Consider the following 55,944-nt stretch of genomic DNA (forward strand, 5'->3'; position numbering starts at 1 on the left):
GGGTCTCCAAGTGCTGTAGGGGTAGGGCGGTCATTTTGTCGAACAAATGGCGGCCCACCTGCACATCGACCTTCAAGGCCACGGTCTGCATGACCCGGGCGCGGGAATTGCGAATCAGATAATCGAACAGCAGCACCAGTCCCATGCCGATGCTCAGACCCTGCAGAGTGGTCATGCCGGCATGGAAGACCACCCGGTCGTAAATCTGTAGCACGAACACCGGGACCGCCAAGGCCAACAAGTTGATGAAGAAGGACATCATCAGCACTTCGGAGAACGTGCGCTTGAGTGGCTTCAGAATATACCGAATCCAGGCGGTGGGGCCTTCGGCTTTGGTGCTGGCTTCAAACGGATTGGTCATGGGCCTGTCGCATCTCCGATGAATGGATTGGCAGTATAGTACCGACTTTAGCGCCGTTGCTAGAACCCTTCGAGGGCTCCCTTGCAGGAAAATCCTGTGCTAGACTGATCGAAACCGGGAACGGATCGAAAATATCGGGGATCGTGGGCATGGACATGGCGACCGAAGACGGTAAGGAAGCGGTCAATACCGCGCCAGAGAATGACGAAAAGAAGAAGAAACGCAAGTTCCGCCTGATCTTCGGATTGGAGCGCTGGTTCGGTTTTTTCCTGCTGATCGGCTTGGTGGCATTGCGAGTCTGGGATCCTTATCCGGTGGAAGTGTTCCGGGTGAAGGTCTTCGACATGTATCAGAAGTTCCATCCGCGCGAGATTCCGCCTGCGGATCAAAAGCTGGTCACCATTGTCGATATCGATGAGGAAAGCCTGGCCGAGATTGGACAGTTCCCCTGGGACCGGGTCACCGTCGGCACGATGATCGCCAATCTTGCCAACATGGGCGCCGTGTTGACCGCCTTCGACATCGTGTTTGCGGAACAGGACCGGATGAATCCCGATTCGGTGGCCGAAACCCTGGTTACCCTCGACGAGGAAACCAAGGCCAAAATCCGTGAACAACCCAGCAATGATGAACTCATGGCCGGGGTCATGAAGCAGACCAAGGTGATCGTGGGATATGCCGGATACTGGGAGGAAAAAGAGGAAGACGCCCTGAGGCCGCCCTTGGCCAAGTCCGTGGCGATCCGGGCCTTGTCGAAGGGAGCCGAGGAAAACCTCTGGCAGTTGCCTCACTATGTTTCTTTGGTGCGCAACATTGCGGTCTTGGAAGAAGCCGCAACCGGTTTCGGGGTGTTCTCGCTGGTGCCGGAAGTTGATGGCGTGGTACGGCGGGTGCCCACCGTGTTCCGGTATGGCGAGGGGAATGCCACGCTCAATTCCTTGAGTGTGGAAATGATGCGTGTGGCCACCGGGCGCTCCACCGTCTTTCTGACCCTTGATGCGGACGGCGTGCAAAAAGTGGGTATTGCCAAGGGATTTGAGCTGCCGACCGATTCCCGGGGCAGGGTCTGGCCCTATTTCTCCAAACACGACAAATCTAAATACGTATCGGCGCGTGACGTGCTTTCGGGGACCGTGGACCCGGCGATGATCCAGGGGAAATTGATCCTGGTCGGGACCTCTGCGGTGGGCTTGCGAGACATCCGGCAAATTCCCACCGAGCGAGATATTCCCGGAGTGGAAGTTCACGCCCAGGTGATCGAGGTGGCGACCACCAAACAGTTCCTCAAGCGTCCCGGTTACCTTTATGTGGTCGAGATGACGGTGATGTTTGTCACCGGACTGCTGATGGTCATCCTGGTGCCCTTGGTTGGCGCCCGTTGGACCCTGTCCCTGTTCGTCTTCATTGCCGGTTCTACCGCCGCTGCGGCCTGGTATTTGTTCACCGAGCAATTGGTCCTCTATGACGCCTTCTATGGCATGGCTGCTGTGTTGGTGCTCTACACGTCCTTGACCTATCTCAGCTATGCCCGCGAGGAGGCGCAGCGACGTCAGGTGCGCGAGGCCTTTTCCCATTATCTGTCACCGGACATGGTGACCAAGCTGGCCGAGGATCCCGATCAGTTGCAATTGGGTGGCGAGTTGCGCGATTTGACCGTTATGTTCTCCGATATTCGCGGCTTCACCACCCTGTCGGAGAAATTTGACGCCCAGGGTCTGACGGTGCTGATTAATAAGCTGCTCACGCCGCTGACCAACATTGTTCTCGAACACAAAGGGACGGTGGACAAGTACATGGGCGACTGCATCATGGCCTTCTGGAACGCCCCGCTGGACGATCCGGAGCATGCCAAAAACTGCATCAAGTCTGGCATGGTGATGAACGCCGCCATGGATGACATCAATGCCAAGCTGCGGGGGGAGTTCGAGGCCGAGGGCAAGACCCATGACGACTTGAAAATGGGTATTGGCATCAATACCGGCGATATCGTGGTCGGCAATATGGGATCGGATCTGCGCTTCGACTATTCCTGCCTGGGGGATAGCGTGAACTTGGGATCGCGCCTGGAAGGCCAGTCCAAGACCTATCGGGTGGACATTGTTCTCGGCGAGAATACGGTGGCTCAGGTGGATGATCTGCCGATCCTGGAAATGGACCTGATCAAGGTGAAGGGTAAGAAAGAGGCCGTCCGCGTCTTTACCTGCATCGGGCACGAGGATGTCTTCGAAAGCCAGAACTTCAAGGATCTCAAAGAGACCCATGATGCCTTGCTGGCGGCATACCGAAGCCAGCAATGGGCCGAAGCCCGCGCACTGTTGGCCAAATGCCGCGAACAAGCCGCCGAGTACAATTGTCTGGGCTTCTATGATTTGATGGAAGAGCGTCTCGACCAGTTTGAAGCGGCCCCGCCGCCCGCCGATTGGGATGGTGTGTTCGTGGCAACGAGTAAATAGGGACCCTCTTCCGCTTGGTAGGAGGATAGTGCCGATGAGTTTGCGGTCAGGGAACGCGCCCGCTTGGCGGAGACTGCTCACACGCCGCCGCTTTTTGGCTGGCGGTCTGTTGACGGTGGCCGGCGTCACCTTGCCGCGGACCATGACCCTTGGCGCGCCCGCCGCGCCGTTGACCCGCGCCATTCCATCCAGCGGCGAGCCGATACCGATGATCGGCATGGGCAGTTGGCGAACCTTCAATGTGGGCCGCGACGAAAACCTGCGCCGCAAGCGTCTTGAAGTTCTTCGGACCTTTTTCCAGTTGGGCGGAGGGATGATCGATTCTTCGCCCATGTATGGATCGTCGGAAGAGGTTATCGGCTGGGGCCTTCGACAGCTGAAGGGGGAGCCACCACTCCTCTCGGCGACCAAGGTCTGGACCCGGGGCCGGGACCGGGGAATCGCCGAAATGGAAACCTCTCGAACTCTCTGGGGCGTCGACCGATTTGACCTGATGCAGGTCCACAATCTGCTGGATTGGGAGATTCATCTGCAAACCCTGTTTGCCATGAAGGCAGAGGGGCGCTTGCGGTATGTGGGGATCACCACATCCCACGGGCGGCGCCATGATGAGCTGGCACAAATCATGGAGACCCAGCCCATCGACTTCGTGCAGTTGACCTACAATATCATGGACCGCGAGGTGGAAGACCGGCTGTTGCCTTTGGCTGCGGAGCGGAAAATCGCAGTGATTGCCAACCGGCCCTTTGATCGAGGGAGCCTGTTCGACTTTGTCGAGGGCAATGCTTTGCCTGCCTGGGCATCCGAGTTCGATTGCACCAATTGGGCCCAGTTCTTCCTGAAATTCGTGATTTCCCACCCCGCACTTACCTGCGCCATTCCCGCCACGTCACAGGTGGATCATATGGGTGAGAACATGGGGGCCGGGGTTGGCCGTCTGCCGAGCGCTCAAATGCGCAAGCGCATGATCCGCCATATGGAAGATCTGTAGGTGGTTCCCTATACGGTCGAGGTCCTTGTCAGCCTCTTCGGGCGCTACAATGAAACCTTGTGGCCAGCAGGGGTTGTTGCTCCAATCATCGCGGTCCTTTTGACGGGGCTGCTTTACAAGGGTGGCCTGCGAGGGCTGCGGATGATGCTTGTTGGCCTGGCGGTCGGATGGGCTGTGACCGGCGGAGCGTTTCATTGGTTGTGGATGTCTGAATTATCCTGGGGAGGCGTCTGGATCGGGGCGTTGTTCCTGGTTCAATCGGCCATCCTGTTGTGGGTCGCGGTGACACTATCGGCGCGTTCGACGGCGCCGGTCCATACCTGGCAAAGCGTCGCCGGTTGGATCGTTATACTCTTGGGGGCCTTGGGATACAGTCTCGCTGCGGCTTGGGGGCCATTTGGTTGGGCGGCCATGCCCATCGTGGGGGTGGCGCCGCTTCCGACCACATTGCTGACATTCGGCGTTCTGGTGCTGCATTCACCAAGACTGGGGGTCATTCCCGGAGTCCTACCGAGTCTGTGGGCGGTATTCACCGCGATGGAAGCCTGGTCCCTGCCTCTCTATCCCGACCTGCTTCTTCCGGCCGGTGCCCTACTTTGGGGGGGCGTTATCCTTGGGGGGCAAATCATTCCCGCCCTAAAAAGACCAACGCAATCAGCTCAATAAACCCCTTGTTGCCGGGCGGATTTGGAAGGGGGCAGGTCTGCGAATAAACCGTTCACCCCGGCCCGTAGCCGGTCCATTTCCACGTCCTGCATTTCCCTGTCACGGCGGGCTTCGGCGATGCGCAGATCAGCCATGCAGGCTTTCTGGGAGAAACGCTTTTCCTGGCAATTGCGATTGAGGTCCCGAAAAGCCTGTTCCCATCGCCAAGCCACCTCGAAACGTTTTTTATCGAAAAACGTATCGCGGGCTTCCAGGCTGGCGAAATGGCCCTTGGGCGTGGTCATCGGGGATATGCCGGTCGTGGAGGACAGGGGCGCGGTGGCACTGGTTTCTGCTAAGGGGGTTCCTGCATCCTTTGGCGTCGTGGTGGGCGCCTGATCGGGCGAGTGCCAGGTTTCACCGGGGCCCGGCACCTCATGGAGCGCGACGTCGAATTCGGTGGGATAGATCTGACCAGCTCCCCGGCCCAGATCAATGGCGGCCCCGATGATGCCACCGAAAATTAGATTGCCGAATATCCAGCCATCCATGGAAGTATCCAATTGGGCGGTGGTCATCTGGTATCCGTCGGCTTGGCAAGCGATGGTCACGGGTGCGGCATTGGCCGGCATGGTCACGCTGCTCGGCGTGACAATGGAGCGTTGGAAATTGTGCCCACTCAGATCACAGGCCGCTTGGGCCGGCTTGGAACGGATGTAAGTGGTAGAATCATTGTCGCTGACAATACTGGCGCAACCGCCAGCTTGTAGCAGTGCCACAGCCAAGAACGGCTTTAATACACGCATTCCATGCCCCCCCCTCGCAACATTTCGCTAAATAGGATTGTGCCTATTGCGATTAATGTCAATAGGAGCATCCGAATGGGGCAGGCTCGCCTTGAGAGACGGAGTGTTTCGATCAAACAGGTATCTGGGGGCGGGTTAGTTGTCCAGGTTCTGCATGGTCAGGCGACCCATGCCATAGAGCAGGTTATAGACCGCCATCTTGGTATCGTAGTTGGCGATCACCTTTTCCAATTGCGCCAGATAGACGTCGCGCTCGGCATCCAGCACATTCAATACATCCTCGGCCCCTTCCTCGCGCAACTCGCGGGTGGAATCGAAAACTTCCTGGGCGATGACAACCGCATTGTCGAGAATTTCAAGACGCTCGCGGGATGTCTGTAGTTCGTGCCAGGCAATCTTCACCTGCTCCTCGACCTTGCGAATCACATAGTCGAGATTGTCCTTGGCAGCGCCGTAATCGGCGGCGGCCCCGGCCACGCGGGCGCGGGTGGCAAACCCATTGAAGACTTCCCAACTGGCTTCCACCATGACCGAGATGTCGCGCCGGATGCCAATTACAACGTTGTTGTCTTTCTCGTAATTGGCGGCACCGACCAGATTGACCGTAGGCAGGTAGGCAGCGGCCTGGGTCGTTTTATTTTCAGCCGCGATTTCGATCTGGGCGTTGCCTGAGGACACCGAGGGGTTTTCGCCCTGAGCAATGTCGATGGCTTCTTCCAACGTTGGTGGCAGCAGATCAAGTGGCGGTTCCGGGTCGATCATGGTACCGATCTCGGGAGCCTTATCGAAAGTCTGATAGAACTTGGCGAAGGCCTCTTCCTGCAATCTCTGAAACTCGACCAGACGGCGGCGAGCGTCCTTCAGATGGGACTTGGCCCTCAGGACATCCAAAGAGATGCCGGATCCACGCTGTACGCGTTCATCTTCCAGTTCCGCTTGTTCCTGGATGGTGGCAACGTTGGATTGGGCAATCGATACCAGTTGGCTCAGTTTGAGCACATCCACATAAGCCTTGATGCCTTCAAGAATGGTTTCCTGAGTGGTCCGTTCCGCCTCAATTCCGGAATTCAAAAGGGTATAGCGAGCCGACCGGACGGACGCGGGGAGGCTTTTATCAAATAGCTTTTGGGTGACAGTGATACCCGCTTCCTGGCGTGGCAGATCCCAAGGATCCTGATTCGTGGAGCGCCGGGTAGGGTTGTTGATATGCTCGAAGCCGTAGGTGCCGGTCAGGGCAATGGTCGGGTAGTATCCACCGAGAGCGGCCTGCAACGCTTGATCGGAAGAAGTCACCGTCTTGGTCGCGCCCAACACCTTGGGATGCTTGGTGACAAGGTCCTTGAGTTCCACGTTCAGAGGGGCCGCCACCACGGCGGTGGTGGCCAAAAGGCACGACAGCACGGACAAACCGGCCAGGGTGCGACGAACGCTATTCAAGGTGGGCCCCCTCAGTATTCTTAGAGTAATCTCAAGTGCACGCTTTCAATCTAATCAAGGCAATGGGTTACGTCAAAAGCTAATGCGACACACCCGGTTCGGGGTTCGCGTGAAATTGACTCTCGTCTCACACCGACTCAGCCTGTTTTTTCCTTTTCTTTATAGTCGCTTGAGAAAACCAGCCGAGGTGTTTTGGAGGCAGGAATGGGCTGTGGCGATTATGCAACAGCCCATTTGATTTCGTGATATTCCGCGCCTTTAAAGGACCAGTGTCAGCTCGGCGACGCCTTCGTCTTGGATGTTGCGTCGTTTGAAGCCCATGCGCTCCGTCAGTTCCAGCATGCGTTTGTTCTGCAGCATCACCTGACCGACGATTTCGCGGGTGCCCCGGGCCCGGCAATAGTTGATCATCTTGTCGAGCAGCTTCCAACCGAGTTTCTGTCCCTTGAGATCCGAGCGCACCACAATGGCGAATTCGGCCCGTTCGTTGTTGGGGTCGGTCACCGTGCGCACGACGCCCAGGGTCTCATGGCCGTGACCGCTTTCCTTGTTGCAACTGGCGATGAAGGCCATTTCCCGGTCGTAGTCGATCTGGGTCAGGCGCGCCATCTGTGAATGGGGCAGGCTGTCCACCTGTCCAAAAAAGCGGAATCGGATGTCCTCGGGCGACAGCTTGGAAATGAACTCGTGGTGTTCGGGCTCATCCTCCGGGCGGATCGGCCGCAGCAGGACTTTGGGGCCGCCGCGCAACTGGAATTCCTCTTCCAGGTTCTTGGGGTAGGGACGGATGGCCAGCCGTTGGCTTTGGTCGCCGGTATCGGCCTGAACCCGGATTCGAGCGTCCAGGGCCAGCACGCCGTTTTCATCCGAGAGCAAAGGGTTGATATCCAACTCGACGATCTCAGGGATATCCACGGCAATCTGCGAGATCTGCATCAGGACTAGGCACAAGGCATCCATGTTGACGCTTGGCCGATCCCGGTAGCCCTTGAGCAGTTTGGAGATGCGTGTCCGGGAAATCAGGTCTTGGGCCAGATTGGTGTTCAAGGGGGGCAGGGCGATGGCACGGTCACCGATCACCTCGACAGCCGTTCCGCCTTGCCCGAACAATAACACGGGGCCAAAGATCGGATCGGTGCTGACGCCGATGATCAGCTCATGGGCCCCCGGGCGGATGGCCATCTGTTGCACGGAGAATCCATGAATCTTGGCGTCCGGTATGCGTTCGCTGATTCGTGCCAGCATGTTTTCCGCCGCCCCGCGAACCGCTTCCGGTGAGTCCAGATGCAGGTCCACGCCCCCCACGTCGGATTTGTGGGAAATATCCGGCGACAGGATCTTGATGGCGACCGGGAATCCCATGCGTCGGGCAATGGAAACCGCGCCGTCTACGTCCGGGGCCACATGGGTTTCCACGGTGGGAATCCCATAGGCCGCCAGAACGGCCTTGGCCTCCGGCTCGGTGAGGATGCGATGACCATTGGCCAGCACGTTTTCCACCACCAATCGCGCGGCGGCGGTGGCTGGTTTGAACTCTTCGGGCGCCGATGTGGGCATTTCCATCAGGGTTTCCTGATTGCGGCGGTAATTGACCATATGCATGAACGCCGCGACGGCTCGGCTCGGCGTCGCATAGGTTGGGATGCCTTCTTCGGAAAAGACCTTGCGGGCCGGGGCCACGGCTTGTTCTCCGACCCAGTTGGTCAGCACGTTGGCCTTGGTTTCCTTGGCCACATCGACCACCGCGCGGGCTGCTTCGATGCTATCCGCCGTGGCGGTCGGCGCATGCATCACCAACAAGGCGTCCACCTCCTTGGCCTGGCACAGGATGCGTGACGCGTCGGCATAGCGCGAGCCGGGGGCGTCGCCAATGATATCCACCGGATTGCCATGAGACCAGGTGGTCGGGAGGACTTCGTCGAGTTTTGCCAGGGTTTCGTCGCTCAGTTTGGCCATGCGGCCACCAGACCGGATCAGGTCATCCACCGCCAACACGCCGATACCACCCCCGTTGGTCAATACAGCCAACCGCTCGCCCTTCATCTTGCGGGCGCGGGCCAGGGTTTCCACCGCCGCGAAGATCTCGCCGATATCGTCCACCCGCAGCATGCCTGCCCGTTTGAAAGCGGCGTCATAGACATCATCGGCTCCGGCGAGGGCGCCGGTATGGGAGGCCGCCGCCTGGGCGCCCTCGGCCACCCGACCGGATTTGATGACAATGATCGGCTTATTGCGGGCCGCCGCCCGACCGGCGGACATGAAATCGCGTCGTTTGTGGATTGATTCGATGTAGAGCAGGATGGCATGGGTATGAGGGTCGCTGCCGAGATAGTCGATCACATCACCGAAATCCACGTCGGCACAATCGCCCAACGAGACGAAGTGCGAAAAGCCGATATCATGGGCATAGGCCCAATCGAGCACGGCCGTACAAAGGGCGCCGGATTGGGAGACAAAGGCAATTTTGCCCGGTTTCGCGGGCAAATGGGAGAAGCTGGCATTGAGGCCGACGCCCGGGACAAGCATTCCGATGCAATTGGGCCCCAATAAGCGCATGCCATAGCGATCAGCCTTGTCTAGCATTGCGTCTTGCAGGGTCTTGTCCGGGGCGTCCGGGGAAGGCGTGCCGGACATGCCCGCCGCCACGACCACGGCGGCTCGGGTGCCGATCTGGCCCAACTGGTCAATGACGTCGGGGACCGCCGGAGCCGGTGTGAGGACAATACCCAAATCAGGCACCATCGGCAGGCTTTCCACATCAGGATAGGCCAGGACGCCTGCAACCGCTGAACTCTTCGGGTTGACCGGCATGATCGGTCCCTTGAAGCCCGCTTGAAGAAGGTTGGTCATGACCCGGGCGCCTACCGAACCTTCCCGATTCGAAGCGCCGATGACGGCAACCGAGGTGGGTTTGAATAATTGTTCGAGATTCTTTGTTGTCATTACAAACCGCCGATATTTCACAGAAGGAGACTCTGGATATAGTATATCGGCCGCTATTGTGCAACGCAACATCAATCCCGGAAGGCATGCGGTAATAACAAGAAAATATTATTTAAAATTATTTTGCATCTGCGAAATAAAATGCTCGCATTCGCTTTCGGAGGGTCATTTATGAACCGAAACGGTTTGTTTTAAGAGGGAAAGGTGAAGGCTGGAGGCGCGGACCGGACTCGAACCGGTGTTCACGGCTTTGCAGGCCGCTGCGTAGCCACTCCGCCACCGCGCCATCCGGGGTGCCTTTGAGAGGATTGGCTCCGGCGGTAGGACTCGAACCTACAACCCTGCGGTTAACAGCCGCATGCTCTACCATTGAGCTACACCGGATTATCCCATCCTGCCAGCGCGTGAACTTTGGTTGGCACCTTGTCCACGAGGCGACAGGGCACGGAACATAGAGGCTGAAAAGGGGATGGTCAAGCGCCTGTTTGCGCAAAAATCGATGGGGTGGCGCCGCTGTTTCGCGGTCTCAGCTCGGTCGCGCCGCGACAGGCGTTGTCATCCTCCGGCATGAGGATTATAAAGCCTTGTTCCAACCCAAGGAGACGAGGGCAGTAATCATGGATTTCGCGGTCGCGCGCCGGAATATGGTAGACAACCAGGTTCTGACCAACCGGGTCACGGACTCGCTGGTCATCGAGGCGATGGAAAACGTGGCGCGGGAGGACTTCGTGCCCGAACGGGCTCGTGAAGTCGCCTATATGGACGAGAGCATCTCGCTTGGCGGAGGTCGGGGTATCATGGAGCCCATGGCTCTTGCCCGCATGCTTCAGGCAGCCTCGGTGCAGTCAGGCGATGTGGTGCTCGATATTGGCTGCGGTCTCGGGTACGGCGCCGCTGTGCTGGCCCGCTTGGCGTCAACGGTCGTGGCCGTGGAAAGCGATCCGGATCTGGCGGCCCAGGCCACCAAGGTTTTGGAAACGCAAGGGGTCGATACGGTGGCCGTGGTGGAAGGCGATCTGTCACAGGGGGCCGCCAAGCAGGGGCCCTATGATGTGATCTTCGTCGAAGGCATGGTGGATGAAATCCCCTCGGTCCTCCTTGAGCAACTCGCCGAAGGCGGGCGGCTGATTGCTGTTGTGGGGACTGTTGCCGGTTTGGGTCGTGCCACCCTGGCCACGCGGAGCAATGGATTGGTCTCCAAGCGGGATCTGTTCGATATCGGGATTCCCCCCTTGCCGGGGATGGCCAAGTCCCCCATATTCCATTTATAGAATATAAGACGCTACGATCGGTCGCGCTCACGGGAACCCTTTGGGGCCCCCGCGCGACTGCTTGATCAATAAGGAAGACGTGCCTTGGACCAATCGGTTCCGTTCAATATTGACGTACATAACCTCAAGCAGTTGCTGGACGACGGTGAAGAGATTTGCATTCTCGACATTCGCGAGCCCTGGGAAACCGCCATTTGCGGTTTTGATGACAGCTTAAGAATCTCCATGCGTAACCTGCCGGAGCGCGTGGCGGAGTTACCACGCGACAAGCCGATGGTGGTGATGTGTCACCACGGCGTCCGCAGCCTGCACGCAACCCAATGGTTGCGTCATTCGGGAATCGACAATGCCATCAACTTGCAGGGCGGCATTGATGCCTGGGCCCGGCAGGTGGACCGTAACTGCGCCACCTATTGATGGAGTGGCCTGTGGTTGGTGACCTTATGGCAACGTCCGGCATCTAACGAAATTTTAACCGTTCATCAAGTACTTGGTTCTATTGTAATCGAACGTCGGTGCGGCTAATCTCCGCTGAGGAGTCTGCCTTCGGTTTTCGGGGGTTCGACATTTGGGATTGGTCGGCACGAGTCGCGAGCGGCGCTCGGTGCGAGTGGGAGTAGGCAGAATGAAACGGTTTCCGGTGGTGTTGGCGATTGCGCTGGGTCTCGCGACCCAGGGGGTATCGGCATCCGCTATGACGCTGGAAGAGGCGCTGGTGACGGCCTATGGCAATAACCCAACCTTGAAGTCGCAGCAGGCGAGCCTGCGGGCATCGGACGAATTGGTCTCGCAGGCGATCTCCAATTGGCGGCCGACGGTTTCCGTGAGTGCCAGCGCAGGTGTGGAACGAGATACGTTGAATTCGCGTTCCGGTACCCAGCGCGACCAATATCGATCGCCAAAGAGCGTCAGCGCGACTCTTTCGCAAAACCTTTATCGTGGTGGACGAACCATCGCCCAGACCAACCAGGCCGAGGCTCAGGTGCTGGGCGAGCGGGCGGACTTGACGGTTCAGGAACAAAACATCCTGCTCGACGCGGCGACCGCCTATCTCAACGTCCTGCGTGACCAGGCGGTGTTGGAGCTCAATATCAGCAATGAAAAAGTGCTGCAGCGGCAACTGGAAGCCACCCAGGATCGATTCCGGGTCGGTGAAATTACCCGTACCGATGTAAGCCAGGCCGAAGCGCGGTTGTCCGGTTCCACCGCGGATCGAATTCAGGCCGAGGGTGACCTGGAAGTCTCGCGTGCCAACTTTGCCAATGTGATCGGTCAAATGCCCGATGGCTTGGATAATCCGCCGGTCATCAGTGGTTTGCCCGAGAGCCGGGATAGTGCCATCGATATGGCATTGAAAGCCAATCCGTCTGTTTTGTCAGTGATTTATGACGAGGTTGCCGCGGGCCATAATATTGATCTTATCAAAGGTGAATTGCTGCCGACGGTAACGTTCTCGAGCACGGCCAGTCGGTCCCTGGATTCATCTTCCGAGACCTCGGCCAATAGCAATGTGGATGCCGTTGTCTCGCTGTCCGTACCGCTATATCAATCCGGTTCGGTTTACTCCCGGCTGCGCGCCGCGCGCCAGGAAGCCAGCCAACAACGCATGAATTTGGAACAGGCCCGCCGCGACGCCATTGAGAGCGCTGCCCAGGCCTGGGAAGAGCTGACTTCCGGGCGGGCCCGGATCAAATCCATCGAAGCGCAGATCAATGCCGCCGAAGTGGCCTTGGACGGCGTGCAACGGGAGGCAACCGTCGGCTCCCGAACCGTTCTGGATGTCTTGGATGCCGAGCAGGAATTGCTTGACGCCAAGGTTTCTCTGGTACGGGCGCAACGCAACGAGATGGTGGCGGTATTTAATTTGAAGGCGGCTGTCGGTCAGATGACGGTCGCGGGACTGGGGCTGCCGGTGACGTCGTACGATCCCAAGTCGCACTATGAAGAAGTGCGCGACAAGTGGTTTGGCGGCACAAGCACTGGTGATGGCGAAGGGGCGGGGACTGTCACCGGGGAGTAACCCCGTGGCTGTGTGTCCGTCCGAACTGGGAACTGAGAGAATCCGATGAGCGAAGAGGACACCGCCCAACAAGAACCGTCGATGGAGGATATTCTCTCTTCCATCCGTCGTATCCTCTCTGAAGATGGTGAGGAGGAAGAAGGCGCGGAAGAGGCTGTTGAAGCCGCGCCCGAAGCCGAACCGGAGCCAGAGGCTGAACCGGAACCCGAGCCCGAGCCGGAACCAGAGCCAGAGCCCGAACCGGAGCCAGAGCCCGAGCCGGAACCGGAAGAGTCAGAGCTGTCACAGGATGACCTGGATGCGCTGTTCGATTCGTCTGGAGACGATGCCGAGATCGATTTCGATGACGATCCGGTTGAGGAATTCGAACCGGAGCCGGAACCCGAGCCCGAGCCCGAGCCCGAGCCGGAACCAGAGCCGGAACCGGAACCGGTGTTTGAACCGGAACCCGAGCCCGTGGCACCCCCTCCGCCTCCACCGCCCGCGGCGGCACCGGATGTGTTGGAACTGACGCCGTCCATGGTGGCGCCGTCACCCGGGATCGTTTCCAATCAGACCCAGCACCGTTCCACCGATGCCCTGGCCGACTTGGCCCGCGAGTTGTTGAGCAAGCGCGACGTGGCCGTCGGTTCCCGCGATCTGACCCTCGAAGGTCTGGTCCGCGAGATCCTCAGGCCGCTGCTCAAGGAATGGTTGGATGAAAATCTGCCCTACCTGATCGAGCGCTTGGTCAAAAAGGAAATCGATCACATGATCAATCGCGCCGAACGGCTGGACCGATAAGGCGGAACAAGGTATTTCAGACAGCGTCCCCGGTGCGGATTGGGGGCGCTGTCTTTTTTTTGGGGTAAGCTGGCCATGTTGGAAAAGAATTACCGTCCCGAAGATGTCGAAAAACGGCTCTATGAAGAGTGGGAGTCCGGTGGCGCGTTCCGCTGCAATCGGGTACATGGCGAAGAAGGTGGCCTAGGCGATCCCTATGCCATCGTCATCCCGCCGCCCAACGTGACCGGCAGCCTGCACATGGGCCATGCGCTCAACAATACCATGCAGGACATCCTGATCCGCTACAAGCGCATGACCGGCGGCGATGTGCTTTGGCAGCCGGGCACCGACCATGCGGGCATCGCCACCCAGATGGTGGTCGAGCGGCAGATGGAAAAGGAAAAGCTGACTCGCCATGACCTGGGACGCGAGAAGTTCATCGAACGGATCTGGAAATGGAAGGCCGAATCCGGCGGGACCATTACCGGCCAGTTGCGCAGCCTTGGGGCGTCCTGTGATTGGGAGCGCGAACGCTTCACCATGGACGAGGGCCTGTCCCGCGCTGTGCGCAAGGTGTTCGTGCAACTGCACAAGGAAGACTTGATCTATCGTGACAAGCGTCTAGTTAACTGGGATCCGCTGTTGCATACGGCCATTTCCGACCTGGAAGTGGAACAGCGCGAGGTGCAAGGCACCATGTGGTACTTCAAGTATCCGCTGGCCGATGACCCCAGCCGCCATATCATCGTCGGCACCACCCGCCCCGAGACCATGCTCGGCGATACGGCGGTGGCCGTGCATCCCGACGACGAACGCTATACGGATCTGGTGGGCAAGGACGTGCTGTTGCCCATCGTCAACCGGCGCATTCCGATTATTGCCGATGACTATGCCGATCCGGAAAAGGGCTCCGGCGCGGTGAAGATCACCCCGGCCCATGATTTTAACGATTTCGAGGTCGGCAAAAGGGCCAAGCTGTTGGTCATCAATGTGCTTGATCGGGAAGCCGGCATTCGTGCTGACGACCTGGAAATCTGGCGCTGGGCGGAAACCGAGACCGGCGCCATGACCGTGTTGGCGGAAAAGGGTGATGACGGCAATCAACTCACCGAGCGGCTGCCCGACCACCTGCGCGGTCTGGATCGTTTCGAGGCCCGGGACGTCATTCTCAAGGACATGGAGCGCCTGGGACTGCTCGACAAGATCGAGGAAAACCCCATGACGGTGCCCTATGGGGACCGCTCCGGAGTGGTCATCGAACCGTTTTTGACCGACCAGTGGTTTGTCCGCGCCGAAGTGCTGGCCAAGCCAGCCATCGAGGCGGTGGAGCAGGGCAAGACTGTCTTCGTACCGAAAAACTGGGAAAAGACTTACTTCGAGTGGATGCGCAACATTCAGCCCTGGTGCATCTCTCGGCAAATCTGGTGGGGCCATCAAATCCCCGCCTGGTTCGGCCCCGATGAAACCATTTTCGTCGAACTGACCGAGGAAGAGGCCCACGCGGCGGCCGAAAAACATTACGGTCATCCGGTCGAATTGCAGCGGGAAACGGACGTTCTGGACACCTGGTTCAGTTCCGCCCTCTGGCCGTTCTCGACACTGGGCTGGCCGGATAAGACGCCGGAACTGGCGAAGTATTATCCCACCGATGTGCTGATCACCGGTTTCGACATCATCTTCTTTTGGGTTGCCCGGATGATGATGATGGGCCTGCACTTCATGAAGGACGTGCCCTTTCACACGGTGTACATCCATGCCCTGGTCCGCGACGAGAAGGGCCAGAAGATGTCCAAGTCCAAGGGCAATGTCATCGATCCGTTGGTGCTGGCAGAGAAATACGGCGCCGACGCCATGCGTTTCACCCTGACGGCCTTCGCCGCCCAGGGGCGTGACGTGAAGCTGTCGGAAAGCCGGGTCGAGGGCTATCGCAACTTCGTCACCAAGCTGTGGAATGCCGCGCGATTCTGCGAGATGAATGAATGCAAGCCGGTGGCCGATTTCGATCCCCGGTCCTGCTCCATGACCCTCAACAAATGGATCATCGGCAAGTTGGCGGAATGTCAACGGGATGTGGAGGCGGCCCTTGACGGCTATCGCTTCAACGAGGTGGCCGGAGCACTCTATCAGTTCACCTGGGGCACTTTCTGCGACTGGCATTTGGAATTCGCCAAGCCGGTGTTGCAAGGCGACGACGAGGCGGCTCGCGCCGAGACCCGCGCCACCACCGCCTGGGTGCTGGATAACCTGTTGCACCTGCTTCATCCGATCATGCCGTTCGTGACCGAGGAGTTGTGGCGGCAACTGGCAGAAGACCGTCCTTATAGCCTGGTAACCGGGAAATGGCCGCAGCTTGGTGGGGATTTGATCAACGCCGAGGTGGCTGCTGAGATGGATTGGGTGGTGCGCTTGGTGACCAGCATCCGCGCTGTGCGTTCGGAAATGAACGTGCCCGCCGGGGCCAAGATCGATGCCCTATTACGCAATGCCGACGACGGCTCCCAGGCACGCTTGGCGACCCACCGGGACCTGATTGAGCGGCTGGCGCGGCTGGAGAAGATCGAGACCTTGGAGGGTGACGTTCCCGACGGTTCTGTTCAGGCGGTGCTCGACGAATCGACCATCGTCTTGCCCCTGGCCAGTGTCATCGATGTGGCGCAGGAAAAGGCGCGGCTGGAAAAGGAAATGGCCAAGCTCAACGGCGATATCACCAAAGCCGACAAGAAGCTGGCCAACCCGGGTTTTCTGGCCAAGGCACCGCCGGAGGTGGTGGAGACCGAAAAGGAGCGACGCGAGGAAGCCCGTGCCGCTCGGAGCAAATTGGCCGAGGCGTTGGAAATGCTCCAAGGGGCGCTTTAAAGTCTTTCGTGTTTCATATGACCCATTGTGACCGAATTATTTTGATTTAGGGGCAGGAGTGGCCCGCAGGGTGGTCTCCGGTGGTCTCCGGTGGCCGCCCGCGGCGTCAAGCTCCCTCACCGATGCGCCGTATCGCTTTCAGGACCTTTCCTGGCGGTTCGACTCACCGGAGACCATCACAATGGGTCATATTAAGCGCGAAAGGTTTGAGGGGCGGAGTGCCTCAGTCGAAATGGCCGCTCATGGTGGCGTCGAGGGAATAGAGGGTTCGAGTGCCGAATCCCTTGATTTCCTCGTCGCCTTTTTCGGTCAGGCGGAATTCGCCACCGATGGCATCGGCCATGGGATCACAGACGGTGATATGCATGGGCGGACTGCGACGTTCCATGCGCGCCGCCAGATTCACCGCCAGGGCCGAACACGTCGTAGACATATTTGTGAACCCCGACGATGGACCCGATCACCGGACCGCTGGCGATGCCGATGCGGGCCAACCAGGCATTGGCATGGGTCTTGTTGCGTTTTTCAATGTAGCGCTGGAAGAGCAGGGCAGCCCGGGCAATGTTCGAGGCATGGTCCGGCGTGGGCTCGGGCAGGCCGGAAACGGCCATATAGGCGTCGCCCACCGTCTTGATCCGCTCGCAGCCGAATTGCTCGACGATGCGGTCGAAATTGGTGAAAATATCGTTCAGTTCCGAGACCATGGCCGCCGGGTCGTCGGCGATATCCATCTCGGTAAAGGAGACGAAATCGAGCATCAGCACCGAGGCCTCTTCGTAGCGCTGTGGGGCCGTGACGCCGAATTCCTTCAGTTCCTCGAACACCGTTTTGGGCATGATGTTGAGCAGCAGTTTCTCGGCCCGTTCCTTTTCCCTTTGCAGGTCCCGCTCGTTGCGCTCGACCATCTTGGAATAGGATTCGATCATCGATTCCAATTCCTTGATGCGCGTGGCGTTATGGACCTCGATCAAAAGGATATCGGGCGGCCCCGAAGGGACGCGGGAAATGTGCAGGATCAAGTTAAGCACCCGACGGCGGACCTTGATTTCGACGGGAATTTCCTTGTCGCTACCGGGCTCGATGCCACTGAGCAGGTTCGCCAGATCTACTTGGTTGGGCAGTTGACCCAGCGGTGCCTCGTCGGTGACCTGAAACCAGGTCTTATAGTGTTCGTTCAACAATATTGGGTCCAGGGTATCGGCATCGACTATCGCCAGTCCGATTCGGACTGTCTGCAGAAGTTGCTCACCGAATTGGCTGATATCCATTGCCGGTCCCTTAGACCATGACCACGAGGTTTTTTCGCGTTTCCATCTCGGAGCGGATGGCGGCCACGTCCGACGATTCGAAGCCGTGGTCGGCCAGGGTTGCACAGAGGATCTCGACCATTTCCTTGAAGCTTTCTTCGTCGATTTCCAGGCCCTTGTGGGCGCGGCGGAGTTGCTCGTCCGTGAACGAGGCCGGGCCACCAAGCAGGGATGAAATGAACTTGGTCTGATGATCGATCAGTTTCGGCATGTCCACGTCTTCGAAAAAATCTCCGGCCTTTTCCGAGTCCAGCATGCGGTCATAAAAATCCATGACAACCTTGTTGACGGCGGCAAATCCGCCGCAGCGTTGAAACAGGGATCGAGACATAGAGTCGTGTCTCCATTGATGAAATGAGTCGGCGGCGCCTGTCAGGCCGGTGGTATTTGACCCGCCGATCATATCATGTCCGACTATTTATCTCAGGGAAATAATCAAGGAGACTCGGGACTGCTCACGGCCTGTCGCAGGTCTTCGATACGTCGCTCGGTTTGCATCAGGCGACAAAAGGCAAGACTGGGCCCCGCTTCCGTTCCTCCGGCCGGAATCAGAGCCAGGCAGTGAGCTTCTCGATAGGCCTCCCAGGCAGCCTGGGCGTGACGATGGTAGGTACGCTCCTGTTCGCTGGATGTCGCGATTACGCGACCCCATAGGGCCTCCATGGTGTTCTCGGCCTCGCTTAGCTGATCCATGGCGCATTGCAACCGCGCCACCGGGGCATAGGATTCGGCGCAAGAATCCGCAGCGCGAGCCAAGCCTTCCGTCATGAAAACCAGAATCGCGAACATCAATAGGATCTGGTATTTAATCGGCGCCATTCTTTCACTCCCTGGCTGGCGTCAGGCTGGAAATATGACACAATGGAACCCACCAGGACATCCACTTGTGAATGACTTGAAAGGCCCGTTATGCTCGGTGCCATTGCCGGTGATATGATCGGCTCGATTTACGAGTATGCCGACCCGCCGCCAGATGGTTTTCCGCTGTTCAAAAAGGAATCGACTTATACCGACGACACGGTGATGACCATCGCGGTGGCTGATTGGCTGTTGTCGGGTGGCACAGTGGGGCCCTGTCTTCGCCGCTGGGCCCGACGCTATCCTGACGCTGGATACGGCGACCGGTTCCAAACCTGGGCTCAGGCTGATGAGGCCCCGCCGCTGAACAGCTATGGAAACGGATCGGCGATGCGGGTCTCGCCGGTGGCCTGGATTGCCAAGACCGATAGGCAATGCCTGACGCTGGCCCGAGAGTCGGCCAGGCCCAGTCATGGTCACCCTGAAGGCATCAAAGGGGCGCAGGCGGTGGCCCTGGCCCTATGGATGGCCCGGGATGGCACGAACAAGAAATCCATCCGTGCCCGGATCCAAAAAAAATTCGGCTACGACCTCTCGACCAGTGTCGCCGCCATTCGCACCGACTACGGCTATGATGTGACCTGCCAGGGCAGCGTGCCCCAGGCCCTGGTTTGTGCCTTGGAAGCGGAAAGCTATGAGCAGGCGGTGCGCAACGCTGTCTCTCTGGGGGGCGATGCCGATACGCTCGCCTGCATGGCCGGGGGAGTTGCGGAGTGCCTGTACGGGCTGCCCAAGGAGGTTGGCCAGGAAGTTCGGGCACGACTGGACAAGGACCTGGCCCGCGTTGTTGACCGGTTTATCGCTCGATACGGGCGTCCCACCCTTGGCCGCCGCCTTCGCTCCCTGTTCACGTCGTCTTGAAGCCCCGTGACCGGCGGAATGGGGTAGGATGCCCCATGCCCATGATCATTGCCCTGATGGTGCTATTGTTGGTCTCACCCGCCCTGGCCGATCCTTTGGCCTGGAAAGGCGAATGGCCACGCACGGATTTCACCAGATATTCCATTGATTACAAAGAGATCCGCTCCGGCGGGCCGCCCAAGGATGGTATTCCGGCCATTGATCGGCCCCATTTCGTCAATGTTTCGGCGGTGCGGGGATTGCCGGGGACCGAGCCGGTCATTGGTCTGAAGCTCAACGGGGACGCCCGGGCCTATCCTCTGCGCATCCTCATGTGGCACGAGATTGTCAATGACACGGTGGGGACTACGCCGGTGGCGGTGACCTTCTGTCCCCTGTGCAATTCCGGGATCGTTTTCGATCGCCGGCTGGAGGGGCGGGAACTGGATTTCGGCACGACCGGCAAGCTGCGTCATTCCGACCTGGTGATGTACGACCGCCAGACCGAATCCTGGTGGCAGCAGTTCGTCGGCGAAGGAATCGTCGGCAAGATGACTGGCAAGAAACTGAAGATTCTGCCCGCGCGGCTGGAATCCTTCGACCAATTCCGCAAGCGTCATCCATTCGGCAAAGTACTGGTCCCGGAGAATCCCCGCGCCCGGGATTACGGACGCAATGCCTATGCGGGTTATGACACTCTTGATCGACCCTGGCTCTATGACGGCGAGATGCCCGATGGGATTGAGCCTTTGGCCCGGGTGGTGGCGGTGGGAGACCGGGCCTGGAGTCTGGCATTGATCCGCGAAAAAGGCCAACTGACCGACGGTGATTTTCGGCTCAGGTGGAATCCGGGGCAGAATTCGGCCCTGGATTCCAAGACCATCGCCGAGGGCCGCGACGTGGGTTCGGTGGTGGTCGAGATGCGGCGCGCGGAGGGTTGGCAGGACGTGCCTTATCACGTGGCCTTTGCCTTTGCCTTTCATGCCTTTCATCCAGATGCGAAAATCACCACTCGATAACTGGAAATCATGGTACCGTCCGCGCCGATTCTGATGAAGGAGCGGACCATGACCGGAGATTTCGTTCCCGCCGTATGCCCCCACGATTGTCCCAGCGCCTGCGCCTTGGAAGTGGAGCGCTTGGAACCGACGGAAATCGGCCGGGTACGCGGCGCCGTGGACAATCCCTATACGGACGGCGTGCTCTGCGCCAAGGTCAACCGCTATCGCGAGCGGACCCATCATCCCGACCGGCTGACCGAGCCGCTGAAGCGTGTTGGACCCAAGGGGGAGGGCGCCTTCGAGCCCATTTCCTGGGACGTGGCCCTGGATACCGTCGCGGCGGCTTTCCAAAAGGCCAGCGAGACCCAAGGGCCGGAATCGGTCTGGCCCTATTTCTACGCCGGCACCATGGGGATCATTCAGAGGAAGGGCATCCTGCGACTGCGCCGGTTGATGGGCTATTCGCAGATGGCGCGGACCATCTGTGCCTCGGTGAGCGGCGCCGGGCTGAATGCCGGACTGGGGATCGGCAAGGGCATTGACGGCCTGGAGATGGCCGAATGTGACCTGGCGGTCTTTTGGGGCACCAATCCGGTTTCCACGCAGATTCAGGCCATGCAGTTGGCCCTGGCGGCGAAAAAGGAAAGGGGCGCGCCCCTTGTGACCGTCGATCCCTACCGCACCCGCACCGCGGCTTTGTCGGACATGCACCTGATGCCGCGACCCGGCACCGACGGCGCCCTGGCCTGTGCGACGATGCATGTGCTGTTCCGCGATGGATTGGCGGACCGGGAGTACCTGGAGCGGATGACCGATTTTCCGGCGGATCTGGAACGCCATCTGGAAAGCCGCTCGCCTGAGTGGGCGGCGGCGATCACCGGCCTCGAAGCGACCGAGATCGAGGCCTTCGCCCAACTCTATGGACGGACCAAGAAGAGCTTCCTGCGTCTCGGCAACGGCTTCACCCGCCAACGCAACGGCGCCGCCAATTTGCACGCGGTGACCTGCCTGCCAGCCATCACCGGCGCTTGGCAGCACAAGGGCGGCGGGCTGCTGATGAGCAGCGGCGCGGCGTTCTCCCTCAACGTCGACCGGGTCGAGGGTCTGGATCAACCGGACAAACCGGCGCGGATCTTGGATATGAGCCGTATCGGCGATGTGTTGTTGGGGGATACCGAAGCCTTATGTGGCGGCCCGCCGGTTACCGCCATGTTGATGCAGAACGTCAATCCGGCGGCGGTGGCGCCTGAACTGGACAAGGTCCGAGCGGGACTGGCGCGGGAGGACCTGTTCCTCTGTGTCCACGAACAATTCTTGACCGATACGGCAAAAATGGCTGATATCGTCCTGCCCGCCACCAGCTTCGTCGAGCATGACGATATCTATACTTCCTACGGGCATTGCTATTTGCAGGCTTCGAGACAGATTATCGAGCCGGTGGGCGAGAGCCGCAGCAATCACCGGGTCATCGGCGGTCTGTTATCCCGATTGGGCGCGGACCATCCCTCCAACGCCATGAGTGCCGAAGACCTGGCGGACTTGGTGCTCAAGGATTCCGGACAACAAAATGGCTTGGATGGTGTGACCAAAGACCGTTGGGTCGATTGCCGGGAATCCTTTGAAGATGGCCATTTTCTCAACGGATTCGGACATCCAGACGGCAAGTTTCGGTTTGCCCCCAAATGGGATGAGATCGGACCCGACCATGCGGCCATGCCGCGCCTGCCCGATCATATGGATGTGTTAGAGAAAACCGACGACAGTCATCCATTCCGATTGGTGACCGCCCCGGCACGCAATTTTCTCAACAGCTCCTTTAGCGAGACCGAAACCAGCCGCAAGGCTGAAAAACGCCCGACGTTGCTCATCCATCCCGAAGACTGTGCGGTCTTGTCATTGGAGGAGGGGAGCCGGGTGCGGCTAAGTAACAAACGAGGCGAGGTAACACTTCACGCCAAGCCGTTCGACGGCCTGCAACAAGGTGTGGTGGTGGTGGAAAGCATCTGGCCCGCGTCAGCCTTCGAGGATGGTCGGGGGATCAATACACTGGTCGGCTCCGATCCCGTTCCTCCGGCTGGCGGCGCGGCCTTTCACGACATTGCAATCAAGGTGGAAAAACTGGCATGAGCAAGGCGCATATCATCGTACTTGGCAACGAAAAGGGCGGCAGTGGCAAGTCGACCACGGCGGTCCATCTGGTGGTCTCCCTCTTGCGTCTGGGTAAATCCGTGGCGACGCTGGATGCCGATCTGCGTCAGGGAACGCTGAGCCGCTATCTGGAAAACCGGGCCGCCTTTACCGAAGCCAATGGCCTGCCTCTGCCTTTACCGACCCATGTGCGGCTAACCGAGGACAGCGATTTCGAGGCCGACCTGACAGGCCTCGCCGCCGAGCATGACGTGGTGCTGGTGGACTGCCCGGGCCATGATACGGAGATTTCGCGCCTCGCCCATGCCCATGCGGATACCCTGATCACGCCGCTCAATGACAGTTTCATTGATCTGGATGTGCTGGCCCGCGTGTCCGCCGATGCCCACAAGGTGCTGGGTCTGAGCCACTATGCCGAGATGGTTTGGGAGCAGCGCAAGCGGCGGGCCATGGCCCGTGGCAATCCCATCGATTGGATCTTGCTGCGCAACCGGCTTAGTCATCTGGATGCCCGAAACAAACGCGACGTGGGCCGTATTCTGGAGGGCCTGGAGAAGCGGCTGGGCTTTCGCCAAGTTCCGGGCTTCGGCGAGCGGGTGATCTTTCGAGAGCTGTTCCCCAAGGGTCTGACCCTGCTTGATTTGAAAGAATCCCAAGAAGGAAACCTGACCCTGTCGCATGTTGCCGCGCGGCAGGAAGTACGGGCGATTGTGGAAGCTTTGAATCTCTAACCACCGGACGGTAGCCTATTTGTACAACTTAAGTAGAATGAACGGAGTATCCCGTAAGGATTCCCCTCCAGAGAGGATCGCGTGAGTCTACTATCCACCCTGACCTATACGAACTATCTGTTGCTGGTCATCCTGTGGGCGGCCATCTTGGGTCTGTACATGCGTCATTTGCGCAAGCAGGCCAAGGTGGGGCGGACGGTCAAGCTGCTGCTGATTATCCTCACCATCGATGCCTTTAGGACATTGTTTGAAAGCATCTATTTCGGGGTCAACCGTAGCGCGGACGTCGGGATCTTCCCTTATTGGCTGGGAGAAGTTCTCGATAAGCCGCATTTCATTGTCATCCCAAAGCTGGTCAATCTTGGCGCGGCCCTGTTGGTTCTGTTCGTTCTGCTGCGCAGGTTCTTGCCGACTCTTTTTGCCGAACAAATGGAAAATGAGGCTCTGATCACGCAACAGCAACGGGAGATCGCGGCGCGCCAGAAAATCGAAAAAGCCTTGATGGAGGAAAAACGCAAGGCCGAGGAATACCTGCATGTGGCCGGAGTCATGCTCATCGCCTTGGATCCCAATGGGCGGCTGACCATGGCCAACCGTATGGCCAGGGAGATCCTCGGATATGAGGAACTGGAGCTGCTTAACAAAGAATGGTTTGATCTGATTCCCGAAACGGAACGCTCGATTGTCCGGGATATGTACCGCGCCATGATCGAGCGCAGCGAGATGAGCGCCCCCCATTACCGCAACGCCGTTATGACCAAATCAGGGGAAAGGCGGATCATTGAGTGGCACAATATCTTTGTGCGCGATGGCGTCGGCCGGATCACCGGAATCCTTAGTTCGGGGAACGATGTCACCGAACTGGTGGAAATGGAGCAAGTAAACCGGGCGCTTAATCTGCGCAATCGACAAATCCTCTCGGCGGCGGGCGAGGGGATTGTCGGGCTGGAGGCGGATGGCTGCATTGGCTTCGTCAATCCGGCGGCCTGCAAGGCCTTTGGGCGCAGCGAAGCGGCTCTTGTGAACCAGCCATTCTCCCATCTGATTTGTGAAGCGCCCGAGGACGAGCGGGCGCAACCCAAGGCGAGCCAACGCTGTGCTCTTTTGGAAACCTTGGCGGACGGTCGTGTCATGCGGGCGGAAGACGAGACCTTTTGGCGCGGCGATGGGGCCTCTTTCCCGGTAGAATATGTTTGTGCGCCGATCATCGAGGGAGGAACCTTGACCGGCGCGGTTTTGGTGTTCCGGGATATCGGGCGGCGCAAAGCCATCGATATGGAACTGCGCCGCTCCAATCAAGAACTACAACAGTTCGCCTATGTGGCTTCCCACGACCTCCAGGCCCCCCTCCGCATGATTTCCAGCTATTTGAAACTGTTGTCGCGGCATGATGGGGGGCAATTGGACGAGAATGGTCGAGAGTATCTGGACCATGCCGTCGAAGGAGCCGGGCGCATGGACGGGTTGATCCGGGATCTGCTCGATTACTCCCGTGTCTCCACGCAAGGCCAGCCGATGGACGCGGTATCTCTAAACGACGTGGTGGACAGCGCGTTGACAACCCTGCGACTGGCCATCCAGGACCGAGGGGCTGAGGTTTCAGCGGATGATCTTCCGGTGGTGTGCGGTGATCAAGGGCAGTTGGTCCGCCTTTTCCAGAACCTGATCGACAATGCGTTGAAATACACACCTGAAGACCGGATTCCACAGGTCCAGATATCTCCAGCCCGGCGCACCGACAAATGGATCATCTCCGTCGCGGACAACGGCATCGGCATTGATGAACCGCATTTGGAGTCCGTGTTCGGTATTTTCCGCCGTCTCCATGCCCCGGGAGAGTTCGCGGGCAACGGGATTGGACTGGCGGTCTGCAAGCGTATCGTGGAACGCCACGAAGGAACCATCTGGGTGACATCCGAACCCGGTCGGGGATCGACCTTTCACTTTACCCTGCCGGTTTATCATGCTGTGGAGGCGGGAAAATGAGTGCCAAGGTTCCCGACTCCCATCCCGGGGGAGGCTCGGTGGAAAGCTTTCTTGATCATTTGTCCTCGGTGCCGCAACGGCGCTCGGATGGGGCGCTGGGGCGTCTGATGTTCGCCATGGATGCCACCGCCAGCCGTCAACCGACCTGGGACCGGGCGGTTTCCATCCAAGCCGAGATGTTCAAGGCCGCCGAACAAGTGGGCGGTCTGGAGATACAGTTGGTCTTTTATCGCGGATTTGGCGAGTTCAAAGCCAGTCCGTGGCTTGCCGATCCGACCAGGTTGGCCCATATGATGTCCAAGGTCTCCTGCCTGGCGGGAGGCACGCAAATCCGAAAGGTCTTGCGCCATGCGGTCAATCAGGCCGAGGCGGGATCTGTGAACGCCCTGGTTTTCGTCGGGGATTGCTTGGAGGAAGATGTGGACGCCTTGGGAGACGTGGCCGGAAAATTGGGCGTGCTCGGCGTGCCCGCTTTCTTGTTTCGCGAGGGAGCCGATCCGGTGGCGGCCTTCGGATTCGATCAAGTGGCCAAGCTGACCGGCGGGGCGAGTCTGGAATTCGACCCCAACAGCCCGCGCATGCTGGCGGACCTGCTCAAGGCCGTGGCGATCTTTGCTGCCGGCGGCCACCGCGCTCTTGATGATTTGGCCAAGGTGGAGGGCGGTGAAATGCTGCGCCTGACTCGGTCTTTCGGCGGTTCGAGGGACTGAGGCAACCATGTTACATATGCTGATTCTCGGACTGGCGCTGTTGGTCGTCGTTATGCTGGTATTGCGCTGGTACACGGGAGCGGATACCGCACAGCTCGTGAGCCTGCTCAAACGCGCCGGAATCGGCTTTGGCGTCGGTGCGTTGCTATTCATGGTGCTGACCGGGCGGTTGGCCTGGATGTTCGCGCTGTTGCCCTTGCTGGTTCCCTTGCTGCTGCGGGGCCGGAGCTTTTTTCAGCAGGCCAAGGCCTTTCGTCGCATGGCCTCGGCGGCGGCGGGGGGAAGCGGCGCCCGGCCTGGTCAACGCTCGGAGGTGGAAACCCGGTTTCTGCGCATGACGCTGGATCATGCCAGCGGGGAACTGGACGGCGACATCAAGGAAGGCCCGATGAAGGGGCGACAATTGTCGAGTTTGGGATTGGAGCAATTGCTCGAATTGCTCCGATTGTGCCAGACTGAAGACGATGAATCGGCAAAGCTTTTGGAAGCCTACCTGGATCGTGCCCGCACCGGGGACTGGCGGGCGCGATATCAGGAAAAAGGATCCCGCCGCGATACCGGTACCGGCTTTTCCGATGCCATGGATCGGGATGAGGCGGCGCGGATCTTGGGGGTGGCGCCCGGTGCTTCCATGGCGGAAATCAAGGCGGCCTATCACAGGTTGATTACCGCCGTGCATCCCGATCATGGGGGGTCGGACTATCTGGCGGCGAAAATCAACCGGGCAAAAGACGTGCTGCTCGGCCATTGAACGGATTGGGGCAGACCATGAAATCGAGAGCATCCTGGGGACTCGTTGCTGCACTGACTTTCGCACTGACGACAGCAGGTAAGGTCATGGCCGCCCCGCTGCCTTGTGACGCGGGCGTCTATTTGGATCAGCATCGCAAGGCGGTGTCTCTGTTCGAAAAAAAGAAATTCAAACAGGCCTATGATTTGTGGCAGCCCCTGGCCGAGGTCGGGTTCCCTCCGGCCCAGGCGCGCATGGGGTTTGTCTTTGCCAAGGGACTCGGCACCAAGAAGGACCTGGGCAAAGGCTTGTTTTGGTCGCTGATAGCCGCTGCCAACCATGACCGGAACGGGCGGGGGATTGCCGAGAAAATCCTGAGCAGCATGAAAAAGGATGTCGCGGCGAAGATTAGCGGCGAGGCCAAGGCCTGGACTCCCGATCTGCGATCCTGTCAACGCACCAAGGTCACTCCGATCAAGCGGCTCGGGTCCCATGAAGCCATCCTGGGCAGTGGTGTCCGGGTGGTTCTCGATCCCAAATTGTCTGATCAATCCATTGAAGGAATCTTCGGATTTCTCGAGCAGATTGATGGGGCCATTCAAAAGGACCATCCAAAACTGCGGCCTTATGTGGCGCTGATTGACCGGATGGACTATTTCGCCGTGCCCGAAGACCCTTTCGACCGATACGTGGGCTGGGCCCCGGACAAGGACAAGCATGTGCTGCAACTGTCCACGGGGGTTTTCATGGATGACAATCCCAACTTCATGATTTCGGCCATTGTGATGGAAACACGCCGTCGAATTTATGCGCTGCTGCCCCAATCCTATTTCGACGACCCGTTGGTTCGAACGCACAAGGGCATTCGTCTGGTTGGATCTATCTATGACGATGTGAAGAACGAAAAGTTTTACAAGATGGCCGCCAAGGCCATTGATCGGGGCGCAAAGTTGCCCAAGCGAGAAGCGGCGGCGCTCGCTGCCGTGGACGAAATTCGCTATAACCCGCAATCCAAACATTTCCATAAAACCGGTCGTATTGACGCCACAGGCGGATATTTCATGAAGGGGATCGGTGGGCCGGATAAGCGGGTGATTACTGTCCGCCGCGAAGCTCGATGGGCTAGCCCGGCTAGTTGGTTGTTGCTGTTCGTGCACGAAGGCACCCATATCCTGCAACAGGAAAAGGCGGAGTCCCACGAGCGCAAAATTGCCGCCGCCGCGGGAACCGCAACCATGAAAGACTATGTCCGTCGGTGGCGCGAAGGGGTGGAGCACAAGGGTCGCAACGTGAATGACATGAGCTTCGAATGCGAAGCGACGGAAAATGAGATCCGTGCGGCCAAGGCACTTGGATTTCCCGCGACGCTACTCAAAAGCTCCGGCTATCTCCATCTTTGCGACAAGGCCAAGAAAATGATGGTGAAATGGTCCGATGAGCGTCGCGCTCAATCAAAGAAAAACGCGCACTGATATGGCGGCCTTTTGTCCCACGTTTCATTTTTGAGCAAGCTCTGTCCACTGCTTGCAGGCGACAGCCGCCTGTGGCACAACAACACCCTGTATTAATTCTCGCTGGTTACCATTTATTCCGAATGAGGGGGTCATTCATGTCCAAGCCTGTGCGCAAGGCCATTTTTCCGGTCGCGGGGTTGGGAACCCGATTCTTGCCCGCCACCAAGGCCATGCCCAAGGAAATGTTGACCATTGTTGACAAGCCCTTGATCCAATATGCCGTCGAAGAAGCCATGGAAGCGGGGATCGAACAGATCATCCTGGTCTCGGGGCGCGGCAAGACCTCCATGTCGGACCACTTTGATCATTCCTATGAACTGGAACAGACTCTGCGGGCCCGGGGCAAGACCGAGGCCCTCAAGTCGGTGACCGAATGGCTGCCCAAGCCCGGTCAGGTGACGGTGATGCGCCAACAAGAACCTCTGGGGTTGGGCCATGCGGTCTGGTGCGCACGCAACATGATCCTTGATGAGCCCTTTGCCGTTCTGTTGGCCGATGACATGATCCTATCGAAGCCGGGTTGCCTGAAGCAGATGGTCGAGGCCTTCAATGAAACGGGCGGCAACATGGTTGCCGTGGAGGAAGTCCCGCACGAAAATACCAGCCGCTACGGTATCCTCAATCCGGTCGAAGACGACGGCAAAACCGTTCGAGCCCAGGGGCTGGTGGAAAAGCCCGATCCCAGTGTGGCACCATCCAATCTGGCGATTATCGGGCGCTATATCCTCCAGCCGGACGTGATGGTCGAGTTGGAGCGCCACGAGCGCGGCGCCGGGGGGGAAATCCAACTGACCGATGCCATGGCGCGGACCATCGACCGGATTCCATTCCATGGGCTGCGCTTCGATGGGCGACGATTCGATTGCGGCAGCAAGGAGGGCTTCGTGCAGGCCAACGTGGCCTATGCCCTCAACCGCCCTGATCTGCGCAATCGGGTCATGAATTCGCTCCAAGAGTTTTGTCGGCTCGAAAGCGACAACTAAGAAATTCCATTGATGACTTAAGCTAAGGGGAAAAGCACATGCATGTCACGATGATCGGCACCGGCTATGTGGGTTTGGTGTCCGGGGCCTGTTTCTCGGAATTCGGCCACGAGGTGATCTGCGTCGATAAGGACGCTTCCAAAATCGAGCGTCTGCTCAAGGGCGAAATTCCCATCTACGAGCCGGGCCTTGAAGATCTGGTGGCCCGCAATGTGGAAGCCGGGCGGCTGTCTTTTACCTTGGATCTGGCCGAAGGCATGAAGAATGCTGATGCGGTGTTTATCGGTGTCGGCACCCCAAGTCGTCGTGGTGATGGTCATGCGGATCTGTCTTATGTCTATGCCGCGGCCAAGGAAATCGCCGAGAACATGAACGGCTATACGGTGGTCGTCGATAAATCCACCGTGCCCGTGGGTACCGGCGACGAAGTGGAACGGATCATCCGAGAGACTCGTCCGGATGCCGATTTCGATGTCCTTTCCAATCCGGAATTCCTCCGCGAAGGCTCGGCCATCGAGGATTTCATGCGCCCTGACCGGGTGGTCATCGGTGCCGAGTCCGAACGCTCCAAGGACGTAATGCGCGAGCTCTATCGCCCGCTGTATTTGCGTGAGACCCCCATCGTCTTCACCACCCGCCGGACGTCTGAGTTGATCAAGTATGCCGCCAATACCTTCCTGGCCGCCAAGATCACCTTTATCAACGAAATCGCCGATCTGTGCGAGAAAGTCGGCGCCGACGTGCAGGCGGTGGCCAAGGGCATCGGCCTGGACGGTCGCATTGGCGGCAAGTTCCTACATGCCGGTCCCGGCTATGGCGGGTCGTGCTTCCCCAAGGATACCCGGGCGCTGGTCCATACGGCGCAGGATTACGATAGCCCGCTGACCATCATCGAGACCGTGGTCAAGGTCAATGACGATCGCAAGCGCAAGATGGCCGACAAGATCATCGCCGCCGCCGGTGGCTCCATCGAGGGAAAAACCATCGGTATTCTTGGTCTGGCCTTTAAGCCCAACACCGACGACATGCGCGAAGCCCCGGCCCTGGATATCGTTCCGGCGTTGCTGGAAGCCGGTGCCAAGGTCAAGGTCTATGACCCGGAAAGCATGGGAGAGGCCCGTGAGTTGATGACCCAGGACGGCATCGAGTGGTGCGACGATACCTACGACGTAATCGAGGGTGCCCATGTGCTCAGTTTCCTCACGGAATGGAACCAGTTCCGCGCCCTGGACTTTGATAAGGTCAAGAAGATGATGGCCGAGCCGGTGATCGTCGATCTGCGCAACATCTATACGCTGGTCGATCTGTCCGAGTTGGGCTTCGACTATCACTGCATCGGCCAAGCCTCGCGTCTGCGAAAGTAACCCGACCACGCGCCTAGGCCAGTAATCAGTACAAGCAGTACCGCATACCAGGAGGATCCGGGATGAGCATTCGAACCGTCGCCACCACGCCGTTCGAGGGGCAAAAGCCCGGAACCTCCGGTCTGCGCAAAAAGGTCAAGGTCTTCCAGCAGGAACACTATCTGGAGAACTTCATTCAGGCCTGGTTTGATACCCTGGAGGGCTTCAAGGGCCAAACCCTCGTGGTCGGCGGCGATGGACGCTATTACAACCGCCAAGCCGTGCAGTGCATCCTCAAGATGGCCGCAGCCAATGGTGTCGGGCGGGTGCTGGTGGGCCAGGGGGCCATTCTATCGACCCCCGCCGCTTCCTGCGTGATCCGCAAGCACCATGCCTTTGGTGGCTTCATCCTCTCGGCCAGCCACAATCCCGGCGGCCCGGACGAAGATTTCGGCATCAAGTACAACATCACCAACGGTGGTCCGGCGCCGGAAAAAGTTACCGAAGCCGTCTTCGCCCGCACCGAGATCATCGACAGCTACAAAATTCTCGAGGTCGAGGACCAGGACCTGGACCATGTGGCCTCGCATCGGTTAGGTGATATGACCGTCGAGGTCATTGATCCAGTGGAAGACTACGCCGAATTGATGGAACAATTGTTCGATTTCCCGGCGCTCAAGAATATGTTTGCCAATGGCTTTCGCATGAGTTTCGACGCCATGAATGCGGTGACCGGACCCTATGCCACCGAGATCCTTGAAGGCCGCCTGGGCGCCCCCCGCGGCACGGTGATCAACGGCGTGCCCCTGGAAGACTTCGGCGGTGGCCATCCCGATCCCAATCTCAAGCATGCTCACGAGTTGGTGGACATCCTGTTTGCCGACGACGCTCCGGATTTCGGCGCCGCCTCTGATGGCGATGGCGATCGCAACATGGTGCTGGGCAATAATTTTTTCGTCACCCCCAGCGACAGCCTGGCGGTGTTGGCTGCCAATGCGACTCTGATCCCGGGCTATAAAGATGGCATTGCGGGCGTGGCGCGCTCCATGCCCACCAGTGCCGCCGCCGACCGGGTGGCCGCGGAACTGGGCCTGAACTGCTACGAAACGCCCACCGGATGGAAGTTCTTCGGCAACCTGCTGGACGCGGGCAAGGCGACCTTCTGCGGCGAGGAGAGCTTCGGCACGTCCTCGGACCATGTGCGCGAAAAAGACGGTCTCTGGGCGGTATTGGCCTGGATGAACGTGCTGGCGGCGCGCCCCGGCGAATCCGTGGCACAGATCGTCCAAGGGCACTGGGAGAAATTCGGCCGTAACTACTACAGCCGCCACGACTATGAAGCCATCGACTTAACCGCCGCCAACGGCCTGATGGAGCACCTGCGCGCCAAGATCGCCGGTCTCGCCGGTCAGACTCTCGGAATCCACCCGGTGGCCGCCGCCGATGATTTCACCTACATCGACCCGGTGGACGGCTCTGTCAGTGCCCAGCAGGGCATCCGCATTATCTTCGAAGACGGCTCGCGCATTGTCTATCGCCTGTCCGGCACCGGCACCGAAGGCGCCACCCTGCGCGTCTACATCGAACGCTACGCCGCCCACCAGGCCGACCAGGCCCTGGACACCCAGGAGGCCCTGGCGGACTTGATCCAATTGGCCGAGGATATGGCGGAGATCGAAGCGCGGACGGGAAGGGCGGAGCCGACCGTGATTACGTGAGGGGGTATTTATAAGAAGGCCCCCCGCATCCTAGATCACGTCGTGTTTGATCGGATTCGATCAAACATGAAAAACGTGATCGATTCCAATAAGGTCGCGCGTGTCTAGCGGGTCCGATTGGACCCGACACGCGCTAGGACCTCCCGCCTTCGCCCATAGGAGATTCACATGTCCCACGTTCGTTTCATTCTTCTCGCCTTGATCATCCTGCTCGGTCAGGCGAACGCTGCCATGGCGGGGGAAATCCATACCTCCAACGGGGTGGCCATCGACGGCTATGATCCGGTGGCCTATTACACCGAAGGCAGGCCCATGGAAGGCGCCAAGGATTTCACATGGGAATGGAAAGGCGCCGACTGGCGCTTCGCCAGTGCTGAAAATCGCGACCTGTTCAAGGCCGATCCGGAGAAATACGCGCCGCAATATGGCGGCTATTGCGCTTGGGCGGTCAGCCACGGCTATACCGCCGGCACCGACCCGGATGCCTGGATGATCGTCGAGGGCAAGCTGTACCTGAACTATTCCCCCCACGTTCAGCGCCGCTGGAAAGTGGAAAAGGAAAACAACATCAGCAATGCCGACCAAAACTGGATCATGTTGCAGGCGCGGCTGAAGAATTGAGGCTCGGGCGCCCTTCGAGACCCCTTCGGGGCGCCTCAGGGCAACAAAGATGTCGCGGGCGGACAGCCTTATCCCCAGGGGTGAACGGCACGAGCCTCCAAGAGGAGGGCGTCGTATCCACCGCATGCCATCCCGTCAGAGCAGATAGACCACCAGGAACACCGCCAGCAGCACCATCACCACCAGCCCCATGGTGCCGGACGACCAGGTGCGGCCGAGGACGGCATATTCAGCGGTAAGACCCTCGCCGAACATGGAGCCGGCGGCAGAGACCGTCTTGATCGCCTTCCAATAGGCATCGGTGATCCGCACGGCAAAGGCCTTGGCGACACGGAACAGGGCCATGCCGAAGGTGCGGTAGAACCAGTCGAAGTCCAAGGTCAGGGTCAAGGTGCGCTTCATCAGCGGCAGCAGTACGAAGAAAGCGAAGCCGGAGAATAACAGCAGTTCCAGCATGTTAACCACATGGGCGCCGGTATAGGGCTCGTAATTCACCGGGAACGGCAGGATGGCATAAAGCGGCCCGGGCATGACGCCGAGGAAGATACACAAAAAGGCAAAGAACACCATGGCCGCACGCATGTTCCAAGGCGGATCCGGCGGGCGGATGCCGCGGTCCTTTTGGAAGAACACGAACCAGGGGAACTTGATGCCCGCATGCAGGAACACACCCGCCGAGGCGGCGGTCAGCAACAGCCAGGCAAACATCATATGCTCGTTGGCCGCGCCCTGGGAAATCATCGACTTGGATATGAAGCCGGAGGTCCAGGGGAACGACGAGATGGCCAGGGCTCCGATGGTGCCGCAGACCATGGTCAACGGCATGGATTGGAACAGCCCGCCCAGGTCGGTACATTTTCGCCGTCCGTCCGGGAATTCCTCGTCACGGGTCATGTACAGTACCGAGCCCGCGCTCATCAGCAAAAGGGCCTTGTAGATGATATGGGCAAAGGCATGGGCGGCGGCGCCATTGAGCGCCATCTCGGTGCCGATGCCGATACCGGTGATCATGAAGCCCACCTGGTTGACGATGGAGTAGGCCAAAATGCGCCGCATGTCGTTTTCCAACAGCGCATAGATGATCCCATAGAAGATCATGTAGAGACCCACATAGACCAGGATCTCCTCGCCCGGGAAGCCGCGAATGAGCACGTAGACGGCGGTCTTGGTGGTGAAGGCCGAGAGAAACACCGTGCCGCTCCAGGAGGCCTCGGGATAGGCGTCCGGCAGCCAGGCCGACAGGGGCGGCGCGCCCGCATTGATGATAAAGCCGATCAGGATCATCGCCGTGGCGAAGCTGTTGGCTTCCATGGCGGTGAAGGCTATGGAGCCTACCTCCATCACATGGGCGACGATGCCGACCATCAGCACCACGCCGCCCAACAGGTGAACCATCACATAGCGCATGGAGGCCTTGTAGGCGCTGTCGGTGCCCGCCGACCAGATGACCACGGTAGAGGCCACGGCCATGATTTCCCAGAATACGAAGACGGTAATAAGGTCGCCCGCCAATGCCACGCCCACCGCCGATCCGGCATAGGCATAAGCGGCGGTGAGTTCATGGATTTTGTCCTGGTTGAGCGCATACAAGGCGCCCGCGAAGGCCATCAGGGTGAAAATGGTACCGAAAAGGCGTGACAACGCATCGGCCTGCACCGGCACGATCTCGTACTCCAGGAACGGATAAGCGGCGCCCGGACCATCGGCGACACCCCAGACCATGGCCATGGCCAACAAGGGCAGGGCGAGCATGTAGGAGGTCCGCATCCAGCCCTTGGGCATCAGCGGCAGCAGGAAGGCGCCGAGAGCCAGCACCAGTCCGGGCGGGAAGGTCACGTCAGTCATCATAATAGGTGTCCTTCCGCTTCAGGAACACGGCCAGGCCCTTGGCAAAGATCACCATGGCGGCGCAGGTCAGGAAGCCGTACCAGGCATTGAAGCCGAACCAGCCATCGATACCGAAATGAGGATGCGGATGAATAAACAGTTCCGCCAGGACCAACAGGACCAGCAGAATAATGCCGCCAATCCACAGCTTGCGGATGGTCGCGGGACGGACCAGCCAGTGCAGTTTGTCCGGAGCTTGTTCGGTCATGGCCTTATCCTCCGATCAGCATCTTGGCCAGGTCCATGGGCACCTGCGGCCAGAGGAACAGGACCACTGTCCCGGCGGCGGTGAAGGTCAGCGCCAACACCATGGGCAGCGGGGCCTCGCCGTGGTCGTCGTGATGGTCATGGTGATCATCGTGATGGTCGTCTTCAGTTTCCGCATCCGGCGGCATATCTTCTTCCGGGTCCAGCGGCACCGGGATCTCTTTTTCCGGCGGCGACAGGAAGAAGGCGCGATAGACAATGGGCAGGAAATATCCGGCATTGAGCAGGGTCGACAAAATCACCGCCACCACGGCGATCATCTGTTCGGCCTGCAAGGCGCCTTGCAGGATATACCATTTGGACGTGAAGCCCGCCGTCGGCGGCACGCCGATCATGGACAAGGAACCAATGGCGAAGGCGGTCATGGTCCAGGGCATCTTGCGGCCGATGCCGTTGAGTTGGCTGATCTCGGTCTTATGGGCGGCGACCATGATGGCACCGGCACAGAAAAACAAAGTGATCTTGCCCAGGGCATGCATGGCGATATGCATGCCGCCCCCCACCACGCCCAACGGCGTCACCAGCATCGCTGCCAGGACGATGTAGGACAGCTGCGAGATGGTCGAATAGGCCAGCCGGGCCTTCAGGTTGTCCTTGGTCATGGCCACCATGGAAGCGACCAGGATGGTGAAGATGGCGAAGTACTGAATCCACTCCGACGACCCCAGGCGCAGCAGGAAGTCCGTGCCGAAAATGTAGACGGTGATCTTCAGGACGGTGAACACACCGGCTTTCACGACCGCCACCGCGTGCAGCAAGGCCGAAACCGGGGTCGGTGCGACCATGGCGGCGGGCAGCCAGCGGTGGAAGGGCATCACGGCGGCCTTACCAATACCGAACACATAGAGACCCAGCAGCACCCAGATAATGCTGTCGGGCGCCTTGCCTTCGAGAATGCCGCCGGGGGTGAAGTCCAGGGTTCCGGCGAACACCCAGGTGGCGATGATGCCGAGCATCTGGAACAGCACCGAGGTACCGATCAAAATGCCCAGGTAGATCCGCCCCGAGCGCTTGGCGTTCTCAGTCCCGTGATGAGCAACCAACGGGAAGGTGGAGACCGTCAGGACCTCGTAAAACAGGAACAAAGTCAACATGTTGCCCGAGAAGGCGACGCCGATGGCCGAGGAAATGGCAATGGCGAAACAGATATAGAACCGGGTCTGGTTGAGCTCGTGATGACCGCGCATATAGCCCATGGCGTAGATCGTGGTGACAATCCACAGGCCCGAGGCCACCATGGCGAAGATCATGCCCAGGGGCTCGACGGTGAAGGTGATGGTCAGTCCCGGCATCATCTCCAGCAAGGTGACCGAAGGTCTTGCCCCGGCCATTACCGGATCAAGCAGCGACAACACCACCGTGAAGGTGATCATGCCGGTGATGATGATGATGGTTTCGCGGAGATTGGGGTTCTTGTCTCCGGCCATGCTGATGAGCGGAATGGCGGCCAGCGGCAGACCCACGGCCAGCAGGATCAGGGCTTCCATCATGGCGCGCCTCCGATCAGCAGTTTGGCTGCATTTTCGGCCACCGCCAGGGTGCCGGTTCCGTCAATGCCAAACCAGAAGGCCGCACCGGCCATGATCCACAAGGGCACCAGCATGGACATGGGGGCTTCGGATACCTTGATGGCGCCCGCGCCCTCCGGTCGGAAATAGGCCACCTCGATGACCCGCCAGATATAGATAACCGCCAGCAGCGAGGACAACAGGATCAACACGGCGATCTCCCAGCGGCCTTGCTCCAAGGCAGCGGTGACCAGCACCCATTTACTGATGAAGCCGACGGTGGGCGGCACGCCGATGAGACTCAAACCTCCGGCCACGAAGGCCCCCATGGTCCAGGGCATGCGCTTGCCAATGCCGGCCATGTCACCCAGCTTGACCGAGCCGATCTGCCAGAACACGCAGCCCAGGGCCAGGAAGATGGCGCATTTCATCAAGGCGTGGTTGAACAGGTGGATAATTCCCGCCGACAGGCCGGTCACCGACAGCAGCGAAATACCCAGCATCATGTAGCCGATCTGTGCCACCGAGGAATAGGCGAACAGCTTCTTGACGTTGCTTTGGAAGATCGCCGAGGCGGACCCCGCGAACATGGCTACCAACGCCAGCACCATTATGATGTCGGCCAGCGGGAAGCTGGTCAGCAGGGTGGTGCCGCCGAAGACGGTAAAGAAGATGCGCAGGAACACATAAACTGACACCTTGGTGGCCGTGGCGGCGACAAAGGCGGTGACCACCGAGGGCGCATAGGCATAAGCATTGGGCAGCCATTGGTGTAGCGGGAACACCGCGGCCTTCAAGGACAGCCCGATGGTCAGGAAGGCCAGGGCGGCAAGAATCGTCGTGGTGCCTTGTACGGCGGGCAGTTTCTCGGCCAGGTCGGCCATGTTCAATGTGCCGGTCATCATGTAGAGCAGGCCGATGCCGATGACATAGAAGGTGGCGCCGATGGTGCCCAGGATCAGATAACGATAGGCGGCGGTCAGCGCCCGGCGGTCCCTCGCCAGTGAAATCAGCATATAGGTGGACAGCGACGACACTTCGAGGAACACGAACAGGTTAAACACGTCGCCGGTGATGGCGATACCCAGCAGGCCAGTCAGGCAGAGCAGATAGGCGGTGTAAAACAGGTAGTGCCGGTCTTGGGGAATTTCCTTTTCCACGCTGGCCTTGGCAAAGACACCGACCACGGCGGCGATACCGCTGACGATCACCATGACGAAGGCGTTGATCAGGTCGATACGGTACTCAATGCCCCAAGGGGCCGCCCAGTCGCCGAGGGCATAGCGGATCACCCCGGTCTCCATGACCTGGAACAAGATGGCCAGGGAAATGATCAGCGAGAGAATGCTGACCACCATGGCCAGCGACCAGGCACCCAATCCGCGTCGAATGAGCACACAGACAGGGGCCGCCATCAAAGGCAGGACGATCTGCAGGGCGGGAAGATGGTGGGCGATCAAGCGTCGTTCTCCTGCTGCAAGATTTCGTCTTCCTCAATGGTCCCGTAGGCCTCGCGAATACGCACCACCAGCGCCAGTCCCAAGGCCGTGGTGGCCACGCCGACGACGATGGCGGTGAGGATCAATACATGGGGCAGGGGGTTGGAATAGGCCGTGATACCCTCTTCCAGAATGGGCGCCGTGCCGCCTTTGATCTTGGCCATGGAGATGTAGAGCACGAATACCGAGATCTGGAACACGTTCAGACCGACGATCTTTTTGATCAGGTTCTGCCGCGCCATAACCGTGTAGAGCCCAGCCATCATCAAAATGACGACGATGTAGTAATTGAAATGACCCAGCATCCCCATCAGTCGATATCCTCTTCATGGATGTCGTGACCGGCCACGTCCTGTCCGGCGAAGACGAAGAAAATGGTGGTCATAGCGGCAAAAACGGTGATGCCAACGCCCAATTCGATGACCAAAATGCCAAAATGCTGACCATGCAGCGGATCATGGGCCAGGACGGAATAGTTCAAATAGTTGCCGCCCATCAGCATGCCCGCCACGCCGGTTCCCGCATAGAGCAGCACGCCCAGTGCCAAGCTAAAGCGCCGCGCCCAAGCAGGCAGCACGATGCGGGCATTGTCGATGCCGAAGATCAGCGCGTAGAGAATGAATCCGGCGGCAAAGATCACGCCCGCCTGAAAACCGCCGCCCGGTCCGAAGTCTCCGTGGAACTGCACATAAAGGGCATAGAGGAGAATGAAAGGGATCAGTAGTTTGGCGGCGACACGCAATATGGGTTTACGGCGCATCATGTTTCTTCCTCCGGACGCTTGGTTTCGCCCCTCGGATGAGGTCTGCCGCGTCGGGGGAAGCCCAGGCCGATGCGACCGATGAGGGTCAGCACGCCGATGGCGGCGGTGAAAATCACCGTGGTTTCGCCCAAGGTGTCATAGCCGCGATAGCTGGCCAGTACCGAGGTGACGATATTGGGCGGACCCACTTCCTTGCCTGATTCGTTGACGTAGCGATCGGCCACATGATGATGGATCGGCGCGTTGGGATCGCCATAGACGGGCATATCCTTGGTGCCGTAAAGCAGCAGGCCGCCAACGGCAATGACCGTTAGCAGGGCCGGAAAGTGGATCGCCTTGCCGGGCTTTTCCTCGTGGCTGGTGAGCACCAGGGTGCCCAGCATCAACACGGTGGAAATACCCGCGCCCACGGCAGCCTCGGTAAAGGCCACGTCCACGGCATCCAGGACCACATAAAGGGCCGCTGCGAGCAAGGAATAGGTTCCCGACAACATGACCACGGCAAACAGATTGCGTAGTTGAAGAACGGCCAGGGCTCCCATGACCATCATCAGCAGCAGGACAATGTTGGCGACTTCTACGATGACGCGGCCTCCTTGTCTTTGCCGCCCGCGTCCCTTTCCAGGTCCTCGGCGGTCAGCGGCTTCTCGCCGCCATACAGAGCGGCGCGGGCCAGGGCATGGCTGGCGGTGGGGCTGGTCAGCATGATGAAGATGAAGATCAGGCCCAATTTGACCGAAACCAGGGTGAACCCATGGTCCAGGGCCATACCCAGCAAAATGAAGGTGGCGCCCACGGTGTCGGTGATTCCGGCCGCATGCATGCGAGTGAAGATATCCGGCAGGCGCAGAATGCCGATGGCCCCGATGGCGGCGAATGCGCCGCCGATGCCCAGGCAGATCCAGCTTAGGGTTGTCAGGATCAAGTCGATGATACCCCCCTCCATCACACGTCTCCGTGTTCGTCGAGGCGGGTCGGCCAACCCAGGCTCTTGAATTTGACCAGCTTGGTCACGGCAACCACGCCGATGAAGTTGATCAGCGCATAGACTAGGGCGATATCGAGGAATTCCGGGCGCTCGGTCATGAAGCCGAGCACGGCGATGAGCAGCACGGTCTTGGTGCCCACCACGTTGGCGGCCAGGATCCGGTCATAAACCGTCGGCCCCAGGATGGCGCGGACCATGGCCAGGAACATGGTGATCAGCAGGGCGGCACAAACGGCGGCGTACATCATGGCGGTTCAGGCCTCCCCCATCAGTTTGCAGACCCGGCGGTCCATGTCGCCGGTCTGTACCCCGGCGGCGGTATCGCGGGTCAGGGCGTGGACTTCCAATTGGTCGTCGTCGATTCCCATGGTCACGGTGCCCGGGGTCAGGGTAATGGAATTGGCATAGACCACCCGGCCCAGTTCATCGGACTGGCTCGCCTTGGTGACAAACACCTGTGGTGAAATGGGCATTTTGGGGGACAAAATGATCTTGGCCACGTCGATATTGGACTTGATGATTTCCCAATAAAGCCAAGGCCAAAACGTCATGCCGCGCACGGCCAAGTGCATGGGATGGCCTTCGTGGTCGGTGGTCTCCATGCGATGGGCGATCCATACCGTCACCACGACGGACGCCACGCCGAGGCTGATCATAAGCCCGCCATAGTGCCCGGACATCATCAGCCAGAAGGCGAGCAAGATAGCGCCCAAACTCACAGCATGTTTCAAGTGGAGGCCCCCTTATGCGATTCCCCAACTCATGACCGAGCATGAGCATAGACGTGAAGACAGTTGTTTTTCAACAGAAACTTGGGGGCTATTGGGCCAGCTTGCAAGCTCTTTGTTTCCTCTACGCAACAAAAAATAGCGGGACGGCTATTCCCGACCCGGGGTGGAATATCCAAATGCGGGCTTGACGCAGGGAGATAACTATTCCATATTTCTGGAAATATAGTTTTATGGAGCGACCCATGACAGATCAATTCAAAGTGCGTGATGCCGTCCGCGAATCCTATGCTGCCGTGGCTACCGAGAATTCCGGTGGCTGTTGCGGCCCTGCCTCGGAGGAGGCTTCCGGCTGCTGTGCGACCCCGGTGCATTCGGAAGAGTTTTCCTCACGCTTCGGCTATTCGTCCGTGGAGATGGACCTGGTTCCCGATGGCGCCAATCTGGGCCTGGGGTGCGGAAATCCGCAGGCCTTGGCGGCCATGAAGCCGGGTGAAGTGGTGGTGGATCTGGGCAGTGGCGCCGGATTCGATGTGTTTCTTGCCGCCCGCCAGGTGGGCGACAACGGCCATGTGATCGGTGTGGATATGACGCACGAGATGCTGGCCAAGGCACGCGAGAACGCCGAAAAGGGCGGCTATCCCAATGTGGAGTTTCGTCTGGGCGAGATCGAATACCTGCCCATCGCCGACAATCAGGCCGATGTGATCATTTCCAACTGCGTCATCAACTTGTCGCCGGACAAAGCCAGCGTGTTTCGCGAGGCATTCCGGGTCCTCAAGCCGGGTGGTCGGGTGGCGGTGTCCGACGTGGTGCAAACCGCTGATTTTCCGCCGGAACTGATGGATGACATGGGATTGCTTTGCGGATGCGTGACCGGGGCCACCCCGGTGGTGGAGCTGGAAAACCATATGAAAGAGGCTGGATTCAAGGATATCCGCATCGACATCAAGGAAGAGAGCCGCGCGGTGATCAAGGATTGGGCACCGGGCAAGGGGGTGGAGAAATATGTGGTCTCTGCCAGTATCGAGGCGGTCAAGCCGGGCGGCTGCTGCGGCGGTAAGTGCTGATTTACTCTGGACAGGCGTAGGCGGAGGGGCCAAATACATCCGCATGAGCGATATCAAACCCCTCCGCCATCCGGAAAAGGCCCATCGACCGGACAATCCCATCCAGCGCAAGCCGGACTGGATCCGCGTCAAGGCGCCGACATCCAAGCAATATGCGGAAACCCGCGACAAGCTGCGCAAAAACAATCTGCATACAGTCTGCGAGGAAGCGGCCTGTCCGAACATCGGGGAATGCTGGACCCGCAGCCATGCCACGGTGATGATCCTGGGCGATATCTGCACCCGGGGTTGTGCCTTTTGCAATGTGGCCACCGGCAAACCCAGGCCCGTGGATCCCTTGGAGCCGGAAGGCGTGGGGCGTACTGCGGCGGAAATGGGTCTCAAACACATGGTCATCACCTCCGTTGACCGGGATGACCTGGAAGACGGCGGGGCCGATCAGTTTGCCCGATCCATCCAACGGGTCCGCGACATGTCGCCGGGTACCACCATCGAAGTGCTGACCCCGGATTTCCGCGACAAGTCAGGCGCCTTGGACGTGGTCGTCGGGGCCAAGCCCGACGTGTTCAATCACAATCTGGAAACCGTGCCAAAACTCTATCCAACCATTCGCCCGGGCGCCCGCTACTACCATTCCCTGCGGCTGCTGGACCGGGCCAAGGAATCGGATTCGACGCTGTTCACCAAGTCCGGCATCATGGTCGGCTTGGGCGAGACGCGGTTGGAAGTATTGCAGGTCATGGATGACTTGCGTTCGGCGGGGGTGGATTTCCTGACCATCGGTCAATACCTGCAACCAACCGTCAAGCATGCCCCGGTGGACCGCTTCGTTCCCCCCGATGAGTTCGAGGACTATGCCTCGGTGGCCCAGTCCAAGGGGTTCCTGCATGTGGCTTCGACGCCGTTGACCCGCTCGTCCTATCACGCCGATGCGGATTTTCAGGCTCTGCGCGAGGCGCGGCTTAGAAAATCCGCCTGAGTCCGGGGATTTTCCGCAAAACCAGGGCCAGGGCAAAGGCGAGAAATACGCCTAGGAGGGTGACCAGAAGGAATTTGGCCAAGGAGGGGAAATTTACGCCAAGAAGAGCGTTTTGCAGGCCGACCAATATGAAGACGTGAAATACATAGACCCCAAATACCGCCGGAGCCAGTCTTTCGACCCATCGTGACGGCCCGTTCCAATGGGCCCGGGCCCAGAGCGGCAGGCCAATGCAGAGGCCGACGCACACCACCGTTTCCCACAAGCCGAACAGGGCCGCGCGGGCTTTGATAGCCCAGTAGGGGACCGGCAGCCAGCCGAAGGCGACGCTATAGGCGAACAGATAATGCAGGGCCAGGGCGAGTAAGCCGATCCGGAGCCACACGATACCGACGCGAGGGGCCATGCGCTCGAGCCAGCGGCGCCGTCCGGCCAGGATGCCGAGGGCGAACAATGTGACATACTGGGGCAGGTGGGCGGGTTCCACCGGCAGGATGCCCAGCGCCTTGATCCAGGTATCCTGGGGCCAGAAGGTCCGGGTCAGACTGGTGACCAGAGCCAGAATGATTACCAAACCGATGATCGCCCTATGGCCGGGGACCGGGCCCGGAACGTTCGATGACGACCCCCGACCCCTGCGCCACAGGGCATAGGCCGCCGAATAGACCAGCAAATGGGCGGCGAACCACATATGGGCCATTTCGATGCGGTTCTCGCCCAGGTAGACCCGCCAGACATAGGTTAGGAAAGACGGTTCGTCATGGGCGAGATAGCCGATCAGCGCGAAAATCGGTCCGGCCACCAGCAACAGCGGCAGGCCCAGGTGCAGCAACCGTCCGACCATGAAGGCGCCGGTATTCCGGCGGTCGAGAGAATGGGGTACGAACAATCCCGCGAGCAGGAAGAACAGGCCCATGAAAAAGGCGGCGTTTGCGCCGAAAAACGGTCCCAGCCAAAGGCTACGCTCCGCCTCGAATACCGGCCAGGTTCCGCCCGTGGGCCCATAGGTCTGGGCCGCGTGATGAGCGACCACCAGGACGATGGCGGCGATGCGCAAGCGGTCCAGATAGAGTTGGCGCAAAGCGGGGGAGGTCATGGACTCAGCCGATGGCTATTGGATTGCGAGAAAATACTACCCATTTTTCCCGGCAAGCGCCTCTTTATTCGCCGCGTTCAAAATGTTTAACTCGCGGCATGCCGACCCATGCTGAAAAACGTCTGTTGCCCTTTACTCCCGACCAGTTGTTCGACCTGGTGGCCGATGTGCCCAAGTATCCGGAGTTCCTGCCTTGGTGCGTCGGAGCGCGGATCAAGCGGCGGGAGGAGGATATCCTCTGGGCCGATCTGGTTATCGGCTTCAAAATGTTCCGCGAGCGCTATACGTCCCGGGTCGAGTTGGATCGCGAGAACAACAAGATCAATGTCGAATACCAGGAAGGTCCGTTCAAGTATTTGAACAACCACTGGGTTTTCGAGCCCCATGCGGACGGCACCATGATCGATTTCTTCGTCGATTTCGAGTTCCGGTCGAAGATCCTGCAAAAGGCCATCGGTGTCGTATTCAACGAAGCGGTGAGCTTGATGGTGTCGTCCTTCGAAAAACGGGCCCACGTACTCTACGACTGATCCGTGGCCAAGCGAAGAATCGTGGTCAAGGCTTCGGTGACCGTTGCCGCGCGTACCCTGTCCCGATTTCCGTGGAAATGAAGCGCCTTGTGGTGCGTGTCGCCGTCGCGGCGGGCGCAGGCCATATGCACCAGCCCCACCGGCTTCTCCGCCGTACCGCCGCCGGGCCCAGCGATGCCGGTTACCGACAGGGCCAGATGGGCGGCGGAACGGGCCAGTGCCCCTTCGGCCATGGCGCGGGCCACCAACTCGCTGACCGCGCCGTGGGTTGTCAGCAAATCTGCCGAAACACCCAGCATTTCCGCCTTGGCCTGATTGGAATAGGTGATGAATCCCCGGTCCACCACGTCCGAGGACCCGGCCACCGCTGTCAGCATCCCGGCGATCAAGCCACCCGTACAGGATTCGGCGGTGGCCACCATCCATCCCTTGGCGCGGCAGGCATGCAAGACCTGTTCGGCGAGTTGCTGGTCGGTCATCCGACTCTCCCGAGGGCCCAGGCCGCGCCATAGAGGAGGGGCGCGGCGTAGAAAGCCGCCAAAATATCATCAAGCATGATTCCCAGCCCGCCTTTGATTTTCCGGTCGGCCAGGGAGACCGGCCAGGGTTTGGTGATATCGAAAACCCGGAACAGCAAAAACCCGATTCCATAGAGCAGGGGGTCCAACGGGACCACGACAAGGGTCAGCCATTGCCCGGCCACCTCATCAATGACCACCGGTCCCGGATCTTCCCGGCCTTCCCGGGTGGCATAGAGGCCGCCCGACCAGACGCCGACGGGAAAAATTACCGCAGTGGCCGCCAGTAGAAGCGGCCATCCGCCGATTCCCACCAGGATCCAGGCGAAGGGCAAGGCGGCGATGGAGCCCCAAGTGCCCGGCATGCGGGGCAGCAGGCCGCTGCCGAACCAGGTTGCCAAAAGTGTGACGGGATTGAGCAGAGACATGGAATGTCTTGATCCTGTGGAGAAAACAAAGGCCATTCTAGTCCGGGCAGAGGCTATGAACCAGCGCTCAAATGACCGAAAGACCTTGCCAGTGGTCAGTGTAACAGATACCTTTTCGCCCACGGGATCTTCGGGTTCCGGTCCTGTTTCAACGGATCGCGGCTATTGGCCCGCCGGTGGAACCTGGAGAGGAGAGATCGTTAGAATCTCTACAAAGGGGGGGCGTCACCATCATGGTTCGTTCGGCATTTCGCCGAGAGCGTTGGGTCAGACTGTTTCACCGCCTGTTCCCGGAGCGCCAGATCATGGTCCGCACCGGTGGGCGGGTGCGTTATGTCCATATGTCCCGGTGGCCGCAGGTGGCCATGGTCGGCACGCTGACCATTGCGCTGTCCTGGATCGCCTATTCGTCGGTCAACTATTTCCTCAGTGATAGAATTATCGCTTCCAAGGAACAGGAAGTCCGCGATGCCCGGCGCGCCTATCGGTCGCTGCTGACCGAAGTTTCCTCTTATCAACGCAAATTTGCCTCCATCACCCATGACCTGGAAGAGAACCATTCCATCATGGTCGGTCTGGTGGAGCAAAACTCGACCCTTCAGCAGAGCCTGGAAAATGTCGAGACCAAGCTGCAAGCCACTGAAACCGAACGTAATCGGGTCCTGTCCGTGCGCGAGCGCCTGAAGGGTGACCTTCTGGCGGTCGAAAACAAAATGCAGACCCTGGTCACGCGAAACTTTGCTCTAAAGGACAATCTCAGTACCACGGAACTGGATCTGCAGCAGGCCATCGTACAGCGCAACCAGGCTATGATTGCGGGCACTCATATGAAGGGGCGGATCAGTTCCTTGGAAGCCGATTTGCGGAACTTGCGCCGCAACGAGGAAGAAACCATTGAGCGGCTGACCGAACAGACCCTGGGCAATATCGAGGATGTGGAACGGCTGCTGTCCTTGGCGGGCCTGAAGGTCGACAAGGTCTTGGAAGCCTCTGATTTCAACGTGGCTCAAGGCGGTCCGTTCATCGCCGCAAAAGAGGGGGACGATGATCGTCCGGGGGCGGCGCTGAAAAACAAGCTTGCGGCGCTGGACTATCATCTCGACCGTTGGTCGGCGCTGCGCGGGGTTTTGGGCCGCATGCCACTGACTGTTCCGGTCAACAATGGTTACGTGACCAGCCGCTTTGGTAAGCGCAAGGACCCGTTCAATAAGAAATGGGCCATGCATTACGGCTTGGACTATGGCGGACCGAAGAAATCTCCCATCTATGTCACCGCGCCGGGTGTCGTGACCTATGCTGGACGCAAGTCGCGCTATGGCCGCATGGTTGAGGTGGATCACGGCGGTGGCTTGAAAACCATCTATGGTCATTTGCATAAAGCTGTGGTCAAAAAGGGCGACAAAGTCACTCATCGGCAGAAGATCGGCCTGATGGGCAGTTCCGGGCGTTCCACCGGCGTGCATCTGCACTATGAAATCCGCTTCAAGGGCAAGCCCTTGAATCCCTTAAAGTTTATTCAGGCGGGACGGAATGTTTTCCAGGGGTAATAAGAAAGACACATTGGCCGCATCGCCGTCGAACGCCTCTCCATCGGTGATCAGTTCCGACCTGCATATTGTTGGCGATCTGACCAGCGAAGGCGAAGTTCAGATCGATGGCAGTATTGATGGCGACATCAAAAGCCATTCGATCCTGATCGGCGAGACAGCGGTGATCAAGGGCGAGATGGTGGCCGATATCATTCGCGTACATGGCTCGATTACCGGTCAGATTCGGGCGCGCGAAGTGATTCTTGCCCGTACCGCCCGGATGATTGGCGATATTTTGCATGAGAACCTGTCCATCGAGCAGGGCGCCTTCCTGGAGGGCCATTGCCGCCATATGGATACAGCCAAGATCGAAACGGAGTCCCGGCCCGCCTTGTCCGCGCCTCCGGGGGCGGCCGAGGCGAAAGATGCGGCGGATAAGAACGAAAACAAGGCGGCGAGCGCCGGTTCCTCCCGGCGCGGTCGGGGTCGCGGAACGAACACGACAGCCGAAGCCAAGGACAAGGACGATAAGGAAGCCTGAGACTCAGGCGTTTTCGTCCAGGACTTTCTGAAATACCTCGGGATCCACATTCCCGCCGGAGCAGACCACCACCGTTGTGGTTCCGGCGACCTCCAGCTTGCCGCTCAACACCGCCGCCAGGGCCACCGCGCCGCCCGGTTCGACAACCAGTTTGAAGCGGTTGAAGGCGGTCACCATGGCCTCGGCGGTTTCCTGGTCCGATACGGCCAACCCTCCGGCCAATAGGCAGCGGTTGATACCAAAGGTCAGATCGCCGGGCTTGTCCACCAGCAGGGCGTCACAAAATGAGCGCACGCCCGGTTCATTGGCGGTGATCTGTCCGGTGGCCAGGGAATGCAGGGTGTCGTCATGGCCTTTCGGTTCGACGGCAAACAGGCTGCATTCCGGGTAAAGCTCACTGAGCGCCAGCGCACAGCCCGCGATCAGCCCGCCGCCGCTGCAAGGCACCGCGACCCGGTCGGGCGCCAGGCCCAGGTCATCGGTCTGGGAGGCGATTTCCAGCCCGACCGTCCCTTGTCCGGCAATGATGCGTGGATCATCAAAAGGGCGGATGAGGGTTGCGCCTTTTTCATCCGCTATGCCCTGGGCAATGGCCTCGCGGCTTTCGTTGATCCGGTCATAGAGCACCACCTCGGCGCCATAGGCCTGCGTTGCCTCGATCTTCAAGGCCGGAGCATCGGCGGGCATGACGATGGTTGCATGGATGCCCAACAACCGGGCGGCATAGGCCACGCCTTGGGCATGGTTGCCCGAAGAATAGGCCACCACGCCCCAATCGCGGGAATCCGCATCCAGTCGGCAGAGACAGTTATAGGCGCCGCGAAACTTAAACGAACCGGTGCGCTGCAAGGGCTCGGCCTTGATCAGCAGGCGCCCCCCCAATTGGTCGTTGAGCAGCGGGTCTTCCAGCAGTGGGGTCTCCACCGCGTGACCGCGCAATCGGTGGCCGGCAGCGACCACATCCTGGTATTCAGGCAGTTCAAAGGGGCTGGAGGAAGTCATCGACGGCTTTGGCGACTGGGGGTTCGTTGAGAAAGGGTGGATGCCCGCAGGCGGGCAGGGTGATTTGGCTCATATTCGGGTGGATCGCGGCCATGCGATCAAGCCCGTCGGCGGTCAGCACTTCGGAATCGCCGCCGCGCACCACCATGACGGGAATGGTGGAAAGAGCCTTGAACAACGGCCAAAGATCGACCCGCTTGTCCTCATCCGGCTCCAGCAGGAAACGCAGGCGGCGGTCGAAATCGAAATGCAGCAGACCGTCTTCCATCTTGCGATAAGTCCCTCGGGCCAGCTTCATCCAGTCTTCGGGATCGGTAATGGTTTCGCGGGGGAAGACTGCCTGCATGTGGCGCGCCGCCGCCTCCCAGTCAGGTTCGCTCCAATCCTTGGCGAGATACTCTTGGATCCGGGTAACGCCGGAGGTGCCGATATCCGGTCCCACATCGTTGAGCACCACGGCGGCCAGGTTGGTCGGCAGAGCCGCCGCCATGGCCATGGCCATGATCCCGCCGAACGACGTGCCAACGACAATCACCTTGTGCAGGTCGAGCAATGTCAGCAGGTGGCGGATGTCATCCACCGTGCGCGACGGGTCGTAATCGGTCCATTGCTCGGCATATTGGGATCGTCCGCGACCTCGGAAGTCAGGGCAGATCAACCGGCGGGTCTGATAGTGACGCAAGGCAAAGTCATGGAAATCATGACTGTTGCGGGTCAGGCCGGGCAGGCAGAGCAGGGGAGTGGCCGGGCTATCCGCATCGCCATAGTCGCGGAAATACAGCCGCAGGCCATCCTGAGACAGGTAGGTACGCTCCCTGTAGACCTCGCCGTTCATCGATTGAGGTCCTGTTCCAAGGTCAAAGCGATTTGAGTATTGCCCAGCCGTGCCCGGTAAACCTGAAGGGATTCCAGAATTCTCTGTACATAGTTACGGGTCTCGTTGAAGGGGATGTTTTCGATCCAATCCACCGGATCGGCGATACCCTCGCGGGGGTCTCCGAAGGCCCCGATCCAGGCCTTGACCCGTGATGGTCCGGCATTATAGGCCGCCAAGGAGAGAATATAGGAACCCTCATACCGATCGAGCAGTGTTGCCAGATAGGTTTGGCCGATGGTCATGTTGTAATCCGGGTCGCTGGTCAGGCGTGTCTTGGAGTAACGGACCTTGGACTTGCGGGCCAGGCGTTTGGCGGTGGTCGGCATCAACTGCATCATGCCCCTTGCCCCAGCGCGGCTGATGGCGCGCGGATTGAAGCCACTTTCCTGACGGATCACCGACAGAACCAACGGTTTTTCCGGCGTTGGCAGTTTTTTGGAAATATGGGCATCGGGCAGGGTGATCTTGGGATAGCCCGGCGCGATCAAAGGCTGCCCGGCCAGGACCGATTTCTTGGCGATGCGCACGGCCAGGTCCGGCCGTTCCAGTTCCAGGGCGAGATCCGCCGTCAAAGCCCGCCAACCGGCGCTTTGCGATAGATCCACCAAGCGCAGGAGGAACGGATTGACCCGCTTGACCTCGCCGATCCTGTCCAGCAACAGGGCCATGCGCACCAGTTCGTTTTTCTCGAAGATGCCGGTTTCCTGGGCGTCCGGGCGGGCGTCCGGGGGGATATGCAGCGCGCTCTTACCCTCTTTGGCCCCCGCCAATTGCCCATAGAAGGTGGTCGGGAACCGGGATCCGATGCCATACCAGAGTGCGGCGGATTTTTTTTGGTTCAATGCTTCGTTGGCGCGACCGGCCCAATAGGCGGCGCGGGCACGGCTGATCGGGAAATTCACCTTGCCATAGAGGTTGGAGAAATGGTTCAAGGCCACGTCCGCGTCGCCCAGATAGCGGAGGGCGATCCACCCGGCCAGCCATTCAGCGGCGGCGAACTGACTTCCGGATTCCAATCCATGATTCTTGGCAATGCGATAGGCGTCGGTGACCTGACCCTTTTTCAACGCGATACGGGTGAGAATGCTGCGCTCTTCCCACCATTGTTCCGGTGCCTGGTCGGTGGGCTTCATGGACAACATCAGTTCCAAGGCTTGGCCTTCGCGACCCTTGCGGCGGCGCCAGCGGATCCTTTCATAGATCAGTCCTGGGTCATTCTTTAGGCTCTTGGGCACCTGGGCAATGGCTCGGTCGACGCCGCCTTTGCGCAGCGCCAGCCGGGATCGGGCGATGGCCAACAGCCGGTGGTTCTTGTCAACCTTGTTGAGCATGCGTTTGGCGGCCACATGGCGGTCGTCCCACAGCAACCGGTCCAGACGGGCCTTGTGGTCCGCCCGGTCAAGATGTTTGGCGTAGAGTTTGAGGTATTGCCGTTCCTGACGCGGGCCGAAATCGCCGTTGATCCAGGTATCTTTCAGGAAAACCCTGGCTTCGTCGCGCTTGCCGCTGTTGAGCAGGGCGGCCCCATAGCGGATACGGCCATCGACGCTGACGGGCTCGCGCTCGCTGAACCAAGCGGCGACCCGTTCGTCGGACAGCCCCGGTGGCATGGTTTCTTCGGCCCGGCGTTGCAAGGTCCATTGCCCCGGCCAATCGGGATTGTCGGCGATAAAAGCGGTTATTTCATCGAAGGTATGGGAATTGCCTTCACTCTTCAGGTCGATCCAGTCAAGGATCTTGCGTAGGTCGGTATGGCGGACCTGATTGCGATGCTTGCGGAAGGTGTTCCACTTTTTCTTGTCGGCGGCCTTGAAAGCGGCTTTGGCGGCCGTGATCTCCGCTTTGCTGGGCGCAGCGGCATGGGTCTTCAAAGGTGTGACGAAGACAGCCAAAAGCACCACAAGTGCTGTGACGACGAACCATCCGTTGATCCGGCCTTGTAATTTCATGGTCCGGGTCCGCCTTCCTGCGATGCGCTTGTTTGTCCGACTCCGAGGGGAGTCTATTTAGGCTGCGTGCAAATCTCAAGTGTGAGCGCTTGCGGCATCGCAAGTGGGGGAGTAATGTCCCCGTCCGATTGTCACGGCCACCCATACCCTTCATGTAGGGTCTAAGAGGAGCGAGTACCATGTTCAAGGGGTCCATCTGCGCATTGATTACACCGTTTAAGAACGGCGCGCTGGATGAAAAAGCCTATCAGGATCTGGTGGCCTGGCATATTGACCAGGGCACCGACGGCGTTGTGCCAGTGGGAACGACCGGTGAATCACCCACGTTGGATCACGATGAGCACCGCCGGGTGGTGGAGCTTTGCCTGGAAGTGGCCAAGGGTCGCATTCCGGTAATCGCCGGAGCCGGCTCGAATTCCACCGCCGAGGCGGTATCGTTGACCAAGCACGCCCACAAGGCCGGTGCCGATGCGGCGTTAGTGGTCACCCCCTATTACAACAAGCCGACCCAGGCCGGCCTGAAGGCCCATTTCACCGCCGTGGCCGAAGCGGCCGACATTCCGGTGATCATCTATAATATTCCGGGGCGCTCGGTGATCGACATGAGCACCGAAACCATGGCGGAACTGGCCCAGGTCCCCAACATTGTCGGGGTCAAGGACGCCACCGGCGATCTGGTCCGGCCTATCACCACCCATTTGGCCTGCGGACCGGATTTCTGTCAGCTTTCCGGCGAGGATGCGACGGCCCTGGCGTTTCTGGTCGGCGGCGGGCAGGGCTGCATTTCGGTGACCGCCAATGTGGCGCCGAAGCTCTGCGCCGACATGCAACGCGCTTGGCGCGAGGGCGATCTGAAGACCGCCATGGACCTGCAATTCAAGCTGATGCCGTTGCATCAGGCCATGTTCTGTGAATCCAGCCCCGGTCCGGTGAAGTATGCCGCCGAGGTGTTGGGGCTTTGCTCCTCGGAAGTCAGATTGCCCTTGTGCGATATCTCCGACGCCTCGAAAGCGCGTGTGGACGCGGCGTTGAAGACCCTCGGCCTGACGTGATTGACGGTCCATGGCAGCCAAGAAAAAGAAACGTGAAGCGCCCGGCACGATTGCCGCCCAAAACCGCAAGGCGCGGCACGACTATTTTATCGAGGATTCCATTGAGGCGGGCCTGATGCTCATGGGCTCGGAGGTCAAATCCCTGCGCGAGGGACGCGGCAACATCGGTGATTCCTATGCCGAGGTGAAGGACGGCGAGGTCTGGTTGGTGAATGCCCATATTCCGGAATACAAACCGGCCAAGCATTTCAGCCATACGCCTACCCGGCCCCGAAAAATGCTGCTCAAGAGCAAGGAAATTGCCCGTCTTTCCAATGCAGTGAATCGCAAGGGCATGACCTTGGTCCCCTTGTCGATCTACTTCAATGATCGGGGAATAGCCAAGGTGGATTTGGGCTTGGCCCGGGGCAAAAAGGGCTACGACAAACGGGAATCCTCCAAGAACCGGGACTGGAAACTTCAGCAAGCGCGCGTGATGCGTGCCAAGGGCTGACTCCAATCGTCGAACGGGGTAGATTTATTCACCTCCATCGGCCCCATCGGCCCTATCGGCAAGAGGACTCGGACCCATGCGCATATCCCTGATCGTCGCTATGGCCGAAAACCGGATCATTGGGCGGGCCAATGGGCTGCCCTGGCGCATCTCCGCCGACCTGAAGCATTTCAAGGCCATCACCACCGGCAAGGCGGTCATCATGGGCCGCAAGACCTATGAATCCATCGGCAGACCCTTGCCTGACCGTCACAATATCGTCGTATCGCGGGATTTGGATTTCGAGCCTGACTGCGTCGAGGTGGCGCGCAGCCTGAAAGCGGCCTTGCATGCGGCCGAGGGCTGGGGCGATGACGAGGCCATGGTGATCGGTGGCGCGGCCATCTATGAACAAGCACTGGCCCAGGCCGACCGCCTCTATCTGACCGAAGTCCATGCGGAAGTGCAGGGCGATGTTTCATTTCCTGAATTCGATCCCTGCCAATGGCGGGAGTTATCCCGCGAACGCCATTCAGCAGGGCAGGGCGCCGACCACGACTACAGCTTCGTGGTGCTGGAGCGCGGCATCGCGTTCGATGTGGATGGCCTGGACGCTGGTCCCCGGGCCCGGGCCTACTTTGCCGATGGCGGCTACTATTGTGCCGAGGCCGTGCTCAAATCCCTCATGGAAACGAGTGATCGCGTGGAGACGGTCCCGGTGCGCGTGGCCAGCGGTTTTTGTTCCGGTCTGGCGCGGACATCCAGTCTTTGCGGGGCTTTGAGCGGCGGGATCCTGGCCCTTAATCTGGCGCTGGGCCGGGATGAGCCGGGGCGCCCCATCGAACGGAATTACGCGGCAATTCGGGACCTGATGGCCCTGTTCGAGGCCCGCTTTGGCGCCACCCAATGCGGTGTCCTGACCGGCGTGGATTTGGATACGGAAGACGGCCGCCAAGCCTTTGCCGCCAAAGGGCAAAAGGAGAGCTGCCGGGACTATGCGGCCGTCGTGGCCGAATGGGTCGAGACCCGATTGCGGGAAACCTGATCAGGAAGTGGTCGGTTCCCTGCGGTAATGCTTGCCATCTTGCAAGGCCGACAGGGCCACGGTAATGGTCCGATTTCGGTCGCCGAGGCTGACCAGCCGGACATGAGGTGGGATATCCGTGTATTCGAAGAATCGCTCCACCGCCCATCGAGTCTGGGTGGCGCCATACTTCACATAGATATCGCCCTGGGCGATGTCGTCTCTCTTCATGGAGCGTATTCCTTTTGGGATTCGGGTCGCCGAAGCGGGCGACAGCAATACCTCATTCTCTGCCTCAGGCCAAACGGGATTCCGCATCAAATGCACGGAAAAACGGTTAGAGCTTGATACAGCGGGAAAGTTTCTTTTCCCGGTCCGGTCCGGCGGGTAGTCTGATCGGCCTTGGCAGTTCAAAGGACCTTCCCATGGCCGTCTCTCCTTTTCTCGCCCGTGCGCTGATTGATCAGGCGAAACGGGAGCCGTTTTCCGGGCGGCTGGTGGCGTTGAGTCGCTATGACATGTGGTTCCGCACCGATCACCTGAAGGTTCTGGCCGCGGATGCCGGGTTTGATCTGCGGGTGGATCCCGATGATGATCCGGAACCGCTGGGCGCCAATCAGGGACTCCGCGCCGAGTTGTTTTTCAAGGCCTTGGGCTTTTCCGAGGTGGTGACATTGGAACTGTTCGATCCGGCGCCCGGGACAGTGGTGCTGGATCTCAATCTGGCGGACACGCCGGAAGACATGATTGGATGCGCCGATGCGGTGTTCGATTTGGGCACCAGTGAGCATGTCTACCATCCGATCCACCTGCTGAATCATGTGGCGCGAATGCTTGGGCCCGGCGGGCGGGCAATCCATCACACGCCCGCCAACAACATGCTGAATCACGGCTTTTTTCAGTTCTCCCCAACCTTTTACTACGACCACTATGAGGCCAACCGGTTCGAGGTGCTGGAGGTGATGATCAATCTGTTCAGTCACCCCAACGACGAAGTACAGAGCCTGCTGCCCATTGCGCGGGAAGCCTCCTGGCGCGAGCCCATGATGACAGGTGCCAAGAGCGCCTATAATTTCGTGGTGGCGCGCAAGACACCGGAATCCACCGTTGGTGTTCCGGCGTTACAGGCGGTCTATACCCGGGGGCCGGGCGGGCCACCGAAGACCTAAGAGGCGGATTTAAAAGTATTGTCCTACGGCCCCGCCTCGCCCTTCGTCCCTCGACAAGCTCGGGATGAGGAAGCTCAGGGTGAGGCTATCATGTTGAAAGGGCAAAAGCCCTCATGCTGAGCTTGTCGAAGCATGTGTCGCCACAGGCTCGAAATCGGACTTTTTCAGCAGCCTGTTAACGAAAAAAAGGCCCCCGCAGCACTGCGGAGGCCTTTTTCCGATGGGATCGATCGTGACCTACTGCAGCACGATCTTCGGCGCTTGAGCGGCCTTTTTGGCCAGCTGCTGCTCCACATTGGCCCAAACCTTGTCGGCAATCTCGCGATAGGCCTTGGAATGGGCGTTATCCGGATCGGAGTCGACAATGGGATTGCCACCGTCGGAGGTTTCGCGGATCTGCACGTCCAGCGGCACTTCGCCGAGGAAGGGCATGCCCAGCAGGTCGGCTTCGTCCTTGGCGCCGCCGTGGCTGAAGATTTCGGTGCGCTCGCCGCAATGCGGGCAGGCGAAATAGCTCATGTTCTCGACCAGACCGAGCACGGCCACGTCCACCTTGCGGAACATGTTCAGTCCCTTGCGGGCATCGGCCAGGGCGATATCCTGCGGCGTGGAAACAATCACCGCGCCGGTGAGCGGCACACGTTGCGCCATGGTCAACTGCACATCACCGGTTCCCGGGGGCATGTCGACGACGAGAACGTCCAACGGACCCCAATCCACGTCCCGCATGAACTGCTCCAAGGCACCCATGACCATCGGGCCACGCCAGATGATCGGGGTTTCCTCTTCGACCAGGAAACCCATGGACATGCATTTGATGCCGTGATTTTCCATCGGGTCCATGCGGCGGCCATCGGCCGACGTGGGGTCTCCGGTGATACCCAGCATGCGGGGCATGGAAGGACCATAGATATCGGCATCCAGCACGCCTACCTTAAGGCCCTTGTCGCGCAGGGCGATGGCCAGGTTGACGGCGGTGGTGGATTTGCCCACGCCGCCTTTGCCCGAAGCCACGGCGACAATGGAGGCC

Annotated in this window: 55 protein-coding genes and 2 tRNA genes (2 of these 57 cut by a window edge); 29 read left to right on the forward strand and 28 right to left on the reverse strand. The window is 59.4% G+C overall.

The window, feature by feature from the left end; all coding sequences use genetic code 11:
• Positions 1–361, reverse strand: the 5' portion of a protein-coding gene (locus tag MGMAQ_RS07215) for a peptidase domain-containing ABC transporter (protein WP_046021008.1). Its footprint begins 1,499 nt before the window's first position; only the first 361 of its 1,860 coding nucleotides appear in the window; its start codon is at positions 359–361; its stop codon lies beyond the left edge, outside the window.
• A 149-nt stretch (positions 362–510) separates the two neighbouring features.
• Between MGMAQ_RS07215 and MGMAQ_RS07220 the strand changes: the two genes are divergently transcribed.
• The 3 genes from MGMAQ_RS07220 to MGMAQ_RS07230 are packed head-to-tail and all read left to right on the forward strand — an operon-like array spanning position 511 to position 4,471.
• The gene (locus MGMAQ_RS07220; protein ID WP_052716214.1) at positions 511–2,814 is read left to right on the forward strand and encodes a CHASE2 domain-containing protein; all 2,304 of its coding nucleotides are present in this window, start codon (positions 511–513) and stop codon (positions 2,812–2,814) included.
• 34 nt (positions 2,815–2,848) lie between these two features.
• A complete protein-coding gene (locus MGMAQ_RS07225; protein ID WP_046021009.1) occupies positions 2,849–3,805 on the forward strand; it encodes an aldo/keto reductase in 957 nt (318 codons plus the stop codon).
• The gene (locus tag MGMAQ_RS07230; protein ID WP_046021010.1) at positions 3,806–4,471 is read left to right on the forward strand and encodes a DUF6064 family protein; all 666 of its coding nucleotides are present in this window, start codon (positions 3,806–3,808) and stop codon (positions 4,469–4,471) included.
• Here MGMAQ_RS07230 and MGMAQ_RS19465 read toward each other — a convergent pair.
• The 5 genes from MGMAQ_RS19465 to MGMAQ_RS07255 all read right to left on the reverse strand — a co-directional run bounded on the left by MGMAQ_RS19465 (position 4,465) and on the right by MGMAQ_RS07255 (position 10,020).
• Positions 4,465–5,256: a hypothetical protein gene (locus MGMAQ_RS19465; RefSeq protein WP_052716215.1), complete on the reverse strand. Its 792-nt coding sequence runs from the start codon at positions 5,254–5,256 to the stop codon at positions 4,465–4,467. The two genes, MGMAQ_RS07230 and MGMAQ_RS19465, sit on opposite strands and share 7 nt — an antisense overlap.
• A 135-nt stretch (positions 5,257–5,391) precedes the next feature.
• The gene (locus MGMAQ_RS07240) at positions 5,392–6,693 is read right to left on the reverse strand and encodes a TolC family outer membrane protein (RefSeq protein WP_052716216.1); all 1,302 of its coding nucleotides are present in this window, start codon (positions 6,691–6,693) and stop codon (positions 5,392–5,394) included.
• Between the two features lie 258 nt (positions 6,694–6,951).
• Positions 6,952–9,636 carry a bifunctional acetate--CoA ligase family protein/GNAT family N-acetyltransferase gene (locus MGMAQ_RS07245; protein WP_046021011.1) on the reverse strand — a complete coding sequence of 895 codons (2,685 nt, stop codon included), beginning with the start codon at positions 9,634–9,636 and terminating at the stop codon, positions 6,952–6,954.
• A 212-nt stretch (positions 9,637–9,848) separates the two neighbouring features.
• Positions 9,849–9,922, reverse strand: a tRNA-Cys gene (locus MGMAQ_RS07250).
• A 23-nt stretch (positions 9,923–9,945) separates the two neighbouring features.
• Positions 9,946–10,020, reverse strand: a tRNA-Asn gene (locus MGMAQ_RS07255).
• A gap of 233 nt (positions 10,021–10,253) precedes the next feature.
• On the opposite strand from MGMAQ_RS07255, the gene MGMAQ_RS07260 reads away from it, so the two are divergent.
• From MGMAQ_RS07260 to MGMAQ_RS07280, 5 genes are all read left to right on the forward strand, one after another.
• Positions 10,254–10,907, forward strand: a complete 654-nt coding sequence (locus MGMAQ_RS07260) for a protein-L-isoaspartate O-methyltransferase (protein WP_046021012.1) — start codon at positions 10,254–10,256, stop codon at positions 10,905–10,907.
• Positions 10,908–10,991: 84 nt separating this feature from the next.
• Positions 10,992–11,324, forward strand: coding sequence for a rhodanese-like domain-containing protein (locus MGMAQ_RS07265; protein WP_046021013.1), 333 nt, complete (start codon positions 10,992–10,994; stop codon positions 11,322–11,324).
• A 208-nt stretch (positions 11,325–11,532) separates the two neighbouring features.
• Positions 11,533–12,927: a TolC family outer membrane protein gene (locus MGMAQ_RS07270; protein ID WP_046021014.1), complete on the forward strand. Its 1,395-nt coding sequence runs from the start codon at positions 11,533–11,535 to the stop codon at positions 12,925–12,927.
• 45 nt (positions 12,928–12,972) lie between these two features.
• On the forward strand, positions 12,973–13,710 hold the full coding sequence (locus MGMAQ_RS07275; RefSeq protein WP_052716217.1) for a DUF2497 domain-containing protein: 738 nt from the start codon (positions 12,973–12,975) through the stop codon (positions 13,708–13,710).
• Between the two features lie 75 nt (positions 13,711–13,785).
• Positions 13,786–16,548: a valine--tRNA ligase gene (locus MGMAQ_RS07280; protein ID WP_148560887.1), complete on the forward strand. Its 2,763-nt coding sequence runs from the start codon at positions 13,786–13,788 to the stop codon at positions 16,546–16,548.
• Positions 16,549–16,771: 223 nt separating this feature from the next.
• Here MGMAQ_RS07280 and MGMAQ_RS21015 read toward each other — a convergent pair whose 3' ends face one another.
• The 4 genes from MGMAQ_RS21015 to MGMAQ_RS07295 all read right to left on the reverse strand — a co-directional run bounded on the left by MGMAQ_RS21015 (position 16,772) and on the right by MGMAQ_RS07295 (position 18,674).
• Entirely contained in the window at positions 16,772–16,936 is a 165-nt protein-coding gene (locus MGMAQ_RS21015) for a hypothetical protein (RefSeq protein ID WP_158498806.1), read from the reverse strand.
• Positions 16,896–17,816: an adenylate/guanylate cyclase domain-containing protein gene (locus tag MGMAQ_RS07285; protein WP_052716218.1), complete on the reverse strand. Its 921-nt coding sequence runs from the start codon at positions 17,814–17,816 to the stop codon at positions 16,896–16,898. Before MGMAQ_RS07285 ends, MGMAQ_RS21015 begins: the two co-directional genes overlap by 41 nt.
• Positions 17,817–17,826: 10 nt before the next feature.
• Positions 17,827–18,186: a group 1 truncated hemoglobin gene (locus MGMAQ_RS07290; RefSeq protein ID WP_046021015.1), complete on the reverse strand. Its 360-nt coding sequence runs from the start codon at positions 18,184–18,186 to the stop codon at positions 17,827–17,829.
• A gap of 104 nt (positions 18,187–18,290) precedes the next feature.
• Positions 18,291–18,674, reverse strand: a complete 384-nt coding sequence (locus tag MGMAQ_RS07295) for a lysozyme inhibitor LprI family protein (RefSeq protein WP_046021016.1) — start codon at positions 18,672–18,674, stop codon at positions 18,291–18,293.
• Positions 18,675–18,764: 90 nt separating this feature from the next.
• Between MGMAQ_RS07295 and MGMAQ_RS07300 the strand changes: the two genes are divergently transcribed.
• The 12 genes from MGMAQ_RS07300 (at position 18,765) to MGMAQ_RS07355 (ending at position 33,038) form a co-directional block, all read left to right on the forward strand.
• Positions 18,765–19,574, forward strand: coding sequence for an ADP-ribosylglycohydrolase family protein (locus MGMAQ_RS07300; protein WP_046021017.1), 810 nt, complete (start codon positions 18,765–18,767; stop codon positions 19,572–19,574).
• A 35-nt stretch (positions 19,575–19,609) separates the two neighbouring features.
• Complete coding sequence (locus MGMAQ_RS07305) at positions 19,610–20,572, forward strand: DUF3179 domain-containing protein (protein WP_046021018.1); 963 nt, start codon at positions 19,610–19,612, stop codon at positions 20,570–20,572.
• Positions 20,573–20,620: 48 nt separating this feature from the next.
• Complete coding sequence (locus MGMAQ_RS07310; protein ID WP_046023080.1) at positions 20,621–22,681, forward strand: molybdopterin-dependent oxidoreductase; 2,061 nt, start codon at positions 20,621–20,623, stop codon at positions 22,679–22,681.
• Positions 22,678–23,433, forward strand: a complete 756-nt coding sequence (locus MGMAQ_RS07315) for a division plane positioning ATPase MipZ (RefSeq protein WP_046021019.1) — start codon at positions 22,678–22,680, stop codon at positions 23,431–23,433. Before MGMAQ_RS07310 ends, MGMAQ_RS07315 begins: the two co-directional genes overlap by 4 nt.
• 81 nt (positions 23,434–23,514) lie before the next feature.
• On the forward strand, positions 23,515–25,419 hold the full coding sequence (locus tag MGMAQ_RS19470; RefSeq protein WP_052716219.1) for a PAS domain S-box protein: 1,905 nt from the start codon (positions 23,515–23,517) through the stop codon (positions 25,417–25,419).
• Positions 25,416–26,129, forward strand: a complete 714-nt coding sequence (locus tag MGMAQ_RS07325) for a hypothetical protein (protein WP_046021020.1) — start codon at positions 25,416–25,418, stop codon at positions 26,127–26,129. The genes MGMAQ_RS19470 and MGMAQ_RS07325 overlap by 4 nt, the downstream gene beginning before the upstream one ends.
• A 7-nt stretch (positions 26,130–26,136) precedes the next feature.
• Entirely contained in the window at positions 26,137–26,880 is a 744-nt protein-coding gene (locus MGMAQ_RS07330) for a DnaJ domain-containing protein (protein ID WP_046021021.1), read from the forward strand.
• 86 nt (positions 26,881–26,966) lie between these two features.
• Positions 26,967–28,331 carry a sel1 repeat family protein gene (locus MGMAQ_RS07335; RefSeq protein WP_046021022.1) on the forward strand — a complete coding sequence of 455 codons (1,365 nt, stop codon included), beginning with the start codon at positions 26,967–26,969 and terminating at the stop codon, positions 28,329–28,331.
• A 137-nt stretch (positions 28,332–28,468) separates the two neighbouring features.
• On the forward strand, positions 28,469–29,356 hold the full coding sequence (galU, locus tag MGMAQ_RS07340) for a UTP--glucose-1-phosphate uridylyltransferase GalU (RefSeq protein ID WP_046021023.1): 888 nt from the start codon (positions 28,469–28,471) through the stop codon (positions 29,354–29,356).
• A 38-nt stretch (positions 29,357–29,394) separates the two neighbouring features.
• Positions 29,395–30,720 carry a UDP-glucose/GDP-mannose dehydrogenase family protein gene (locus tag MGMAQ_RS07345; RefSeq protein WP_046021024.1) on the forward strand — a complete coding sequence of 442 codons (1,326 nt, stop codon included), beginning with the start codon at positions 29,395–29,397 and terminating at the stop codon, positions 30,718–30,720.
• Positions 30,721–30,782: 62 nt separating this feature from the next.
• A complete protein-coding gene (locus MGMAQ_RS07350; protein WP_046021025.1) occupies positions 30,783–32,417 on the forward strand; it encodes an alpha-D-glucose phosphate-specific phosphoglucomutase in 1,635 nt (544 codons plus the stop codon).
• Between the two features lie 168 nt (positions 32,418–32,585).
• Complete coding sequence (locus MGMAQ_RS07355; protein WP_046021026.1) at positions 32,586–33,038, forward strand: YHS domain-containing (seleno)protein; 453 nt, start codon at positions 32,586–32,588, stop codon at positions 33,036–33,038.
• Positions 33,039–33,173: 135 nt separating this feature from the next.
• On the opposite strand, the gene MGMAQ_RS07360 is transcribed toward MGMAQ_RS07355, so the two are convergent.
• Genes MGMAQ_RS07360 through MGMAQ_RS07405 form a run of 10 tightly spaced genes read right to left on the reverse strand, consistent with a single transcriptional unit; the run spans position 33,174 to position 40,669 of the window.
• A complete protein-coding gene (locus MGMAQ_RS07360) occupies positions 33,174–34,886 on the reverse strand; it encodes a Na(+)/H(+) antiporter subunit D (protein WP_252508694.1) in 1,713 nt (570 codons plus the stop codon).
• Positions 34,876–35,133: a hypothetical protein gene (locus MGMAQ_RS07365; protein WP_046021027.1), complete on the reverse strand. Its 258-nt coding sequence runs from the start codon at positions 35,131–35,133 to the stop codon at positions 34,876–34,878. The genes MGMAQ_RS07360 and MGMAQ_RS07365 overlap by 11 nt, the downstream gene beginning before the upstream one ends.
• 4 nt (positions 35,134–35,137) lie before the next feature.
• A complete protein-coding gene (locus MGMAQ_RS07370) occupies positions 35,138–36,682 on the reverse strand; it encodes a monovalent cation/H+ antiporter subunit D family protein (protein WP_046021028.1) in 1,545 nt (514 codons plus the stop codon).
• Positions 36,679–38,160, reverse strand: a complete 1,482-nt coding sequence (locus MGMAQ_RS07375; RefSeq protein WP_198409172.1) for a monovalent cation/H+ antiporter subunit D family protein — start codon at positions 38,158–38,160, stop codon at positions 36,679–36,681. Before MGMAQ_RS07375 ends, MGMAQ_RS07370 begins: the two co-directional genes overlap by 4 nt.
• Entirely contained in the window at positions 38,157–38,510 is a 354-nt protein-coding gene (locus MGMAQ_RS07380; protein WP_046021029.1) for a cation:proton antiporter subunit C, read from the reverse strand. The genes MGMAQ_RS07375 and MGMAQ_RS07380 overlap by 4 nt, the downstream gene beginning before the upstream one ends.
• Positions 38,510–38,962, reverse strand: a complete 453-nt coding sequence (locus MGMAQ_RS07385) for a Na(+)/H(+) antiporter subunit B (protein ID WP_198409173.1) — start codon at positions 38,960–38,962, stop codon at positions 38,510–38,512. The genes MGMAQ_RS07380 and MGMAQ_RS07385 overlap by 1 nt, the downstream gene beginning before the upstream one ends.
• The gene (locus MGMAQ_RS07390; protein WP_148560889.1) at positions 38,959–39,546 is read right to left on the reverse strand and encodes a DUF4040 domain-containing protein; all 588 of its coding nucleotides are present in this window, start codon (positions 39,544–39,546) and stop codon (positions 38,959–38,961) included. The genes MGMAQ_RS07385 and MGMAQ_RS07390 overlap by 4 nt, the downstream gene beginning before the upstream one ends.
• Complete coding sequence (gene mnhG / locus MGMAQ_RS20350) at positions 39,540–39,908, reverse strand: monovalent cation/H(+) antiporter subunit G (RefSeq protein WP_148560890.1); 369 nt, start codon at positions 39,906–39,908, stop codon at positions 39,540–39,542. The genes MGMAQ_RS07390 and mnhG overlap by 7 nt, the downstream gene beginning before the upstream one ends.
• Entirely contained in the window at positions 39,908–40,198 is a 291-nt protein-coding gene (locus tag MGMAQ_RS07400) for a monovalent cation/H+ antiporter complex subunit F (RefSeq protein ID WP_252508695.1), read from the reverse strand. Before MGMAQ_RS07400 ends, mnhG begins: the two co-directional genes overlap by 1 nt.
• 6 nt (positions 40,199–40,204) lie before the next feature.
• Positions 40,205–40,669, reverse strand: coding sequence for a Na+/H+ antiporter subunit E (locus MGMAQ_RS07405; protein WP_198409174.1), 465 nt, complete (start codon positions 40,667–40,669; stop codon positions 40,205–40,207).
• 254 nt (positions 40,670–40,923) lie between these two features.
• Here MGMAQ_RS07405 and MGMAQ_RS07410 point away from each other — a divergent pair, with 254 nt between their 5' ends.
• A complete protein-coding gene (locus tag MGMAQ_RS07410) occupies positions 40,924–41,748 on the forward strand; it encodes an arsenite methyltransferase (protein WP_046023086.1) in 825 nt (274 codons plus the stop codon).
• A 43-nt stretch (positions 41,749–41,791) separates the two neighbouring features.
• The gene (gene lipA / locus MGMAQ_RS07415) at positions 41,792–42,727 is read left to right on the forward strand and encodes a lipoyl synthase (RefSeq protein WP_046021033.1); all 936 of its coding nucleotides are present in this window, start codon (positions 41,792–41,794) and stop codon (positions 42,725–42,727) included.
• Here the strand turns inward: lipA and MGMAQ_RS07420 are convergent.
• Complete coding sequence (locus tag MGMAQ_RS07420; protein ID WP_046021034.1) at positions 42,711–43,823, reverse strand: acyltransferase family protein; 1,113 nt, start codon at positions 43,821–43,823, stop codon at positions 42,711–42,713. The two genes, lipA and MGMAQ_RS07420, sit on opposite strands and share 17 nt — an antisense overlap.
• A gap of 98 nt (positions 43,824–43,921) precedes the next feature.
• Here MGMAQ_RS07420 and MGMAQ_RS07425 point away from each other — a divergent pair, with 98 nt between their 5' ends.
• A complete protein-coding gene (locus tag MGMAQ_RS07425; RefSeq protein ID WP_046021035.1) occupies positions 43,922–44,353 on the forward strand; it encodes a type II toxin-antitoxin system RatA family toxin in 432 nt (143 codons plus the stop codon).
• Here the strand turns inward: MGMAQ_RS07425 and MGMAQ_RS07430 are convergent.
• Positions 44,344–44,832, reverse strand: coding sequence for a CinA family protein (locus MGMAQ_RS07430; RefSeq protein WP_046021036.1), 489 nt, complete (start codon positions 44,830–44,832; stop codon positions 44,344–44,346). The genes MGMAQ_RS07425 and MGMAQ_RS07430 overlap by 10 nt on opposite strands.
• Complete coding sequence (locus tag MGMAQ_RS07435; RefSeq protein WP_046021037.1) at positions 44,829–45,299, reverse strand: phosphatidylglycerophosphatase A; 471 nt, start codon at positions 45,297–45,299, stop codon at positions 44,829–44,831. The genes MGMAQ_RS07430 and MGMAQ_RS07435 overlap by 4 nt, the downstream gene beginning before the upstream one ends.
• A 233-nt stretch (positions 45,300–45,532) precedes the next feature.
• On the opposite strand from MGMAQ_RS07435, the gene MGMAQ_RS21365 reads away from it, so the two are divergent.
• Both MGMAQ_RS21365 and MGMAQ_RS07445 read left to right on the forward strand, forming a co-directional pair.
• Positions 45,533–46,846 carry a M23 family metallopeptidase gene (locus MGMAQ_RS21365; protein ID WP_052716222.1) on the forward strand — a complete coding sequence of 438 codons (1,314 nt, stop codon included), beginning with the start codon at positions 45,533–45,535 and terminating at the stop codon, positions 46,844–46,846.
• A 13-nt stretch (positions 46,847–46,859) separates the two neighbouring features.
• Complete coding sequence (locus MGMAQ_RS07445) at positions 46,860–47,369, forward strand: polymer-forming cytoskeletal protein (RefSeq protein ID WP_052716223.1); 510 nt, start codon at positions 46,860–46,862, stop codon at positions 47,367–47,369.
• A gap of 3 nt (positions 47,370–47,372) precedes the next feature.
• On the opposite strand, the gene MGMAQ_RS07450 is transcribed toward MGMAQ_RS07445, so the two are convergent.
• Genes MGMAQ_RS07450 through MGMAQ_RS07460 form a run of 3 tightly spaced genes read right to left on the reverse strand, consistent with a single transcriptional unit; the run spans position 47,373 to position 51,197 of the window.
• Complete coding sequence (locus tag MGMAQ_RS07450; RefSeq protein ID WP_046021038.1) at positions 47,373–48,371, reverse strand: threonine/serine dehydratase; 999 nt, start codon at positions 48,369–48,371, stop codon at positions 47,373–47,375.
• Positions 48,349–49,206: an alpha/beta fold hydrolase gene (locus tag MGMAQ_RS07455; RefSeq protein ID WP_046021039.1), complete on the reverse strand. Its 858-nt coding sequence runs from the start codon at positions 49,204–49,206 to the stop codon at positions 48,349–48,351. Before MGMAQ_RS07455 ends, MGMAQ_RS07450 begins: the two co-directional genes overlap by 23 nt.
• Positions 49,203–51,197, reverse strand: coding sequence for a lytic transglycosylase domain-containing protein (locus MGMAQ_RS07460; RefSeq protein ID WP_046021040.1), 1,995 nt, complete (start codon positions 51,195–51,197; stop codon positions 49,203–49,205). Before MGMAQ_RS07460 ends, MGMAQ_RS07455 begins: the two co-directional genes overlap by 4 nt.
• Positions 51,198–51,376: 179 nt before the next feature.
• Between MGMAQ_RS07460 and dapA the strand changes: the two genes are divergently transcribed.
• The 3 genes from dapA to MGMAQ_RS20090 all read left to right on the forward strand — a co-directional run bounded on the left by dapA (position 51,377) and on the right by MGMAQ_RS20090 (position 53,766).
• Positions 51,377–52,249, forward strand: coding sequence for a 4-hydroxy-tetrahydrodipicolinate synthase (gene dapA, locus MGMAQ_RS07465; RefSeq protein ID WP_046021041.1), 873 nt, complete (start codon positions 51,377–51,379; stop codon positions 52,247–52,249).
• 10 nt (positions 52,250–52,259) lie between these two features.
• Positions 52,260–52,742: an SsrA-binding protein SmpB gene (gene smpB / locus MGMAQ_RS07470; RefSeq protein ID WP_046021042.1), complete on the forward strand. Its 483-nt coding sequence runs from the start codon at positions 52,260–52,262 to the stop codon at positions 52,740–52,742.
• 76 nt (positions 52,743–52,818) lie between these two features.
• Positions 52,819–53,766 (forward strand): dihydrofolate reductase, encoded by a 948-nt coding sequence (locus tag MGMAQ_RS20090; protein WP_065814683.1) that lies wholly within the window; start codon positions 52,819–52,821, stop codon positions 53,764–53,766.
• Here the strand turns inward: MGMAQ_RS20090 and MGMAQ_RS07480 are convergent, their stop codons facing one another.
• Complete coding sequence (locus tag MGMAQ_RS07480; protein WP_046021043.1) at positions 53,767–53,976, reverse strand: hypothetical protein; 210 nt, start codon at positions 53,974–53,976, stop codon at positions 53,767–53,769.
• 194 nt (positions 53,977–54,170) lie between these two features.
• On the opposite strand from MGMAQ_RS07480, the gene MGMAQ_RS07485 reads away from it, so the two are divergent.
• Positions 54,171–54,914, forward strand: coding sequence for a class I SAM-dependent methyltransferase (locus MGMAQ_RS07485; protein WP_148560891.1), 744 nt, complete (start codon positions 54,171–54,173; stop codon positions 54,912–54,914).
• A 237-nt stretch (positions 54,915–55,151) separates the two neighbouring features.
• On the opposite strand, the gene MGMAQ_RS07490 is transcribed toward MGMAQ_RS07485, so the two are convergent.
• A protein-coding gene (locus MGMAQ_RS07490; protein ID WP_046021045.1) for an Mrp/NBP35 family ATP-binding protein crosses the window boundary here: on the reverse strand, positions 55,152–55,944 show its 3' portion. Its footprint extends 308 nt past the window's final position; only the last 793 of its 1,101 coding nucleotides appear in the window; the start codon falls outside the window, past its right edge — the gene reads right to left on this strand; it ends in the stop codon at positions 55,152–55,154.

It is taken from the genome of Magnetospira sp. QH-2 (genome assembly GCF_000968135.1).
In the GTDB taxonomy this organism is placed as follows: Bacteria; Pseudomonadota; Alphaproteobacteria; order Rhodospirillales; family Magnetospiraceae; genus Magnetospira.

What these genes read in the sequence shown, in the direction of transcription:
- MGMAQ_RS07220 (WP_052716214.1), top strand. Translation starts at nt 511, where the DNA reads ATGGACATGGCGACCGAAGACGGTAAGGAAGCGGTCAATACCGCGCCA.
- MGMAQ_RS07225 (WP_046021009.1), top strand. Translation starts at nt 2,849, where the DNA reads ATGAGTTTGCGGTCAGGGAACGCGCCCGCTTGGCGGAGACTGCTCACA.
- MGMAQ_RS19465 (WP_052716215.1), bottom strand. Translation starts at nt 5,256, where the DNA reads ATGCGTGTATTAAAGCCGTTCTTGGCTGTGGCACTGCTACAAGCTGGC.
- MGMAQ_RS07245 (WP_046021011.1), bottom strand. Translation starts at nt 9,636, where the DNA reads ATGACAACAAAGAATCTCGAACAATTATTCAAACCCACCTCGGTTGCC.
- MGMAQ_RS07260 (WP_046021012.1), top strand. Translation starts at nt 10,254, where the DNA reads ATGGATTTCGCGGTCGCGCGCCGGAATATGGTAGACAACCAGGTTCTG.
- MGMAQ_RS07270 (WP_046021014.1), top strand. Translation starts at nt 11,533, where the DNA reads ATGAAACGGTTTCCGGTGGTGTTGGCGATTGCGCTGGGTCTCGCGACC.
- MGMAQ_RS07275 (WP_052716217.1), top strand. Translation starts at nt 12,973, where the DNA reads ATGAGCGAAGAGGACACCGCCCAACAAGAACCGTCGATGGAGGATATT.
- MGMAQ_RS07280 (WP_148560887.1), top strand. Translation starts at nt 13,786, where the DNA reads ATGTTGGAAAAGAATTACCGTCCCGAAGATGTCGAAAAACGGCTCTAT.
- MGMAQ_RS21015 (WP_158498806.1), bottom strand. Translation starts at nt 16,936, where the DNA reads ATGGAACGTCGCAGTCCGCCCATGCATATCACCGTCTGTGATCCCATG.
- MGMAQ_RS07285 (WP_052716218.1), bottom strand. Translation starts at nt 17,816, where the DNA reads ATGGATATCAGCCAATTCGGTGAGCAACTTCTGCAGACAGTCCGAATC.
- MGMAQ_RS07290 (WP_046021015.1), bottom strand. Translation starts at nt 18,186, where the DNA reads ATGTCTCGATCCCTGTTTCAACGCTGCGGCGGATTTGCCGCCGTCAAC.
- MGMAQ_RS07295 (WP_046021016.1), bottom strand. Translation starts at nt 18,674, where the DNA reads ATGGCGCCGATTAAATACCAGATCCTATTGATGTTCGCGATTCTGGTT.
- MGMAQ_RS07300 (WP_046021017.1), top strand. Translation starts at nt 18,765, where the DNA reads ATGCTCGGTGCCATTGCCGGTGATATGATCGGCTCGATTTACGAGTAT.
- MGMAQ_RS07305 (WP_046021018.1), top strand. Translation starts at nt 19,610, where the DNA reads ATGCCCATGATCATTGCCCTGATGGTGCTATTGTTGGTCTCACCCGCC.
- MGMAQ_RS07310 (WP_046023080.1), top strand. Translation starts at nt 20,621, where the DNA reads ATGACCGGAGATTTCGTTCCCGCCGTATGCCCCCACGATTGTCCCAGC.
- MGMAQ_RS07315 (WP_046021019.1), top strand. Translation starts at nt 22,678, where the DNA reads ATGAGCAAGGCGCATATCATCGTACTTGGCAACGAAAAGGGCGGCAGT.
- MGMAQ_RS07325 (WP_046021020.1), top strand. Translation starts at nt 25,416, where the DNA reads ATGAGTGCCAAGGTTCCCGACTCCCATCCCGGGGGAGGCTCGGTGGAA.
- MGMAQ_RS07330 (WP_046021021.1), top strand. Translation starts at nt 26,137, where the DNA reads ATGTTACATATGCTGATTCTCGGACTGGCGCTGTTGGTCGTCGTTATG.
- MGMAQ_RS07335 (WP_046021022.1), top strand. Translation starts at nt 26,967, where the DNA reads ATGGCCGCCCCGCTGCCTTGTGACGCGGGCGTCTATTTGGATCAGCAT.
- galU (WP_046021023.1), top strand. Translation starts at nt 28,469, where the DNA reads ATGTCCAAGCCTGTGCGCAAGGCCATTTTTCCGGTCGCGGGGTTGGGA.
- MGMAQ_RS07345 (WP_046021024.1), top strand. Translation starts at nt 29,395, where the DNA reads ATGCATGTCACGATGATCGGCACCGGCTATGTGGGTTTGGTGTCCGGG.
- MGMAQ_RS07350 (WP_046021025.1), top strand. Translation starts at nt 30,783, where the DNA reads ATGAGCATTCGAACCGTCGCCACCACGCCGTTCGAGGGGCAAAAGCCC.
- MGMAQ_RS07355 (WP_046021026.1), top strand. Translation starts at nt 32,586, where the DNA reads ATGTCCCACGTTCGTTTCATTCTTCTCGCCTTGATCATCCTGCTCGGT.
- MGMAQ_RS07360 (WP_252508694.1), bottom strand. Translation starts at nt 34,886, where the DNA reads ATGATGACTGACGTGACCTTCCCGCCCGGACTGGTGCTGGCTCTCGGC.
- MGMAQ_RS07365 (WP_046021027.1), bottom strand. Translation starts at nt 35,133, where the DNA reads ATGACCGAACAAGCTCCGGACAAACTGCACTGGCTGGTCCGTCCCGCG.
- MGMAQ_RS07370 (WP_046021028.1), bottom strand. Translation starts at nt 36,682, where the DNA reads ATGATGGAAGCCCTGATCCTGCTGGCCGTGGGTCTGCCGCTGGCCGCC.
- MGMAQ_RS07380 (WP_046021029.1), bottom strand. Translation starts at nt 38,510, where the DNA reads ATGGGGATGCTGGGTCATTTCAATTACTACATCGTCGTCATTTTGATG.
- MGMAQ_RS07385 (WP_198409173.1), bottom strand. Translation starts at nt 38,962, where the DNA reads ATGATGCGCCGTAAACCCATATTGCGTGTCGCCGCCAAACTACTGATC.
- mnhG (WP_148560890.1), bottom strand. Translation starts at nt 39,908, where the DNA reads ATGGAGGGGGGTATCATCGACTTGATCCTGACAACCCTAAGCTGGATC.
- MGMAQ_RS07400 (WP_252508695.1), bottom strand. Translation starts at nt 40,198, where the DNA reads ATGATGTACGCCGCCGTTTGTGCCGCCCTGCTGATCACCATGTTCCTG.
- MGMAQ_RS07410 (WP_046023086.1), top strand. Translation starts at nt 40,924, where the DNA reads ATGACAGATCAATTCAAAGTGCGTGATGCCGTCCGCGAATCCTATGCT.
- lipA (WP_046021033.1), top strand. Translation starts at nt 41,792, where the DNA reads ATGAGCGATATCAAACCCCTCCGCCATCCGGAAAAGGCCCATCGACCG.
- MGMAQ_RS07420 (WP_046021034.1), bottom strand. Translation starts at nt 43,823, where the DNA reads ATGACCTCCCCCGCTTTGCGCCAACTCTATCTGGACCGCTTGCGCATC.
- MGMAQ_RS07425 (WP_046021035.1), top strand. Translation starts at nt 43,922, where the DNA reads ATGCCGACCCATGCTGAAAAACGTCTGTTGCCCTTTACTCCCGACCAG.
- MGMAQ_RS07430 (WP_046021036.1), bottom strand. Translation starts at nt 44,832, where the DNA reads ATGACCGACCAGCAACTCGCCGAACAGGTCTTGCATGCCTGCCGCGCC.
- MGMAQ_RS07435 (WP_046021037.1), bottom strand. Translation starts at nt 45,299, where the DNA reads ATGTCTCTGCTCAATCCCGTCACACTTTTGGCAACCTGGTTCGGCAGC.
- MGMAQ_RS21365 (WP_052716222.1), top strand. Translation starts at nt 45,533, where the DNA reads ATGGTTCGTTCGGCATTTCGCCGAGAGCGTTGGGTCAGACTGTTTCAC.
- MGMAQ_RS07450 (WP_046021038.1), bottom strand. Translation starts at nt 48,371, where the DNA reads ATGACTTCCTCCAGCCCCTTTGAACTGCCTGAATACCAGGATGTGGTC.
- MGMAQ_RS07455 (WP_046021039.1), bottom strand. Translation starts at nt 49,206, where the DNA reads ATGAACGGCGAGGTCTACAGGGAGCGTACCTACCTGTCTCAGGATGGC.
- MGMAQ_RS07460 (WP_046021040.1), bottom strand. Translation starts at nt 51,197, where the DNA reads ATGAAATTACAAGGCCGGATCAACGGATGGTTCGTCGTCACAGCACTT.
- dapA (WP_046021041.1), top strand. Translation starts at nt 51,377, where the DNA reads ATGTTCAAGGGGTCCATCTGCGCATTGATTACACCGTTTAAGAACGGC.
- smpB (WP_046021042.1), top strand. Translation starts at nt 52,260, where the DNA reads ATGGCAGCCAAGAAAAAGAAACGTGAAGCGCCCGGCACGATTGCCGCC.
- MGMAQ_RS20090 (WP_065814683.1), top strand. Translation starts at nt 52,819, where the DNA reads ATGCGCATATCCCTGATCGTCGCTATGGCCGAAAACCGGATCATTGGG.
- MGMAQ_RS07480 (WP_046021043.1), bottom strand. Translation starts at nt 53,976, where the DNA reads ATGAAGAGAGACGACATCGCCCAGGGCGATATCTATGTGAAGTATGGC.
- MGMAQ_RS07485 (WP_148560891.1), top strand. Translation starts at nt 54,171, where the DNA reads ATGGCCGTCTCTCCTTTTCTCGCCCGTGCGCTGATTGATCAGGCGAAA.